A 57,671-nucleotide genomic window follows, 5' to 3' on the forward strand; every position below is an offset into this window, starting at 1 on the left:
CCGCTTTTGTCTATATTTATTACCGTTGGCCGGCAATTATTATTTATTGCTTTAATTAGGAATGACTGCGCACTCATTCTTTGTCTTCTTTTGGTAAGAAGAAAATCCACCGTATTACCCAACTTATCAACAGCTCGATATAAGTAACACCAGATACCTTTTACCTTTATATAAGTTTCATCCATTCGCCAGCTGGAGCCTACTCTGTTCTTTCTCTTTTTGATTTTTGATTCAATCAAAGGTGCAAATTTAAACACCCAACGCTGAATCGTAGCATGATCAACTGCTATTCCAAGCCTTTCATTATATCCTCAACATCCCTGTAACTCAATGTAAATCTCAATTTGAGATAAACGGCCTGAAGAATAATAGCTTTGGGATAACAATGACCTTTGGTATTCATTTAATATATTTTGAAGCTCTAAAGATAATAGTTGTTAAACAGACGCGACAGAACCACAAAATGAGCTTGTATCTATAGAAGAGTTCTGCCAATATACAAGCCTAAAAATTGAACAAGTTGAACCTTTAATTATTGGCTAGAAAAAATGTCCAATTCAATTGTTGAACTTTTCATCTTTAATAAATGATCTTAAACTAGAGACTATTTCAATTTAATAGCCATCCTTAATAATCTTAAATTATTAAAAGTTACTTTTTTTGCTAAATACCAAAATCATCTGAATTGAATCGCAATAATTAAATTAATTTATTATCAAACTCTAATTAATAAATATTAATAGTAATTTTGTTGTACAATGGTATATAAACATTTTATAACACAGCAAAATGAACTTAAAAAATTTATTAGACGTTAGTAGTGACAATAGCCTTTCTGGACAGAAATGGCATATATTAAGACAATCTATAGTTAAACACCTATTGTCAAATGGAAATGCTACAATTGCTGAATTAAGTTCAGAATTACAATCTAGTGTTCCCACAGTTACTAAAGCAGTTAATGAATTGCTTTTAGAAGCCTATGTAGTAGATATGGGGAAAATGGCCAATAGCAGTGGAAGACGCCCTTCCTTATATAGCATCAATCCAACATGCGCATACTTTTTGGGCGTGAATGTAAACCGAGCTAGTATGTCTATAGGATTACAAAATATTAAAAATGAATTTGTAAGTATAGAACTTGATTCTTCTTTTATCTTAGAAAATACCCCTGAATCTCTTCAAGAGTTATGTAATTTGATAAACTCTTTCATAGAAGATAGTTCAGTAGAAAAAAGAATGATTGTTGGAGTTTGTATTAACCTGTCCGGTCGAATAAATTCGATAGAAGGATTTAGCTATAATTACTTCTTTAGTGAAAATAGACCTTTAACTGAAATTATTTCAGATCAATTAGGTCTACCTGTTCGTTTAGAAAATGATACTAGAGCAATGACATATGGTGAATATAAGGAAGGCATAGTTGATGGTGAGCAAAATATCATATTTGTTAACTACAGCTGGGGAGTCGCAATTGGGATGATTACTGATGGAAAACTATATTATGGTAAATCAGGATATTCTGGAGAATTTGGACACAGTACGATCTTTAATAACCAAATTATGTGTCAATGCGGTAAACTAGGATGTCTAGAAACCGAAATTTCAGGATGGTCTCTCGTGGATCAGTTTAAAAATGCCATAAAAGAGGGTAAACAGTCAAAAGTTATACTAGACGATAATTCTCATGCTTTACAGCACCATGCAATTATATCAGGAGCCATAAATTTAGAAGATAGCTTATGCATAGAACTCGTTACTACTCAAAGTGAAAAGATGGGACGTTATCTATCTATTATACTCAATATTTTCAATCCTGAACTACTAGTGATTGGTGGTGATTTTTCACAGCTAGGCGATTATGCTGTTTTACCAATCCAATCTGCATTGAAAAAATATTCATTAGGATTAGTCAATCGCGATGTAAAACTTAAAAAATCGTCTTTAGGTTTACGTGCTGGAGTTATTGGCGCCTGTTGCGTCGTTAAAGAAAAAATGTTATCCCCATTAATTAGTAACTAAACTAAATTTAGTTAATAAAATATTTTAATATATATACTCACTATATTAAAAAAATTTATATATTTACATCATGATAGTAAATAAATAATACGAAACCTTGTTTTTTTGTCTTTTTTACATTCTCCTATTTATCAACGAAAGAAATAGTAAAGCAAGATGGATATGTCTCTAATTTATAAAACATTCATTTGTAATTCATAAAAAAAGCCAGCCAATGTTGCAAGCATAGCTGACTTGTTTCTCCCAAAAAGGGGGGATTGATTTAGATTTCAAATAAATACATTTAACACGCAAAATTTTTATTAACCAACCCATTACAAAGTTATGAAATTATTAACCAAAAAAAAACCACGCAACTTTTGGCTAAGCTCCCAGAGATGGAAAGCTTCAAACACGGCAGTTCTTTTACTAACAGCCTTCACAATACAAGTATCGGCAGCAGAATCTACTACGAAAAATATTATGTTCGAAAACAGCTCGGCAATAATAAAAGAGACAACTAACAAGCTAAATCTTGTTCAAAAAATTGTTACTGGAAGGGTAACAAATGAAAAAGGCGAGTCTTTGCCTGGGGTAAATATCCTAGCTAAAGGTTCAAATGTAAGTACACAAACCGATTTTGACGGTACTTTTACAATTGAAGTCCCTGATAATGTTACCACATTAATAGTTTCTTATATTGGTCTACAAGATCAAGAAGTAACTATTGGGACTACACCTCTTAAAATCGTCCTAAAAGAGATAGGAGAGCAAATGAACGAAGTAATTATTGTAGGTTACGGACAACAAAACCGTAGAACTTTAAGTACCTCTGTCTCTAAATTAGACAAAAAAGTATTAGAGAATGTACCTTATTCTAACGTAACACAAGCATTACAAGGAAATGTCACTGGTGTAGTGGTGCGTACGGCATCAGGTCAGCCCGGTAAAGCTTCTAACATTTTAGTCCGTGGAGGAACCTCCATTGATAATCCAGCAGGAGCAACACCAATGTATATTGTTGACGGTGTAATTCGTACACAAATTGATGATATCAACTCTTTTGATATTGCTTCACTACAAGTACTAAAAGATGCTGCCGCAACGTCAATCTATGGAGCACGTGCTTCTAATGGTGTTGTTATCATAACTACCACGACAGGTAAAGTAGGTAAAACTAAAATTACTTACAATGTTTCTACTCAAAGTAGCCAAATAGGTAAAAAATATGATTTTCTTGATGGCGGTAACTTCATAAGATTATCCCGTTTAGGAATTCAAAATGCAGCAGATATCTTTGGTGGTACCAGACCAAACGCAAGAGATAACATATTAACAGGAGCCACTCCAGCAGGAACGGGCAATAATTTATTAAAAAACACCCCTTTTGCTACTTTGCTAAAATCAAATCTATCAGCAAGTACTATTAGTGAATTACAAGCTAAAGGATGGCAAGAGATTGTCGACCCTCTAAATTCAGCAAATACAATTATGTACAAAAGCACAAATTGGAATGATGTATTATTTCAAACAGCTATCACTCAAAATCACACCTTAGGTATTAGCGGCGGCAGTGATAAAGGAGTTTTTGATTTAAGTTTAGGCTATTTAAAAGGAGATGGAATCACTATTTTTACAGGATACCAACGTTTTACAAGCAAACTAAATGCTTCCTTAAATGTTAGTGATAACTTCACACTTAACGGTAGAGTGTTATACTCTAAAGCAAGTAATAATCAAGTAGTCTCTAACAGCGTAGTTTTTAACAGATACTTAGGAAATGCACCGACTACAAAACTATACTTGGAAGATGGCACATTAGCTCCAGGACAAAACAATATTAACGGAAATCCATTATACCAAATGGGTAAGGTAAAAGGGATTAATGAAAACAACAAATTACAAATGGGTGTTGATGGTGATTTAAAAATTGCTGAAAATTTAATATTCACCCCTTCCCTGTCTTTATACAGCGAAACGGATGCAGGAAATACATTTCAACAAGCTTTTTTAAGCGGTTCAAATGGCAATACTGATAATACTCGTACAGCTACAAAATTCAGTAATCAATTGACACAAATACAATATGAAGGTGTATTTAGTTATGATAAATCATTGGATAAAATTGGTGATTTCGAAGCAAAATTAGGGGTTTCAAAATTTGATCGTACTATAAAAGCATTTAATGCCTCTGGAAAAGGAAGTCCATCTGATCTTGCACAAACATTAGACTCCTCTCCGATACCTGTTTCAGTATTTAGTAATAACACAAAACTAGTATTAAACAGTGTATTTGGTCGTGTAAACTACGATTATAAAAGCCGTTATTTTGCAACAGCGTCTTTCCGTTATGACGGTTCTTCAAGTTTAGGGCCTGACAATAGATATGGTTTTTTTCCTGGAGTGTCCGCAGGTTGGAATGCTCATGAAGAGAAATTTTGGTCTGTGATGCCTACAAGGGTCTCTTCATTTAAACTTCGTGGTAGTTTTGGCGTTAACGGAAACTTAGGGACTTTAGGGGATTTTCAAGCAGGTGGTCTATATTCTGGAGCGACAAACGGAATTGCAAATAGTTACAATGGACAATCAGCAATTGTAAATTCTCAGATAGCAAATTCTGGCTTAAAATGGGAACAATCGCAAACGTTCAATGCTGGTTTTGATTTAGGAATAAATCAAGATAAAATTAGATTAATCGGTGATTTTTATAACAAACTAACTTCTAATTTGTTAACAAACCTAACTCTTCCTTCAAACAGTGGGTTCTCTACAGTTTTAACTAATTTAGGTGGTTTAAGAAGCAAAGGATTTGAATTAGAACTAAATGCCAATCTTTATAATCGTAATGAATTAAAAATTAATATTGGAGCCAATATTTCACACAACACAAACACAATCGAAAAATTACCTTCTAACGGTAATCTTAACAATAGAATAGGTGGTACTGAAATTTGGGATGCTGCAAGCAGTAGCTATAAATTTGTTGGAGGTTTGCAAGAAGGTGGTAAAATTGGAGATTTTTATGCTCATAAACAATTGTATATTCTTCCAACTCAAGCAGCAGCAGATGCATACAATCTAATTGTACGTGACAATTATGTAGGGAAGACTAGTGCAACTGGTGGTAACCCAACCGGTAATAAATTTGCTGGAGATGCCGTATTTGAAGATGCTGACAACAACGGAGTTATTGACAGTAGAGACAGAAGATTTATGGGTAACATGTTCCCTAAATTTGTAGGAGGATTTAATTTTAATGCTGACTATAAAGGATTCTCATTAGCTGTAAGAACTGATTATTCTCTTGGCGCAACAATTTATAATGAATCAAGAGCACGTTTCGTAGGTCAATTTCAAGGAAATTACGGTTTAATATCTGAAAGTCTACAATCTTGGCAAAAAGAGGGTGACATCACTGATGTACCTCGTTATCGTTGGGCTGATCAAACAAATCAAAATAACTTATTTAGATCTGAAGCTAGTGGTGCTGCTTATAATACCAATCAGTTTCAAGGTAACAGTAGATATTACGAAAGCGGTGACTACTTATGTTTAAGAGAAATTACTGTAAGCTATAACATCCCAGAAGCAATAATTAATAGAGCAAAACTATCTTCTGTTCGTGTTTACGTTACAGGTAGTAATTTATACTATTTCACTAAATATAGTGGTCTAAGTCCTGAAGTACAAGGTATTGATGGTGGTTCTAGCCAAGGATTGAATTCTGCTGGCGCAACTGGAACTTATCCTGTCCCTAGAAATATTATACTTGGATTAAATATTGGTTTGTAAATTTTAATAATAAACATCATGAAAAATAAAATTCTTTTATATACGATTCTAATAACCGGACTTTCCATATTTAGTTCGTGTTCAAATGACTTAGAGCTACAATCTGACAGTGTAATTACTTCCGCCAGTTTTTGGAAAACTGAAGACGATGCAAAAGCAGCTATAAACGGAATGTACTTCAACTTTAGAACTCAAACGCAACAAAATTACTATTTATTAGGAGGAGCAAGAAGTGCAGAAATCACAAGTGGTGTACAATCACCTCTAGGTTTAGCAAATTACTACAACAATAACCTTACCGCTCAAAATATTGACGTAGATTGGGCTGGTTTGTATACTGTAGTTAATCAGGCAAATTTGGTTATAAAATATGTCCCAACCATTCAATTCAGTCCAGCGACTGTAAAAGAGCAAAAAAGATATTTAGCCCAAGCTTATTCTATGCGTGCTTTAGCCTATTTTACTATGGCTCGTTCTTGGGGAGGAGTTCCTATCGTAACTACTCCTACTGAAAACACAAACCAGGCAGAATATATTGTTCCTAGAAATACGATCGAAGAGACATTTGCTTTTATTAAATCAGATATCGATTTAGCGATTGCTAATTTCCCAGATGCAACTAACAATAAAGTACAATTATCATTAGGAGCTGCGTACGCATTAAAAGCCGATGTAAATTTATGGACTGCTAAACAGCTGGGAGGAGGAGCAACTGATTTAACCACTGCTTTAACAGCAATCAATGCTATTCCAGCTGGAGCATCATTATTACCTAATTATAAAGATATTTTTGCTTACTCAAACAAAGGAAATTCCGAAATTCTTTTTGCAGTAAGATACTCTATCGCAGATGTTCCTTCAAATTTATCAGACAACTGGAATTCATTTATGTACGTTGGCCCAAGTGACTACGCTGGAGCTACAACTGCAGCAGCAAATGCATTGTTTGGGACATTAGGAGTGGGTACAGGTAATGCTGGAATCTCTAGAGTTCAACCAGATATTACTCGCTTTAATTATACTGCTACCGATTCCAGAAAAGATGCAACTTATTTAACATTGAGAAACACTGCAAATACAGCCAATGTTGTAACAGGCTTAGTGAAATATAATGGAACAGTTGATGGCGCTACTCGACGATTTGTAAATGACATTATCATTTATCGCTGGGCTGACATCTTGTTAATGAAAGCAGAAATTAAAAATGGTTTAAATCAAGATCCAACTACTGAAATGAATCAAGTAATGCAAAGAGCCGATGCAACTGCATCCTTTACAAATGGTTCTCAAGCCGCTAACAATGCTGTTATTTTAAGAGAGCGTCTACATGAATTAGCTTTTGAAGGAAAAGCATGGTGGGATTTAGTTCGTTTTGGAAAAACAGCTAATGTGCCTTCAATGGCTGGTAAAAAAATATTATTCCCAATATCTCAAAATACCATTAACTTCAATCCTAAAATTACTCAGAATCCATAAAAATTCTGAGTTTAAATACTAAGCCGGAAAAAAAATAAAAATTTCCGGCTTATTTAATAATGTATAAAAAAGATCCCATGAAAATTCAACACTTACAAGGACTTATCTCAGCACCTTTTACCCCTTTCGATACCAATGGAAAATTAGATGTTACTCTAATCCCAGCTTACTATTCCTTTTTAAAACAAAATGGAATAACAGGCGCTTTTATTAATGGTTCGACGGGAGAAGGAGTTTCTACAACCTTAGAAGAAAAAAAAGCAGTTGCTCAAGCTTGGGCTGATTGTAGTAATCATGATACTGATTTTAAAGTAATGGCATTTTTAGCAGGTACCTGCCTTGCTGATTGTATCGAATTAGCCAAACATGCCTATGAAATAGGTTTGTATGCCGTTTCTTTGACAGCTCCTTTTTATTTCAAACCGGCTAATGTTGATGTGTTAGCACAAATTTGCATACAAGTAGGTAAAGAAGTGCCAAATATGCCTTTTTATTACTATCATATTCCAGTATTAACAGGCGTCAACTTACCCATGTTTGATTTAGTAAAAGCATTAGATGGAAAACTTAAAAATTTTGCTGGAGTGAAATATACCCATGAGGATTTCATGGATTTCCAAAGTTGTATGAGTTATGAAAATGGAAAATTTGACATGCTTTGGGGACGTGACGAAAATATGTTATCCGCATTAGTTTTAGGTGCCAAAGGTGCTGTAGGAAGTACATTTAATTATGCTGCTCCTTTGTATTATGACTTGATTGAAGCATTCAATGCCAATGATCTAGTAAAAGCACGTGTCTTACAACAAAAATCAATCAATATGATTCGTCTATTAGGCAAGTATGGCGGTATCTCTGTAGGGAAAGCCTATATGAAACTGGTGGGACACAACCTAGGAGAATTCAGATTGCCTGTCAAAAACATGACTACTGAACAGTTTGAATTATTTAAAAAAGATGTAGCAAGTCTGAATTTTGATGATTTCAAATCAAAATAATCTAATCACACGTTTTATTTTAAAACAGGATCATGAATAAATCTATTTTTTCTCTAATTTTTATATCCCTAATTATGTCAACAACTGACGCATTTTCTCAAAAAAAAGAGGTAAACCATGTTGAATGGAAGACAGCAGCCCAATTACAAAATGAAGATGGCAGCCTTTCATTAGGCTTCGCAGGAGCTATTAATGGAATAAGTAATGATGTTTTACTTGTCACTGGTGGTGCCAATTTTCCTGATAAAATGCCTTGGGAAGGAGGAAAAAAAAGTTATTCAAAAACAATTCATGTACTTCAAAAATGCAAAGATCAATTTACTTGGATTAAACAAGTAAAAAGCGAGTTGCCAGAACCTATCGCTTACTGTGGAACAACATCTACAGATTTAGGGGTGGTATATGTAGGCGGAGAAAACGAAAATCGCCTTTCTAATAAATCGTTTTTATTAAAATGGAATGCAGCCCAAAAAGAGGTGGAGACAAAATCTCTTCCGGATTTCCCTTTAGCGATAGCAAATATAACGCTTACCCACATTGCCAATACCGTTTATGCCGTTGGTGGTGATGAGGCAAAACAATCTTCTGACTACTTCGCAAGTATAGATTTAAATGAAGCGAATCCACAGTGGAAAACCTTACCAAAAATACCTTTGGCTTTAGCCAATTCAGTTGCAATTGCACAAAAGGGAGAAAATGGAACTAACATTTATGTTATAGGTGGAAGAACAAAAACAGCGTCAGGAATAAGTGATTTACACAACACCACTTTTGTTTTTGATGTAAAGAAGCAAAGTTGGAAAAGTGTCGCAACGATATCTGATGGGAAAAACAGTACAAACTTTTCGGCGGGAGCTGGAGCTGCCGTTGGCTCCCACTCTGTTATAGTTGTTGGTGGAGACGATGGTGTTATCTTTCATCAAATTGAAACCTACCTATCTCAAATTGCTCAAGCAGAATCACCTGAACAAAAAGCAGACCTCATCGCTAAGAAGAATAAACTGGTAACAAATCACCCTGGATTCTATAACGCGATTTTACTATACAATACAATAACAGACAAATGGACAAAAATAGGCGAATTGCCATTTTTACCCCAAGTTACTACTCCAGCAGTACTATGGGATACAAAAATAATTTTGTCAAATGGAGAAATAAAACCGGGGATTCGTACACCCGACATAATGTTAGGTATAATTAGGAAATAATATAAAATCCGTTTAATAACAATTGTTTCTTTTTAAAAAGAACAAATTTAAACTTGAAAATAAAACAGATCTAATATGAAACATAATAAATATTATCCTTGGGTTGTCGTTGGACTACTATGGATTGTCGCCTTATTAAACTATATGGACAGGCAAATGTTAGCAACTATGCGTCCTTCAATGGAAACCGACATTCCTGAATTAGTGTCTGGAGAGAATTTTGGACGCTTAATGGCCATATTCCTATGGATTTATGCGTTAATGAGCCCTGTTTCAGGAATCATCGCAGACAAAATGAATAGAAAATGGCTGATTGTAGGTAGTCTTTTTGTATGGTCAGCGGTCACTTATGCAATGGGAATGGCAACGAGTTATAATCAAATATATTGGTTAAGAGCTATAATGGGAGTAAGTGAAGCTTTGTACATACCAGCTGGTTTATCACTCATCGCTGATTACCATCAACAAAAAACACGATCGCTTGCCATTGGGATTCACATGACGGGATTATATATGGGTTCAGCAATAGGTGGATTCGGTGCTACAATAGCTGCTTCTTTTTCATGGCATACCACCTTTCACTATTTTGGTTTAATCGGAATCCTGTATTCCGTAGTTTTAGTCTTTTTTTTAAAAGAGTATAAAAGTCTACATTTAGAACCCAACAACACTGTTTCATCGCCAAAAAAAGAAAAAGAATCTGTGATTAAAGGTTTAAGTATTTTATTTACCAACATGTCTTTTTGGATTATCTTATTTTATTTTGCTATTCCAAGCTTACCCGGTTGGGCTACCAAAAATTGGCTACCTACCCTATTTTCTCAAAATCTAAATATCCCAATGGAACAGGCTGGCCCTTTGGCCACCATTACCATATCTTTCTCGGCATTTCTGGGAGTTATTTTTGGAGGTATTTTATCTGATAAATGGGTTCAAAAAAACATTAAAGGAAGAGTTTATACCAGTGCAATTGGTTTGAGCTTGACTATTCCTGCCCTATTACTCATAGGTTTTGGTCATTCCCTTTTTAATGTAGTTGGTGCGGCACTTTGCTTTGGTATTGGTTATGGTATGTTTGACGCAAATAACATGCCCATACTTTGTCAGTTTGTATCTTCTAAATATAGGGCCACCGCTTATGGAATCTTAAACATGACGGGAGTTGGTTGTGGCGCGCTAGTAACTTCTTTATTAGGAAAATATTCTGACAGTGGCACTTTAGGTAATGGGTTTGCTGTAATGGCAGGTATTGTTTTGATTGCTTTAATCGTTCAAATTAGTTTTTTACGTCCCAAAGTAAATGATTTTGTAGATGTATAAAATTTAGAAAGTATAAATTGACTGTGTTCTAAGAGTTGATTTAAATTAAGGTTTTGTTTAGTAGGTTTTGTTTTTTATCCGTTGAGGCGAAATTGTTTTTTTCGCCTTGGCTGATAATTTGTTGTGCCCATTAAAATGTCTAAAAAAATAACCATGAGTACTATTAAAAGGAGCTTTTTTTTACCAATTTACATAATTTTATTTTTTATGCAGTTTACCGTCTCTGCACAAAAAACAACAATTAAAGTAGCCTGTATTGGTGATTCTGTAACTGCAGGTTATCTCTTAGCTAATTCTGAAACCGAATCCTACCCATCTCAGCTTCAAGCTATAATGGGTACAAACTTCGAGGTTAAAAATTTTGGATGTAGTGGTGCTACATTGCTAAAAAAAGGTCACAAACCCTATTTCAAAACGCAACAATGTGCTGACGCCATAACTTTTAGTCCTGATGTCGCCATTATCCATTTAGGGTTAAACGACACCGACCCTAGAAACTGGCCCAATCACAAGGAGGAATTTGATGCTGATTATACTTGGTTATTGGACACTTTGAAAAAACAAAATCCGGCCGTAAAAATATACATCTGCCAAATGACACCTATATTTAGCGAACACCCTCGTTTCAAATCAGGAACTAGAGATTGGTATTGGCAAATACAATCTCATATCACAAACATTGCAAAAACAAATGAAGTTGGACTAATTGACCTACATGAAAAATTGTATCCACGTCCAGATCTTTTTCCGGATGCATTGCATCCCACAAAAGAAGGAGCGAATATATTGGCTCAAACCGTTTATTCGGCAATTACCCAAGATTTTGGCGGTTTAAAATTACCCGATTTTTTTACGTCCAATATGGTTTTACAACGCAATCAGCCTATCGTAATTTATGGCTCCGCCAATGGTGGAAACCATGTCGAAGTAACTTTTAATCAACAAAAAAAAGAGGCGATTACTGATCAATACGGGAGATGGAAAGTTCCTTTTCCTGCAATGTCTCCAGGTGGCACTTACGAAATAAAAATCCAATCCAATGAAGAAACCATCATCTTAAAAAATATTCTCATTGGTGATGTATGGTTTTGTTCGGGACAATCTAATATGGCTTTTCAACTCCAAAACTCCAAAAACGGGAATACAGAAATAAAAAAGGCTATAAAAAACACCACGATTCGCTTATTCAATTATAAAAATCTGATTGAAACAGAGGCTACGGCTTGGGATTCAATTGCATTGTTAAAAACGAATCAATTAAAATTCTTCTCTGGAAATTGGACAGTTTGTGATTCGACAAACGCAAAGGATTTTTCGGCAATTGCCTATTATTTTGGGAAAAAAATTACACATGACGAAAATGTACCTATTGGATTGATAGAAGTTGCCGTAGGAGGTTCCCCAATAGAATCCTGGATAGATCGATACACATTAGAACACGACGACAAAGTGGTTGATGCGTTGACCAACTGGCGAAAATCAGATTTCTTTATGCCTTGGGTTAAGGAACGTGCTAACACGAATTTAAAAAATGCCACAAATTTAAAACAACGCCATCCATATGAACCTTGCTATAATTATGAAGCTGGAGTTGATGCTTTTACAAAATTTCCAATCAAAGGCGTGATTTGGTATCAAGGCGAAAGCAATGCCCACAATATTGAATTATATGAACACCTTTTACCCACTTTGGTTCAAAGTTGGCGCAAAGCATGGAATGCTGATTTTCCTTTTTACTACGTACAATTATCAGGAATTGACCGTCCCACATGGCCTGCCTTTAGAGACGCACAAAACAGACTGCAAAAGATAATTCCTAACAGTGGTATGGCCGTAAGTATGGATTATGGCGATTCTACTAACGTTCATCCCATCATAAAAAAAGAAGTAGCAGATCGAATGACACTTTTGGCTTTACGCTACACTTATGGAAAACTGGTTACTGCCAATGGCCCCTCACCTTTGAAAGCAATTCAAAAAAAGGAACAAATTACAATTTCATTTGCCTTTGCAAAAAAATTACAAACAGCAGACAACAAAGAATTAGTTGGTTTTGAATTGGTTAACAACAAAGGAACGCACATTAAAACTGAGGCATTCATTATCAAAAATCAAGTAATTATTAATATTCCAAAAAATGAAATAATAAAAACGATTATGTATGCATACGAACCTTTTACTCGAGCGAATTTAGTTAATGAAGCAAATTTACCCTGCTCTACATTCAAATTAGAACTCAATTAAAAAATAACAAGCATCCAAAAAAAATGCTCACGATATAAAAAATCAAAATAAACTGACCGCACTTAAAAATTAAATTAAATGTTGGGTACATAAAAATAAAAAAAATGGGTTATTCAATAAAAGAGCTAAAAGAGCTAAAAGAATTCTATCAAAACCAGTTGTTAAACGACACTGTTCCCTTTTGGTTCCCTCGTTCTCTAGATACTGAGTTTGGAGGTTACTTATTAATGCGAGACCAAGACGGAAGCTTAATAGATGATGATAAGGCCGTTTGGATACAAGGTCGCGCCGCCTGGTTATTAGCCACACTTTACAACACAGTTGAGCTCAAAAAAGAGTGGTTAGATGGCGCAAAGTTAGGAATTGATTTTTTAAACAATCATTGCTTTGATACCGATGGACAAATGTTTTTTCACGTAACCCGCGAGGGGAAACCTATACGCAAGCGCCGTTATTACTTCTCTGAAACTTTTGCAGTCACCGCCATGTCAGCTTATGCCAAAGCTACTGGTGATGATAGTATTGCCTTCAAAGCTCGACTATTATTTGAAAAATGCATCGAATATTCTTCAACACCTGGATTATTACAAGCAAAATTCACTACTACTCGCCCATTAAAAGGGATTGGAGTACCAATGATAATGATAAACACCGCGCAACAGTTAAGAGAAAATATTGGTGACCCTCGTTGCAATGAATGGATTGATAAATGGATTAATGAAATTGAAACTGATTTTGTTAAAGATGACATTCAATGTGTTATGGAGCAAGTTGCACCAGATGGATCAATAGTAGATCACATTGATGGACGCACTTTAAATCCTGGACATGCAATTGAAGGTGCTTGGTTTATTTTGCATGAAGCAAAATACAGAAACAACGACCCTCGTTTAATTGCTTTAGGTTGTAAAATGCTTGATTATATGTGGGAACGAGGATGGGACAAAGAGTACGGTGGAATTTTATATTTCCGTGATGTATATGACAAGCCTGTTCAGGAATACTGGCAAGACATGAAGTTTTGGTGGCCACATAATGAAGCAATTATAGCTACACTTCTTGCCTACACTTTAACTGGAGATGAGAAATATGCTACATGGCATAAAATGGTTCATGATTATTCCTATGAGAAGTTTCTCGATAAAGAAAACGGAGAATGGTTTGGATATTTACATCGAGATGGTAGCAAAGCTCAAACAGCGAAAGGAAACCTATTTAAGGGCCCTTTCCATTTGCCAAGACAAGAATGGTATTGTTTACAGATTTTAAAGGAGTATTTGAAAAAGGCATAGTTCTCTAATGAGAAAATTAATTAAAACTTTATTAATAACTATAACCAATAAATTATGAAACAATTATTCCTTTTTTTTTGTACACTATTTATGTGTACCCACGGCGCAAGCCTAAAAGCACAAAGTGGTAAAGTACTAAACCTTGATGGAACGAGTACTTACATGGCAGTTGCTGATCATCCAGATTTAAATTTTGGCTCTGGACAAAATAAAACAATTAGCTGCTGGATAAAAACAATCACGACAACTGGTACACCGCGTATTTTTGCCAAAAGAAATGGTGCAGCAGGTAACGGATATGAATTTTGGACTGGCAATGGCTCAAATGCAGGTAAATTTGCCCTAAATATGCAAGGGACGGCAGGTAGCATTAGTACCGCAGGCTATTCAACCAATACTATTGCTGATGGAACTTGGCATCATATTGCAATGGTCTTAGATGCTAGCAGTAATAGAACAGTTTATGGTTATGTAGATGGGGTCTTAGTTAATACAGGAAAAACCTTTACGGGAACCACTGATTTTTCAAATACATTAAGCTTTATAGTTGGAGCCACTTCTAATACAAGTAAAAGTTTCAAATGGGCTGGTCAAATTGATGACATTCGAGTTTGGGATAAAGCATTAACCCCTGCAGAATTAGTAAGTGATATGACTAAAGTAATAACTGGTCCTACAGCTAATTTACTTGCAGCTTGGGATTTTGAAAATGTAACTGGCTCTAACGTTGCGGATGTTTCAGGCAACAACCATGCTGGAACTCTTTTTGGAAGTCCAACTTTTGCAAATGCGTTTCAAATGATTTTATCATTGGATGGTATAGATGATTACATGTCTGTTGTCAATCATTCAGATTTTAACCTGCCTGTGGGACAAAATTTAACTGTAAGTTGCCGAATTAAAACTACTGATTTCTCTAAAAGAATTATGAGTAAGCGCCCTAACGGCTCCGGTATAGGTTATGAATTTATCAATAATACGTCTCCTGGTGGGCAATTTGGTGTTAATTTAACAACAAGTGGCGGTGCTGCGGGACCTCCTTATGGTACATCAAATATAGCAGATAACGCTTGGCATCATCTTGCGATGGTTATTGACGTCGCCAGTACTAGTTGCAAAATTTATGTAGATGGGGTGCTACAACAAACCAAAACTTCCTCAAATATTGGCGGACTTAATACCGTTTCTAATTCTGGAAATTTGTTTTTTGGTACTGTCAGCAATTTAACATCTTTTATGAATGCTCAAATAGATGATATTCGATTCTGGAGCAAAGCAATGACAGACACTGAAGTTGTTGCTGATAAAACAGCTATCATAATAGGGTCAGAAGCAAATTTATTAGCTGCGTGGGACTTTGAAAATGTAAGTGGAGTTACTGTTCCAGATATTTCAGGCCGCAATCATCCAGGGACTCTTTATGGAGGAGCAAAAGTAATTGCTGAAACAAACACGATGCAAATCAATACTGTTTCCTTAATTCAAACTCAACTCCCAACGGGTATGGGAGATGCAAACCAACGAATTGTTGCTGTAAAAGTTTCTGCAAACGGAGCTCTTAATCCACTTACCGTAAGTAAATTAAATTTTACCATGAATGGTACTACTAATATTGCTGACGTAACAAATATTAAAGTCTATTCAAGCGGGGCTACTGCTGTTTTTGATGTTGCAACGGCTACCCTATTTGGAAGTATTACACCTGCTACCGGAAACTTAGTTGTTAATGGCTCTCAATCGTTAGTGTCAGGAGATAATTACTTTTGGATAACTTATGATGTTTCTTCCGGAGCAGCAGAAGGAAATTTATTAGATGCAACTTGCGAATCTATTGTTGCAAATGCTTCAACATATACAACAGCTGCTAATACCGTAGCCGGTGAACGTGTGATCTTGTTAGCCAATACCTTGTTGTTTACACCAGGTGATGCCGGTTCCAAAAATTATCGTATTCCAGCGATTATAACAGCGGCTGATGGATCATTAGTAACCGTAACAGATAAAAGATGGAATCATGCTGGAGATTTAGCTGCTAAGATTGACCCAGTGGTACGTCGTAGTACCGATAATGGTAAAACATGGTCAGACCCACTAGTTATAGCTAATTTTGGAGCGCCAACAGGAGTTGGAGACGCAGCGATAGTTATGGATAAAAGCAATGGAAATTTATTATGTCTTTTAGCTGCTAATAAAGGATTTTTTCAGTCAACTAATGCAGATCCTATTCGACTTGTAATAGTTCGTAGTACTGATAATGGTGTAACCTGGGGAACTCCAGTAGATATAACCAACCAAATATATGGTCCTAACCCACAATGGAAAGGAATTTTTGTAGCATCGGGAAGAGCACATCAATTAAGAGATGGAAAAATTGTGGCGGCATTAGCCGTGAGAGAAGATGTTGCAGGAGCAGAAAAAATTAACAACTACATGATAAGCAGCGTTGATGGCGGTTTAAATTGGACAGCTTCCGCTGGAAGAGCTGAATTAGACGGTGACGAGGCTAAAATTGTCGAGCTGAATAATGGTAATCTAATGATGAGCATACGCAACTCAGGTACACGTAGATTTAATATCTCGACTGATAAAGGTCTGACTTGGGGAACAGCTTACAATCAAGCTGCAATAACAGACCCAAATTGTGATGGCGACTTTATTCGTTACACTTCAACTTTAGACGGATATGATAAAAACCGTTTGCTACACACTATTCCTTTTGCTTCAAATCGTACTAATGTGAGTGTCTTAATGAGTACCGATGAAGGAGGAACTTGGCCCACCAGAAAAACTATTTTCGCAGGTTCTTCTGCTTATTCAAGTTTAACGGTTTTACCTGATGGAACCATGGGGATTTATTACGAGAACGGGGAAAACTCAACCTACCAAATGTATTTTGTTCGTTTCAGTTTGAACTGGTTAACTAATGGTGCTGATACGTATTTACCTAGAACTACTAGCTTAAAGAGATCAACCTTAAAAACAGAGATAAAAATTGAAGACAATACAGCTCTAAAAGTACAAGTCAACCCCAATCCTACTGATGATCTATTTACAATCAGTGTTACTAATGCGACAGACCTGGTAAACATTAAAATAGTAAGTCTATCAGGTACAGTCATTCAAAAATTGACTCTTAACAAAAATGAAAAAAGTAAAGTTTTGTCCCTAGCAAATCAATCCAATGGGATTTACATAGTACAGATAAGCGATACAAAAACAACTCTAACCCGTAAGATAATTAAAAACTAAGAAAGTTTAAATTAATAGCTCTCTAACAAAACAGAGAGCTGTTAATTTATATACTAAATAAAAACTTTAGCAATGAAACAAGCAATTGTAAACGGAACAGTCCATACCGGTGATGAAATACTGAATAATCAAATTGTCATTATCAAAAACGGCATTATCCTTTCGGTTCAAAAAGAAGTACCAAATGATATTCCAACAATTGATCTAAAAGGCAAGCATATTGCCGCCGGTTTTATTGACATTCAAATAAATGGTGGAGAGCAATTTAATTTTAGTCAATTTCCAACTCAAGAAACCATACAAGATATACATGATTCCAGCTTAAAATACGGCACTACCCATACACTTCCTTGTTTAATATCTGCATCAAACGAATCGATCCATCAAGGAATTGAAGCCATCCGTAATTATATAGAAAAATATAAAAACGGAGTATTGGGAATGCATTTAGAAGGGCCTTTTTTAAATCCTTTAAAACGCGGTGCCCATAGTATTAAACAAGTTCGAAAGCCATCGGATACTGAATTAGAAGAAATCATTCGTTATGGAAAAGACGTTATAAAAGTAATAACTATTGCCCCCGAATGTTTCACCGAGGATCAATTAGACATGCTGTTAGAAAGCGGCATTGTCATTTCGGCAGGACATTCAACCATGACTTACGATCAAGCACAATATTACTTTTCCAAAGGAATCAAACTAGTTACCCATCTATTCAACGCCATGACACAATTTAGTCACCGCGAACCCGGTTTAGTAGGTGCCTCTTTTGAAAACGAGTCCGTTTACACTCCAATTATTTTGGACGGCGCACATTGTGACTATGCCGCTGCAAGACTGGCTTACAAATTAAAGAAAGACAAATTTTTCTTAATTAGTGACGCTACATTTTTAGGACGAAAAGTCACTAATTTCAAATGGGATAGTTTCGATGCACACCTAGAAAATGGATTTTATAGAAATGACGAAGGTAATATAGCAGGCGCAAGTATTTCAATGGAAGAAGCGGTACAAAACGCTTATAAACACTTGAGGGTAACAGCTGACGAAGCAATCAAAATGGCTACTTCAAGGGTTGCTAGTGCAATCAATATGAAAAATGAAATTGGAAAAATAAAACCTGGATTTCCTGCTAGTTTTGTTCAGTTCAATGATGATTTATCAATAATTGAAACTTTGAAATTTAACCCAAATTAAAATATATTTTAGGAGTATTAATGAACGTCTAAAAGCAATATTAAAAAAAAACTATATAAATAACTAAAACAAACAACAGATGACTACCACATTAGAAATAAAAGCAGACATTAGTTACAAAAGTCCTGGCAAATTTGAAGAAACTAGATTTGAAAAAATTCACAATGAAATTTTTAAAAATTCAGCAGAAGCTTCTATAATTGTTGCCCAAGAAATAGCTCAATTAATTAAATCCAAACAAAAAGAAAACAAATCCTGTATTCTTGGTTTGGCTACAGGGTCCTCTCCTATAAAAGTATATAATGAATTAGTCCGAATGCATAAAGAGGAAGGACTTAGTTTTAAGAACGTAATAACTTTTAATTTAGATGAATACTATCCAATGCCAAAAGAAAGCAATCAAAGCTATCACTATTTTATGCATCAACATCTTTTTAATCATATAGATATTAACCCCGACAATATAAACATTCCTGATGGTACTATTTCTATCCAACAATTGAATCAATATTGTTTAGACTATGAAAAAAAAATCACAAATGCCGGAGGACTTGATTTTCAATTGCTGGGAATTGGTCGCACAGGTCATGTAGGTTTTAATGAACCTGGCTCACATATCAATTCCGGCACGCGAATTATCACCTTAGATCACATTACAAAAGTAGATGCGTCTGGTGATTTTAACGGTATAGGTAATGTCCCAAAAAGAGCGATCACAATGGGGGTCTCTACAATCTTGAGATCTAAAAGAATTGTTTTGATGGCTTGGGGCCAAAATAAAGCCGATATAATAAAAAGAACTATCCAAGGAGATGTAAGCTCGGAAATTCCTGCCACTTTTTTACAAAATCATACTAATACCACTTTCATTTTAGACCAATCTGCTTCCTCAGAATTAACAAGGTTTAAAACTCCATGGTTGGTTGGAGAATGTATTTGGACTCAAGAATTAAAAAGTAAAGCAATTGTTTGGCTTTGCCAAAATACAAATCAGTCGATCTTAAAATTAACCGATCGTGATTACAATAACAATGGAATGTCGGATCTTTTGGCTTCTGGAACTTCAGCTTATGATTTGAATATTAATATGTTTAATGTATTACAACATACCATAACAGGATGGCCTGGTGGAAAACCAAACACGGATGATTCCAATAGACCCGAAAGAGCTAATCCAGCCAAGAAAAGAGTCATTCTATTCAGTCCCCATCCTGATGATGATGTGATTTCTATGGGAGGTACATTTGCCAAATTAATTAAACAAGGCCATGAGGTTCATGTAGTATATCAAACTTCAGGAAATATAGCTGTTACAGATGATGAAGCCTTAAAATTTGCAGAAGTTTGCAATGATTTCATGGATGAATCAACTAGTGAAATCAATTTCACATCAGTTATCAGCTTTATAAATGCTAAAAACCAAGGTGAAATTGATTCTGCAGAGGTTCGTAAACTAAAGGGACTTATACGCAGACGTGAGTCTTACGCAGCTACAAGATACATTGGATTAAAAGATGAAAATACACATTTTTTAGATCTTCCTTTTTATGAAACTGGCTTGGTACAAAAGAATCCACTGGGATCGACTGATATAGCAATCGTGAAAGACATCATCGCCAAAATAAAACCACATCAGGTTTTTGCCGCCGGAGACTTAGCTGATCCACATGGTACTCATGAAGTTTGCTTGAATGCCATATTTGCCGCAATGGCCCAATTAAAATCGGAACCTTACATGAATGATTGCTGGTTATGGTTATATAGAGGCGCTTGGCATGAATGGGATATTCATGAAATTGATATGGCAGTGCCATTAAGTCCAGATGAAGTCTTATTAAAAAGACACGCCATCTTGTATCATCAGTCGCAAAAAGATAGAGTAATGTTCCAAGGAAATGACTCTAGGGAATTTTGGGTAAGAGCAGAGGATCGTAATAAGAATACTGCAAAACTATATGATGATCTAGGTCTGGCCGAATACGAAGCAATCGAAGCTTTTAAGCGTTTTGAATATTAAAGTTATATGTATATCCAAGGCTAAAAATTGAACAAGTTGAACCTTTAATTATTGGCAAGTAACTTTATTTAACCTCAGCAAATTTTGAACTTTACTAGGCTAATAACTTGTTCAATCATCGGTTCATTTACATGTTCATTTTTCAGTTTGGTTCATCCATGAAAATATTGTAATAAATCTGCAATATTTTGTATATTTAGTCAACACAAATTGATAGAATACATTACGATAAAAAAGGGGGATGATTTCGGTTAGCCAATTATAATTTATATTTTAAAATACTGCCTATAAGCGACATATGGAGATTTGTAAAACCCCTCTTACTCCGCCACTTTTAAATAAAAACCCCTTGTAAATTAAACACTTACAAGGGTTTTTTATTTATGGTGGTCGGTATAGTTGTCGTTTGAAGTTGTTTTGAGGATTTTATAGCTTTCTATAAAACTCTTCTCTCACAGGATATCTTGTGTTTTTTTCAAAAATTTTTGTGAAATTCAAAACATAATTATCAAATCCTATCATTTTCAAAATTAAAATATTCAATAGTGTATATAATCTGACACTGGCATAGTAAAGGTCATTATCTTTTAATTCAATCGAGCGATTTGCGCCTAGTTTTTTAAAATCTGGAACTCTTTCATGCAAAAAGTCGTTTCGTGCTGAAATAACCTTCAAATTTTGGTTCTGTCGCATCTGCCATATAAATCCAAGAGAAATCAGCGACCCGATAATTATGCAGCCAATTTGCAAAACGATTTGAACATACTTGTGCCTGGCTTAAGCATCTGATTCTTTCTCAACATGTGCACCACTTCAATTCCTCCTAAGGTTCTTTTGGCGGACTCAAAACTTTTAAAACCCAAACCGTTTTGTATCCGCCATTTTATAAAACGATGATCCTGCTCAACAATATTATTGAGATATTTACATTGTCCAATCTTTATATTCGAAAATGATCGTTTGTTGTAAACCCGCATTGCGCTGATGTTAGAGCCGCTTTTGTCTATATTTATTACCGTTGGCCGGCAATTATTATTTATTGCTTTAATTAGGAATGACTGTGCACTCATTCTTTGTCTTCTTTTGGTCAGAAGAAAATCCACCGTATTACCCAACTTATCAACAGCCCGATATAAGTAACACCAGATACCTTTTACCTTTATATAAGTTTCATCCATTCGCCAGCTGGCGCCTACTCTGTTCTTTCTCTTTTTGATTTGTGATTCAATCAAAGGTGCAAATTTAAACACCCAACGCTGAATCGTAGCATGATCAACTGCTATATCACGCATTTTCATTATTTCCTCAACATCACTGTAACTCAATGCAAATCTCAATTTGAAATAAACGGCCTGAAGAATAATAGCTTTGGGATAACAATGTCCTTTGGTATTCATTTAATATATTTTGAAGCTCTAAAGATAATAGTTATTAAAAAGACACGACAGAACCTGAATTAGTATCAATAGAAGAGTTCTGCCAGTACACAAGCCTAAAAATTGAACAGGTTACACCTTTGATTATTGGATAGAAATTGTTTTAAACCTTTTAAAATAATTAACCTGAATAGCTATTCCAATTTATAAGCAAAAACGAGAAGCTGGACTTTCAACTCGGCTTCTCGTTTTATGGGGTAAAGGATATTAAGCGAAAAAAAATCACTGATACCTAATTTATTAATCAATTGTATTACTCTGTTTTTGAAATCCACTGATCCTCAATTCCCCACTTTTTATTAGGCAAAGCAGCAGTTTCGATTATTAAGGTCCCACCATTACTAATCTCTTCCTGCGTCAACCAATTCCTAAACAAAGGCTGCCCATTTAAATTAGCCGATTGAATGTAAAAGTAATCTTTATTATAATTGCGAACTTCAATGTGAAATGACTTTCCGTTTTCCCAATTTAAATCTACTTTCTTAAAGATAGGAGCGGTCAAATAATAAATGGGACTACCAATATTTGCTGGTGACAGCCCTAAACTTCGCATCACAAACCAGGAGGACATTGTACCTGCATCATCATCCATAGTACGTACATAAGCTTGGGGTTCATTCTTATAAATCCTTCCAATATAGGAACCTACTCCTTTACTATTGTCATTAAAATAAGCCTGTACTACGGTATCTAACATAATATTCCGAAACAGTTTTTGAGATTTCCAAGGTTGTGAACTCGAGTTATACAAACCAGGAACTTGTAGGTCTGGTTGATTCGCATGATTGTAATTATCCTCTGCAAAAAATTGATCTAATTGCTTTAAAAATAAATCTTCACCTCCTATTAAGTTTTTTAGACCCAACACATCAAAAGGAACAAACCAGCGATATTGCCAAACGGTGCCTTGATACATTCCACGAGCGGGCATTTTATCTAGATCTCCTTTAGATAAATCGGCAAAATCTTTTTTCCAATAATTTTTATATTTTAAAGCCTTATTCAAATATTGGGCACTTAACATAGAATCTTTGGTGATTTTCAGGACTTCAGAAAGTGCCCAACAGTCATAAGAAGATTCCAAAGCTTTGTCAGGCGAATTGTATTCCAATCGGTCTACTTCTGCGATAAGGGAATCTTTGATGGAATTAAAATCTACAGGAAACCCTTTTTTATAACCGTCCAATAAAACAACAATCGCATGCTCCGTGCGGACTGTAGGCGAGGACTCATGTTTGGTAGCCCAATTATTCTTGCCATACGGATACAAGTTTGCAATAGACTTCACTATGGGACCAAAACGTTCCGGATAAGCCAATGATAGCATGGGTAATTGTTCTCGATAATTATCCCAAATAGCCCAACCGTTGTATATTGGGCTATTTGATTTTTGAATAGAACCGTCGATGGCTTTGTAGCTTCCATCCGATTCTGAAACTAAAAATGGCGCCTGCAATCCCCGGTATAAAAGAGAATAGAATAAATCTTCTCTATCTTTTTCGCCAGTCACTTCTATTCTGGTTAAAAAATGATTCCAGTCAATTGCTGTTTGTGCAGCCAACTTTTCCAAGGGAATCGCTTCTCTTTTAGCTTTGGCGTAAGCTGTACTAACGGAGGAGAAACCAACACGAACTTCCATTTCGGTAGTGTCAGCAAGGCCAGAAATAAGATACTTATGTTCCGAAATTGGAGTTATTGTTGCCAAATTAGAGATCTCTAAAACATAATAAATACGATAAATCCCCTTATCGCAAGTGGTTTGGGTGTCAATCCAGCCGCTTATAGTATTTCTATCAACTTCATGCTCTTCGGCAACAAATCGATTAACAAAAGCATGGGACAAATCAATAAAAAGCCCTGCTCCTTTTTTCGGAAATTCATAATGATGAATTCCAAAATTATGTTTTACACTCATTTGGGCTATAATCCCATTCTTAAATGCTACTCCATAAAAACCTGGGGAAGCTGATTCTTGTTTTTTGATTAATGGTGCACTCACATCACCATCAAAAATAGGTTTAATAAGCAAATTTCCTCCAGTTCCCATACAGCCTACTCCTTCGATACGGCTGTGGGTAAATCCCAAAAATTCCTTGGCCAAATGTTCGTAACCGGCATGAATATGAGGATAGGTTTGGGGGCCAATACTCATCATATTAAAAGGAGAAGATGCCGAAGGCGACATTTGTCCATGATCTCCAGAAGTACCTAAAAATACATTTACCTTTTCAACTGGTGATTGCTCTTTTGTAGCATTTTTTTTCAAAGACTGGCATGCAACTGTAATAAAAACAAGTAATATAACTAATATTCTTTTCATGATATCAATTTATGGATCTAAAGGGTCGATTGGGTTTTGATGCAAAGATTCGATTTTTGGTAAAAACTCTATTGTAGTAGAATTAAGTCTCTTTAGAATAATGGCAGGTAAATAACCTAATTCTTCAATACAACGCGCATTAAAATTGGGGCTTCCTACATAATCACTATGACTAACATTCGTAATTACAATACTTTTTTTGTTAGTTGGCATTTGATAAGCAAACATCATTCTACTGACATTACGTAAATTTGTTGTGGTATGTCTGGCAAAAGGATCAATAAGGATGTTTTCTTCGGGAATATGATACACAGTCATCAATTCTTTTTTCATTTCAATAGCCTCACAATAGGGAGCTCTAAAAGGATGAGCATGACCTCCAGAAACAATAATCAAAGGGGCTTTCTTAGCTTCATATTCTAATACTCCTAATTGTATGTTTAGTTTTCCTATGGCGGACAATCGGTCTTGATAATTCTCCGGTCCGTTTCCCAAAATTAAAATAGAAGCATAATCTAAAGCATTGAAATTTATTTGCTTTATATGATCAATTGCTTTTTTGTTCTCTTTTTCCTCTAACGGTTCGTAACGCGCCACCTCATCACGATGGTTCATGTACAAAAGTGACAAACTAAAATCCAGACTTTCTTGAAAAAATAAAGTATTCAATTTAGGTTTTCTATTGTGAAGCATATCAGACCACATAAAAACAGATCCTTTATAAAATTTAGACTTTACATCATAAGAAACAGAATCTATTGTAGCATACTGAGGGGCTTCTCCAATTCCATAAACATTCATAATCCGATTCATTCCTCGAGAACAAATTTGCCACGCTTTTAGCAGTAATTCGGTATCGGTATCGTTTTTAAAATTTTCATATTTACCAGAAGAACGCAAATTATTTTTCACAAAATCTTGTAGTTCCATTTTACTTTTCATCAAAATTTGAAGTTCATTTTCAATACTTTTGAGTTCTTTTTCTTTAATTTGATAGGCACTAATCAAGCAGGAAAGGCTGTCTTTGCAAGAGCTCAGCTTGGAACTTATCTCTTGTTGCTGTTTATTAAAAATGCTTTTTAAAACACTATTGTTTTCTAGAAGTTGTCTAACTGCTTTATCGTTTTGAATGGCTGTCAGCAAATAAAAATTCTTATCCTGTACCAAGGAAGAAGTTATGGATGCTTTATAATTCAGATCAAATCCTTTGACTTCTTGGCTATAGCCTGAAATACATGCAAGTGTAATTAATATGTAAATTAGTTTTTTCATCTTTTTTATATAAAAATTAGGCAATCGATAAGATTACCTAACTTTATTTTGTTTTTAATAACCATTATTCTGAGTAACCATTCCTATAGGTAATCCATCTATATATCTTTGTGGTATTGGAAAATATTCGTTTTTCCCTTTGATAAACACCGCATTAGTTAGATGTGTTCTTTTGGTTTTTTCAATCAAAAGATACGCATTTAAAACAGTATCTGCCTCTCCCCATCGAACTAGGTTAAAGAATCGATGCCCTTCCATTGCTGTTTCCAAACGAGTTTCTAAATGTACTGCAGTTTTAGCCATAACTTTACTTGTCCATACTGTGCTATACGGCGCTATAGTATAGTTAGCAGCATTGGCACTTCCGTCTAAAGTTTTTACAAAGGCAGTATTAGCTGCACGATTTCGAATTTGATTTACTAACGTTCTCGCTTCTTCTAATTTCCCTATTTCAACGGCTGCCTCCGCTCTCCATAAAACGACCTCCGCATAACGGATAATGTAATAATTTAATGCATTTACGTATGGCCAAACCGTAACATAATAAGGTGACTTTGCTGAAACTATGCGCTTCTTTGGGGAAAATGAACCATAAGTAGCCAAATCTCTAGCCCAAGTATCCTGATATAAAATACCCAAATCTTTGTATGGTATTCCTGGACGACCAACGGTAATGTCCAAACGAGGATCTACATTATCACTAGCAACAACGTTTACATTATTTTCTAAGGGTAAACCTGAAGCATCTGTTTTAAAAGCGTTCACTAGATTCTGTGAAGGACGGTGAAAACCATATTGAGAATAAAATGGGCCTCCTGGAGCAGTCAATCTATCGCCGATACTCCCATTATAATTACTAGGCTGTCCATCATTTACCGAATGTTGAACTGCAAAAATAATTTCCTTATTATTATCATTCTCTGGTAAAAACACTTGTTGAAAATCCGTCAATAAACCATAATTACTACTCATTATTTCAGTAGTAGCGTCATAAGCCAGTTGCCATTTACTTTCAAATAAATAACATTTTGCCAAATAAGCTTTAGCAGCTATTTTAGTTGGTCGTCCCAGTTCACTTTGCGTCTCTGGAAGATTGGCATAAGCTTCCTGAAAATCTGTTTCAATTTTAGTCCAAATCTCATCTGAAGAAAAGGTGGTATTTGATTTTGCATAATCAGCAACGGTTGTAGCCGTTTCATCGATATAAGGAATGTGATTGTATATCTTTTTTAATTCAAAATAAAAGTGGCCTCTCAAAAAACGTAATTCAGCCATTCTCTTCACTTTTAAAGAAGCTTCAAAATCAGTCGAAGCGTTTAACAATCGCATGGCTTCATTAGAACGCTTTACACCTTCATAAAGTGCCTTCCATTTACGTTCAATATCTACAGTAGTTGCATTTTCATTGTAAATCTCCATTTGGTGAATGTTATTCTGATCACCTGTTCCGCCACCACCTTTATAACTATCATCAGACGTTATGTCTCCAAAACTAAAATTAGAGTCGGGAGAATTATAAGCATTACTAGCCCCATCTATTTGACCGTTCAGAACACTATAGGCCGATATTATAGCACGTTCTACATTTGCAGGCTTTGTCATTTCAGAAGGATCAACTTCACCGTATGTAACCTCCTCTAAAAAATCATTAGAACATGAACTCATCTGTAGGCATAAAGCCAATAGGAAAACTGTTTTTATTGTGTTTTTTATTCGCATCATTTTTAAATTTAAAAGTTTAAATTACAACCAAAAGTAAATGTTCTTGAAGGTGGATAAATCCCTCTATCAATACCTATATCAAGATTTCTATTACTTGAAGAATAACTTTGTAGACCTATTTGAGGGGTCATTCCACTATATTTTGTTATAGTAAAAACATTACTAGCCTGCCCATATAAACGCAATTTCATTCCAGCTAAAGCTTGCGAAGGAAAAGTATAGCCTAATTGTAAATTGTTTAATTTGAAATAAGAACCGTCTTCAACATAATAGGAAGAAGCACGAATGTTGTTGTTTCTATCGTCCAGTGACAATCTTGGAATAGTAGAATTTGGATTATCAACCGTCCAAGCATCTAATAAAGCAACATCTTTATTATAGGCTGCTTGATTGAAAAAATGGGTTTTGTACTTGGTTAGATTATAGATATCATTTCCAAAACTTCCGTTAAAAAACATTCCTAAATCAAACTGTTTGTATTTAAGGTTGATATTGAAACCAAGCATCAAATCAGGATGTGGAGAACCAATAAAAGTCCTGTCTTTACTATCAATTACTCCATCACCGTTGACATCTTTAAACTTAAGGTCTCCAGCTTGTGCATTAGGTTGCAAACCATAATCTGAAACTTCTTGTTGACTTTGAAATAAACCTTCAGAAACATAGCCATAAAAAGATCCAATAGGTTCTCCAACTGCACTTCTAGATATTTCCTGATCAAAATTAACTGTATGCAAAGAAGAACTAGGAATCCCTAAATAAGCTACGCTATTTAAAGCCGTCAATTCATTTTTATAGCCCGTCAAATTCAAAGCAAGGTCATAGGAGAAATTACTTATTTTATCAGCAAAATTTAAATCTAGTTCATAACCATGATTTTTCATTTGCCCGTCATTAATCCATTGTCCATCATTAGTGCCTCCATAGGTTAGTGGAACCACATTATAAACAAGAATATCATTTGTTTCTTTATTGTAATATTCTGCGGTAATATTTAATTTATCATTAAAAAAACCTAGATCAACTCCAATTGTTCTCTGAGTAGTTGTTTCCCAGGATAAATCAGCATTAGAAACGCGTGTTTGTGTTAATCCTGTGGCTGTCACATTTTGACCGCCACCAATAGCATAATCAGAATAATTATTGTTATTAAAATAGCTATCTACAGTAGAATAAGAAGGTAGCTGTTGATTTCCTGTTTGTCCCCAACTTGCACGCAGTAAAAACGAACTGAATTTATCTCCAAAATCAAAGAAATCTTCCTTGTCAATTCTCCAGCCTCCAGAAACTGCTGGAAAAGTACCCCAATTGTTATTGGCTAATCTCGAAGTCCCATCCCTTCGAACAGTAGCACTTAATAGATATTTTTGATTAAAATTATAATTTACTCTACCAAAATAGGAGTTCAAAGCCCATTCGTTTGCAGTCCCAGTGTTTAATTGGTTTTCAGTACCATAACTTAAATATCTGAAATTTGGATCTTCATAAAGGAAGTTTTGACGAGAAGCTCCAAATCCTTCGTAATAATATTTAATAGCTTCATGTCCCAAAAGAAAGTCTAGATTATGACTACCAATCTGTTTCTTATAATTTAAGGTATTTGAAATTGTTAATTGATAATTAAAACTATTGTTAGTGGTTAATGAGTTTTTCACATTTTGCGAAAGAATTTCATTGTAAACAGGTGAAAAACCTCTGTAATTATAATTCTCAAAATCCAATCCTAAAGAGGTTTTAACAGTGATATCACTGATCTTAGCACTAATAAATACATTCCCTAAGGCTTGAATTCGTTTTTGCTTATTGTCTTTGGCACGAGTTAAATTCCCAAGAGGATTTGCAATATCATTGATTGGATTTCCAGCAAAATCTCCATTATTATCATAAACGGGAATAATAGAAGGGAATTGCAATGCATCATAAACGATACTTCCCAAAGCACTATTCGTTCCTGTTGCTACTTGCTCAGTATACGAAGACGTAAAGTTTTCACCAATAGTCAAAAAGTCTTTAATGGTATAACTGGAATTAAATCGAGCAGAAAAACGTTCAAATCCGGTATGCTTTATAGTTCCTTCCTGATTAAAATAACCAAGAGAGAAAGCGTGTTGGCCTTTTTCATCCCCTTTTGACAGCGATAAATTATATGAATGAACAGCGGCAGGCTGCATAATTTCATTAATCCATTTTACATCATCACTGGGAATGGTTTTACTAGAATTAAGATACTCAGGAATTGTAGGTGAATTAAGATTGCTTCCGTAGATCCCACTTGCTGGTACTTTTCCATCATTCTTTGTGGCTTGCCAAAGTAGATCACCATATTGTTGTGCATTCAGCAGATTAGGCAAATTAAAGGCCGATTGAACACCAGAATACCCATCAAATTGTATTTCGGTTTTACCATTTTTTCCCCCTTTTTTTATTGTTATAACGACAACTCCGTTAGCAGCACGAGAACCATAAATAGAAGAAGATGCAGCATCCTTTAATACTTGAAGAGTTTCAATGTCTGCTGAATTAATACCATTTAATCCATTTGAAGCTGGAACCCCATCTATAATTACTAATGGATCATTATTGTTAATGGTACTAAAGCCTCGTACACGAATAGAAGAACCTCCTCCTGGGCTGTTATCACTCATGATTTGAACACCAGGTAAGCGACCTTCAAGCATTTCAACTACATTAGCCTTTGGTTGAGATTTAATATCTTTCATTTTTACAGTAGAAATAGAAGCAGTAACATTTCTTCTTTGTTCTGTACCATATCCCACAACTACAACCTCGTCTAACTGAGAAGTTGATTCAGAAAGAATTACTTTAATTTCTGTCTTATTCTCAATATTGATTATTTTAGTTTCAAATCCCATATAACTAATGGATAAACTGCTCGTGCTTTCAGGGACATTAATCGTAAATTTCCCGTCAAAATCAGTAGTGGTTGCTATTGCAGTTCCTACTGCAAAAACAGATGCTCCAGGAATAGGCAAATTAGAACTATCTAAAACTACTCCAATAATTTTTCTGTTTTCTTGAGTCTTATTTTGATTTGAATTACCAAGTTCTTTTACTAAAATCCCGTTTTTAGTTATCTTAAAATCAAGACTCACCTTCGTTTTTAAAACATCTAATACTTGATTTAAATCCTGATTACTCGTCGTAATAGAAATTTTTTCTTGAAGAAATTTCTGGTCTGACATATAAATGAACTTTTTGTCAATTTGCTGCTCTATTAGAGAAAAGATTTGTTTTATGGAAACATCTTTTAGATTCAAATTAATTTTCTCGTTTGCAGCTATATTTTCTACGGCTTCATTCATTATTGGAGTATTAGAATAAATAGTCCCAATACCCAACTGAAGACATAATGATAAGGTTAGAATAATTTTTTGTTTCATTTTATCTGTGATTACTTAATGTTGTTTTTAACAAACTAGAACTGATTTTAAAAAAGTTAGTTTTTCTACTAATTATTAAATAGAGTTAAATAACTCTATCTTTTTTATGAGATTCCAAAGCCTTACTAATATATTTGAGTGCAATAGCTATATGATTTTCAACCGTTTTAGGGGTGACGTTTAGAATCACGGAAATTTCTTTATATTTTAATCCGTCTATTCTACTGAGTTCAAAAGCTTGCCGTGACTTTTTAGGAATAACATCTAATATTTCACGTATCAAATTGGTATTAATTTCCTTCTCTTCATTTTCAATAATCTCCTGCTCTCTACTGGGAGAAAACATTGTATTATTAGTTTTACTTTCATCGATTTGTTGATGAAACTGCTCTGATTTCCGTACTGTTTTTAAACTGTTTTTTACTACTACATAGATATAGGATTTAGGATTTTTAATTTTATCAAGAATATTTCTACTGTTCCACAACTGAATAAAAATATCAGCTACTTTTTCTTCTACAAGACAAGAATTCGATTCATAACTCAATCCAAAACGACACAAAGGAGTGTAATACCTATTAAAGAAAAGTTCCATTGCCTCGTATTGACCATTTCGAATTTGCTGAAATAAATAATCGTCTGAAAAGCAATCACTATTGCCCATTTTTATTTGGTTAATGTTCATGATATTTTGCTATTTCGAAATTGTTTTGAATAGTTTTGGTTATACTCACATCTAAAATAAATTCTAGAGAAGTTATAAAGTCATCAATAGACTGATTCTTGAAAGCACCTTTAATATGCATATTTGCAATTACATCATCCTTAATTACAAAATTCACCCCATAGAATTGATTAATTTTAGGAAGAGCATCTTCAATTTTCACATCGTCGAGTAGAAGGATATTATCTTTCCAAGCTAAAATTTTATTCACATTAAAATTTCTTTTAATGACACACTTTGTCTTAGCATTCCATACCAATTCTTCATTTGGCAGTAGGTTAATTTCATCCTTACTTTCTTTCAATAGTACATTGACCTTTCCCTTTGATAATGAAATTGTTTGGTTAATTGCACTGCCATTAACATTAAATTCTGTACCTAAAACTTTCACATCAAAATCATTAGTATGGACGGTAAAAGGGGAATTAATATTCTTTGTAACTTTGAAGAAAGCTTCTCCTTTTAACCATATATCCCTCTGCTTTCCAAAATCGCTAGAGTATTTAACTTCACTTCCCGAGTTTAAGATAACGGTACTGCTATCTGGTAGCGTAAAAGTGAGTCGCTCCCCTTTAGAAGCAGTTTTATGATTGTAATAATGTGAATTTGGTATTGTAACAAAATAAAAAAATGTGCAAAAGACAAAAAGTAAAGCAGTAGAAAGAAGTACCTTATAATTTAATGACCCCTTTACCGATTTTTCCTTTACTGGTTTGTTATGTTTTTTAATAATTTGTCCAAAAGAAGTAGTTGTTTTGGTTAATTTACTATTGGGATAATTAATCCAGACTGTTTTAAAATTTTCAAAAACAGCAAATAGATCATCATCCAAAGACAATTCGATTTCAAATACAGATCGCTCTGCTTTTGACATTTCATTGGCAAGATACCTCACACATTTTTTTTCCTTCTGATTAACATTCAACATAAATATTTTCCTTTACTTATAGGAGTCCAAATAAAAGAAATACCCCTAGTTTTCAATACCATCAAATCGACACCATATTGTTAATGAATCGTTAATAGCCTATTTATAGTGGAAGTAAGTCCTTGCTTAGAAAATTATATTTTGATAAAACTATTAAATCTAAAAAGTGACTAAGAGCTTAAACCGTGATCCGTTAGAAATACAAACGGCTATCGACAAAGAATCGATTGTTGTAAACCATCAGGCGGGAACGGAACAAGCTCGAGAATGGGTTTGCAAGCATAGAGGAGCTTTGCCGGTACACAAGTCTAAAAATTGAACAGGTTACACCTTTGATTATTGGCTAATAACTTTATTTAACCTCATCAAATTTTGAACTTTATCAGTTCACAACTCATTCAACAACCAGTTCAAATTTTGACATTAAAGCTTTAATTATCATATAATTATTCGTATATTTAAGAGCTTTGAATTTATGATTTTTTGTATCAAATAAAGAGGTTTCGGTTGAGGTGTCACTTAAAGATTTTGGCTTCGCGAAGCCTTACTTTGCGGCACTTCACGAAGAAAAAAACAAGTCCCTCTTTCTCCGCTAAAGACGAAACCCTCAGTATTCACTGGGGGTTTCTGCATTTTATATCGGATTCACTTTTTCCGCAACATAGAGTTTCAAAAGAAAGTATAACATAAAAAAAGCCTTTAAATACTGGTATTTAAAGGCTTTTTTTATGTTATATAAATTTTCAAGATACAAATATACTATCAAAGCAAAGTGACCATATTAGTGACCATATTATATCTTTGTTTTTTAGAAAAATAGCACTTCTAAATTAGAAAAAATCCTCGTGGATATTCTATACTCACAAAACAATTAAATCAATTTGATTATTAATTTAAAACTCAAATTATGTAAAATTTCTTTTTCATCTCACATCAGAAAAAGAGAACAAATTTCAGCATACCGCCTATCGAATGATTCTCATCAACTTCATCACTGATCATTACTATTATTAATCTTTAATTATAGAAATCATGGAAAATCATGCTAAAAATCCAAATTGGGGTACTGTTTCAGAAATCCAACTGCATTACAAATCAAAAGTAAAAGCAGCAGAACGTCCTCTAATCACATCCTCTAAATCTGCCTACCAAATTGCTTTACAGATTTCGAATCCCAATACAATTGAATTCTTTGAGGAATTTAAAATCTTACTATTAAACAACAGTAACAAAGTACTAGGCCCCTATGAAATATCATCTGGAGGTATCACGGGAACCGTAGTAGATATAAGATTGATATTTGCTGCAGTTCTAAAAGCAAATGCTACTGAGATCATTATGATTCACAACCATCTCTCAGGTAAACTAATCGCCTCTGAAGCGGACAAACAAATTACTGCTAAGGTTAAAGCAGCCAGTAAAATTCTTAATATTCAATTATTAAATCATTTAATTATTACTCCAGAGAACTATTATTCATTTACTGATGAAGGGGCTTTATAGCCCCTTCAATTATAACATACGTATCAGATTGTGGTAAGCGTTCCTATTTTAAAGATCTATAATTTCTACAAATAATCCCATTTATATGTGGACTAGACACCTTAACGGTTCTATAATCTATCTAAAGTAATAGTAAAAAGAAACCTCGAAAGTGCACACTTCCGAGGTTTCAACCAAATAAAAAACCAAATTATTCTTTCTACTTCTTTTTTAAACACAAGAACAAATTAATTTTAATAACCCTAAATATTGTCTTAAATTAGATATTAAAAGTCCCATCTAACAAAAGCTTCCATAGCCGCATATTTAGAAAGTCCTAATTTATCATATAAGGCGGCCGTTTCTTTATTACGATCCTCTGCTCTTTGCCAAAATTCTCTGGCATCACTACCTTGAAAAACAACACCATCTTTTTGAGATTGATGTTTAAATATACCATGCCTTTTAGTTAAAACTTGGTCAGGACTCATTGGTACAGCCATTTCAATCTCATCAATTCCCCATTCTTGCCAAGCTCCTCTGTATAGCCATAACCAACAGTCTTTCATGTATTCTTTCGACTTAAGATTTTTCACTGCTTCAAAAACCGCGTCCAAACATACCTTATGCGTTCCGTGTGGATCTGCTAAGTCTCCCGCAGCATAAATCTGATGTGGTTTAATTTTATCGATTAGATCCATCGTTAATTGAATATCTTCCTGACCAATAGGATTCTTTTCGATCGTTCCTGTTTCATAAAAAGGTAATTCCATAAAATGAATTTGGCTATCCGCTAAACCTACATAGTGACTCGTTGATCGCGCCTCCCCTTTTCGAATTAAACCTTTTATGTAGCGAACCTCGGCAATATCTATTTCACTACTTTTTTTATTTTTAAGAAAATCAATTGATTTTTTAAAAATAACGTCAGCTTCAGGACTTTTAATTCCAAATTTTTCATTGTAATCACAAACAAAACTGGCAAATCGAAGCGCTTCATCGTCAGCAACAGCAATATTTCCAGACGTTTGATAGGCCACATGTACTTCATGCCCTTGGTTTTGAAGTCTCATAAATGTTCCTCCCATACTAATAATATCATCGTCAGGATGCGGGCTAAAAATAAGCACTCTTTTTCTAGCTGGTTCAGCACGTTCTGGTCTATCGCTATCATCAGCATTCGGCTTTCCTCCTGGCCAACCAGTGATGGTATGTTGTAATTTATTAAAAATATCGATATTTATATCATATGCAGGACCCGAGTCGGCTAATAAATCACTCATTCCATTCTCAATGTAATCTGCATCTGTCAACATCAAAATAGGTTTTTCTAAACTTAATGCCAACCCAAGAACAGCTTTTCTGATTAATTTGTCGGTCCAAACAATTTTTTCAACTAGCCACGGCGTATTAATTCTTGACAATTTTGAAGAAGCTTCTTTGTCTAAAATAAAAACAGCATTATTGTGTTCCTGTAAAAACGAAGCTGGAATTTGATTCGTAACAGTTCCTTCAACAGATTCTTTAATAATTTTTGCTTTGCCCTCACCCCAAGCCATTAAAATGACTTGTTTTGCCTCCATTATTTTTTTTACACCCAGCGTGATTGCTGTTCGTGGAGTATTACTCAATCCTGAAAAATCCTTACTTGCTGCGACTCTTGTAATGTGATCTAAAGCCACTAATCTAGTTTTAGAGTTTTGAAGTGAACCTGACTCATTAAAACCAATATGCCCATTTCCACCAATTCCTAATATTTGCAAATCTATTCCACCTAAGGCCTCAATTTTTTCTTCATAGTTTGCACAATAACCTGCTATTTCTTCTTTAGAAAGTGTTCCATCTGGTATATTATAGTTTTCTGGCAAAATATCAACCTTGTCTAATAATAATTCTTTCATAAATCTCACATAGCTATTTACAGAATTTGGTTCCATTGGATAATATTCATCTAAATTAAATGTGATTACGTTTTTAAAACTCAATCCTTCTTCTTTGTGCAAACGAACCAATTCAGCATACAAACCCTTTGGAGAAGAACCTGTTGCTAAACCCAAGATACAAGATTCGTTATTTTCTTGCTTACGCTTAATTAGAGAAGCAACTTGATTTGCAACGGCCTTAGAAGCTTCATTTGAATTTTCGAAAACGACCGTATTAATACTTTCAAATCTTTTTTCAAAATCTGTTGCTTTGTCTATAGTACTCTTTAGCATGATAGTTTATTTTAATTTATGGTAATTCGTTTATTTTCTTGACCAGCTAGTGTATTTATGTCCTTTGTGTGCATAAAAGAAAATCATTAGGTAAGCGGGTAAAAGTATTAAGTAAGCAATTTGATTTCCACTTTTGGCTGTTTCTAAAGCTTGATTAGCTTCATTGCTAACATTAATGTTTTCAGCTAAAAGTCCGTATAATAATGGAAAGATAGCTCCTCCTATTATTGCCATGATTAGTAAAGCTCCTCCAATTTTTGTATAACCTCCTAAGTTTTGGAGAGCCAATGGCCAAATGGCAGGCCAGCAAAGTGCATTAACCAATCCAAATAGAGCGACTAAAATAATTACCAAAGGCACTACAGGAATGAAAGGCAATTGAATTAAAATACTAGGAGATACTAAAACCACCAGAAAAACAAGAATTACTCCCAAAACACCGGAAATTTTAAGTGCATTTACCTGGGACAAATATTTGGGTATTAGTGTAATTCCAGCAATATATCCAATAAGCATTGCTGTCATCGTAAATGAGGTCAGCTTAAGATAAAAATTGCCGTTTTCGCCATATACACCAAGCTGTTTTCCAAAAGTTCCAATGGTATCGCCAGCTATAACTTCGGCGGCCATATACAACATTAAAGTAATTACGCCCAACACAAGTTGTGGATACTTTGACGCATTCTTAATTTGTGTATAAACACTCAAATTCGCTACATGACCATCCTCATCTAAATCTATTTCAGGAAGGGGGGATAGCTTGGCCAAAATTGCTAAAATAAGAATTACAATCCCCATATAGATATAAGGCGTTTGCAATTGAAGAGCCAAAGAATCTAAGGTTTGGGATTTAGCAACCTCGTCTAGCAAAGCTATTTTTTCTTTCGTGTAATCTCCCATGTTTGACAATACCAAAGCAGTCAATACTATAGGCGCTACAAAACCCGCTAACTTATTAGCAATTCCTAACACACTTATTCTTGCAGCAGCGCTTTCACGAGGACCAATTACTACAACATAAGGATTTGCAGCTGTTTGCAAAATAGCCAATCCTGTTCCCATGATAAACAAAGCAACTAAAAACAGAAGAAAAGTTCGCATCTCTGCCGCTGGATAAAACATAAATGCTCCAATAGCAATAACAATTAAACCAAGCGATATACCATTTTTATACCCTACTTTTTCTATGATCCAAGAAGATGGAATAGCCATTACAAAATAAGCAATATAGAAAGCAAAAGTAACAAAATAGGCTTGTGAACCACTTAAGTCACAAGCTATTTCAAAGAACGGAATTAAAGGCCCGTTTAACCAAGTAACAAATCCTAAAATAAAAAATAGTAGGGTTAAAATAGCCATCGGAATCAAAACATTACTTTGACCTTTCTCTAGTATACTTTTAGTTTGTATCATTTTGTTGAGATTTATTTAATTATTTATTTTAGTGAATGTGTTATTTGAGTAATGATCAAGTCTTCTTAAATTATTATTTATCTGTTTCAATAAACATTATAAAATTTCAATACATTTTATTTTAATAATTCTTGATGATAAAACTTTATCGTTTCCTCTAAAGCACTTTCTATAGAGTGACTAGGTTTAAATCCCAAATCATTGAATTTTGATGGATCAGCAATCGAATGTTTAATATCGCCTGAACGTTCCTCTAAAAATTGTATTTGAGATTTAGAATTAGTTATTTGAATTATTTTTTCTGCTAATTCTAAAATAGAAGTGCTATATCCTAACGCAACATTATAAGTTTCATTTCCAGTCGTAGATGCCAAGATATTTGCTTTAACTACATCTTTTACATAAATAAAATCTCTAGTTTGTAAACCATCACCATAAATTGTTATGGGTTGATTTTGAAGTGCTTTATTAATAAAAATAGGTACTGCTGCCGCATAAGCGGATTGCGGATTTTGTCTCGGTCCAAAAACATTAAAATAACGAAGTGAAGCCGTAGGAACATTCCATTGATCCTGATACATTTTTAAATAAAATTCTCCATCTAATTTTGTAATTGCGTAAGGTGTCATGGGCTCTGGAATCATAGTTTCTACCTTAGGTAAAGTAGGGTTATTTCCATAGTTTGCAGAAGAAGAAGAAAGTACAACCTTACATCCATTATTTTTTCTTGCAGCTTCTAAAATATTGATTGTACCAATGGTATTAATCTCAATACATTCATCTAAACGCAATAAAGATTCGGGAACACTAACTAGCGCTGCTAAGTGAAATATAGCAGAGGCACCTTTTACTAATTCCTCTACAAGCTCTTTGTCTCTAATGTCTCCTTTAACAAATTCAACATTTAGGCCACTTAAATTTTTCTCAAAACCAGTTCTTAAACTATCTAATACAACTACTTGATTTCCTTCTCCAGATAAATGTTCTGCAATATGACCCCCTATAAATCCTGCCCCGCCTGTGATTACATACTTTTTCATTTTATTTTCCTTTTTTCGATTGATCTGTTTAACCTATTAATTGTTCCAGTCCAATACCGGAAAATATTCTAGCAAATAAGCTTTTACTTCGACAATATCTTCTTTTGCCGTTAAATCAGGAACATGTTCCGAAAAAGGAATTCCTAATGCCATACCAGGAAGATCTTGCACTAAATTTAAAAGTACAGTCGGTAATTCCTTCTCATCTCTTTCAGGATGAACAGGACAATGTTTAAGATAAGGATACAAAGTTTCTCCTTTAAACTTAAACGCGTTCATACTCACTCGAATCTTACCAGAAGCGTCTTTAAACGAATCTAACACAGTAGGTTCTGGTTTTTCAATAATATCAAGAAGCTGATTTTTTTCGTCTAATCTCGCAACAGCAAAACGAGAAATACGTTCTGAAGGAAACAGCATAGCATCCCGATCATAGCTAATAAAAGCGTGAGGACTTTTGGTCATACGGAGCGCAAATAATGCTTCTGACGAATATAAATTATCACTATTACATACAGAATAATATTGCGTATTTAATTCCGGATACTGTTCTACAGCTTGAAATAATGCATCTGCAGTGCCAAATGGCTTCACTCTTTCTTTAGGGATATACTGAACCGCAAAGGAAATATTCAAACCATTAAAATCATTATCTCTGTCTTTACTTCCATAAAAGTCCTTAAATAAATCACCTTGCTCCCCTATGATAATGTATATATTTTTATATCCAGCTCTTTTAGCATTCAATAAAAGGTAATCTAGTAGTGGTCTACCATTAGGACCAACACCGATTAAACCTTTACTTCTTTCATTTGCCTCAGTTATTTCTTTTTCACTCAAATTTTCCACTACAGTCTGCTTTTTCATTCTTGAAGAAGCACCTCCTGCTAAAACTATTAAATTGTCATGCATGATACCTATTTTTAAAAATTAAATATTTATAACATTCTCGCTCCAGCGTCTACAGAAACAGCGTAAGCCTCTACTGCTCCAGCAGCAATCATAGCCTGCGCGACCTGAGGCTCCTTTCCTGGCTCAACCATCACTACAATACTACCTCCTCCACCTGAACCCACTATTTTAGCTCCGTAAGCACCCGCTTTTAATGCAGCATCGATCATAGCATCAATTCTGGGAACAGTAATTTTCAACAAATCTCTCAACACTGCATGATGCTGATTCATTAAACCTCCAATTTTCTTTAAATCAAGAACTGGTTTTTGAAATTCAATTAATGCCATTTTAGTATAATGATGATTTTTAACTGCCGCTTCAAAATAAGGCACTAAATGATCCGGTAAGTAATTTTTTAAATATTTTAGATCATCAATTTCTGCTTTCATTAAATCGAAATTTTTAAAATTTTCTTTGATAATCTCTATTGACCATAACGCATTTCCTTTAACTTCACCAAGCAAACCAATAGTCTCTTTTGGAACTCCTGATACCCCAGTAACAAGACCTTCCAATTTGGTTCCAATAACTGTGAAAGAAAATGGATTCCTTGTGTCGATATGTACAATATTGCCAACTCCAATACTATAATGATCCATCATCCCCCCAGGTTCACCATGCTCAACCACCTCTGATAGATAACCGATATTAGAAATAAATTCAGGTGTTACCTCATCATCAACGTGGAACGCTGTCACCAAAAAATTTATCCATGCCAATAATAAAGCAGACGAACTAGATGTACCGGAATTGATTGGAATATCCCCAGTTATCGTAATATCAAATCCTACATTAGGAATACAACCATGTCTTCTAAGAACCCTCAAGGCTGATGCAAAATAATCACGCGGTTCTAATTCCGAAAAAATCTCATCAATATCTATGATTCTAGTCTGGTCAATATCTATCATATTTAACTGAAATACTCTAGTGTTGTTCTGTACAGCGGTCAGTTTTATACTTCTACTGATCGCACAGGCAATAACAGGCAGTCCAAGATAATCTTGATGATCCCCAAAAAGGCATGTTCTTCCAGGTGCTAATGATATAATTTCTTTCATCTTTCATTTTTTTTAAAACACTGTTATACTAGTGTTTAACAACACAAATAAGAACTAAATATCCATTACATTTCTATTGTACAATGCGAAACTATATATTTAATTTTATTAAAACAAGAAAAAACGAACAAAATGTGCTCGAACACATAATTAAATGTTCTCGAACACAAAAAGATTAAAAACAAAAAAAAGACATATTATTGAAAAATAATTTAACTTTCCGTTTTAATAATAAAAAACTTCTCTTAGGATTCGTTAATTTCTAAAAAATAAATTAACCTAACTTTTATATAACTGTTTAATATGAATAAAAAATACACAATAAAAGATATCGCTCAATTAGCTGGAGTTTCTAAAGGAACAGTAGATCGGGTTTTACATAAAAGAGGTAAAGTCTCTCAAAAAGCACTTGACAGTATAAATGCTGTGTTAAGCGAAATAGATTACGAGCCTAACCTAATTGCAAGAAATCTCAAAAACAATAAAATCTACACTATTTGTGTCGTATTACCAGACCCAGCTTACGATTCATATTGGCTACCCTGCATCAAAGGGATAGAAGAAGCAATAAAAGAATTTAAGGCATTCAATTTAACCATTGAAACACACTATTTTGATCCAGAAAGCAGTAAAACTTTTTTAGACGTAAATGAAATTGTTGTGGATAGGGCTCCTGACGCTGTATTATTAGCTCCTTTATTTTACAAGGAAGCATTAGGTATTGTAGAAAAATATATCAAAAAAGAAATTTTAGTTAATACCTTTAATAATCAAGTTGAATCTAACGAAATTAGAAATTTCGTAGGTCAGGACTTACATAGAAGTGGCAGAGTTGCCGCCAAATTAATGGCATCTATTTCTCAAAAAGGTCAAATTGCCATTATCCATATTGCCGAAAAATTCAAGAATGCAATACACATGCAGGAAAAGGAAAAAGGATTTAGATCTTATTTTGTTGAAAAAGAGGATTCAATTTACGAGATAATTAGTTTAAAATTAAAAAGAACAAATTACGAGGCAAAACTCACTGATTTCCTTACGGAAAATCCAAAGCTTAGCGGTGTTTTTATCACCACATCCAAAGCTTATCAAATTGTAGAAATTATCAATGAAGCAGTAAATGATAAAATTTCAATTATTGGATATGATTTATTAGAAAAAAATATAACCCTTTTAAATAATGGTAAAATTGACTTCTTGATTAATCAAAATCCAAAACAACAAATATATTTAGGAATAAGTTTTCTAGTCGACCATTTTATTTTTGGAAAAGAACTAAGAAATACAACGTTCTTACCTATAGATATTGTTAACTCAGAAAATGCCAGTTATTATATGGAGTAAAAATTCAAGAAACCAAATACAATACTCCAAAAGAGGATGCGATATGAAAATTAGGCTCCTCAGTATTTGGGTGTACCCAAGAAATCCAAGTTGGTTCAAAATGAATGTTCTGTTTAGAATTGTATTTTGCTCTAAAAATACCAGTTTCTATTTTATTTTCTTTAATCAAAGTAAATTTGTTAAGTGAGTCCAGGCTTATAGCTCCTTCTACAGTAAAGCTCAACTCATCTTTTGATGATTTAACACTAATTTCATCTTTTGGCCAATTCCAGTTAAAATCAAAATTTTTATCTGGATAGGCTTTAAAATCCATTACCCTTGCTGCGGTATCAATTTCTAAACAATAATAAGGGTTTAATGAAGCATCTGGTCTAAAAAAAAGTTCAACTCTATCAGAATTTCCAATACTATCTATACTATCATCTTTTGTGTCAATATGAATTTTTGAATCGTAAACAGTAAAACAAAAGAACAAATATTTTCCGTCCCATAATGCTCTAAATTCGATTTCAGAGCGCTGAGTCGCATCCCATGGCGAAATAAAATCATTTAAAACCTCCGATTGTTCCCAAAGACTACTCTCCCCTTTTCCTGTAATTGTTAATTCATCGCTCTTTATCAAATTAACTTTGTAAATTTTATTTCGTTTTGCCATACTATATTATGTTAGTGTTTTTTAAAAAATCTAATAAGTCCCATTAGATCGGCCTTCTATTTTTACATTTTTTAATTACAATGCAAATATAGTGTGCTCGAGAACATTTTAAATATGAATACTTGTAATATTAAATAACTACTTTTTTTATATCAAATACGTATTCTGAAAAAATAAAAACCCACAAATTGATTAAAAGCGTTTAAACTATATTCAACAATAAAAATATTTATAGTTTCATCTACCATTTTTTAAATTATTTTCATACTTCTCTAAAACCAGAAAAAAATAACGATTTTGTAATAAATGTAATCTCGGTTAAACAAAGGTTCTTTTATAATCGTCTATTTATCAAAAGTACAATAAAAAATATCTGTAAATTAGAAGTACTTAATATTAGATAAAACTCTAAACAAAAATACATCGCTTTATCAGATACTAAACAACATAAATTTCTAATAAAAACAAGTAATTATAATTTTAATAAAGTAATATCTGGAAAAAGAGGAGACGTTGGCGAAACAGTAGGAAATACTTTTACACCCGATGACATCGTAACTTTTACAACAGCTTTTGGTTATTAGCTAAATGGATAAAATACAACCAGTAAAAAAAATGTAATTGGTCGTTACGCTCGACTTTATGGAGAAATAATCTCTAAATTGTTAGTAGTACGTTGCAGTCGATGGGGTTAGATGTTGTTGATTTAGGATTGTCAACTACACCAACTGTAGAAATGGCGGTAGTTGCTGAAAAAGCTTTAGGAGGTATTATTCTCACAGCCAGTCACAATCCCAAACAATGCAACGCCTTAAAACTATTAAATGCGGCAGGAGAATTTATATCAGCCCAAGACATAACTGTAGTTTTAAGCAGCAATGAAATTAAAGATCATCAATATGCTGATGTAAATAACTTAGGTAGCGACGCTGTAAATTCAGATTATTTCTCCTATCATATTGATGCAATCAACGCTTTACCTTTAATCAGCAGTCTAGCTATTAAAAAGCGAAAGTTCAAGGTTCTTGTCGATGCTGTAAACTCTACTGGAGGAATTGCTGTTCCATTATTCTTAAATAGCTTAGGAGTAGCGGAAATTGAATTATTAAATTGCGAACCTACCAGCGAATTTGTAAATAATCCCGAACCACTAACTGAAAACTTAACCGAATAACTAAAATGAAGCTGGGCAGTTATGATATTGGTATTGCCGTAGATCCAGATGTTGATAGATTGGTTGTAATTTGTTAAACCTGATAGCCTTTCAATGAGGAGTATACACGGGTAGCCGTTTCAGATTATTTATTATCATATCAAAAAGGAAATACAGTTTCTAACTTATCTTCAACAAGAGCATTAAAAGACATTACCCAATCAAGAGGGCACAACTATTACACAGCCGCTATAGCTGAAGTAAACGTTGTAGAAAAAATGAAGAAAGTTAATGCTATAATTGGTGGAGGAGGAAACGGTGGCATCATTTATCCTGAACTGCATTATGGAAGAGATGCCTTAGTTGGAATTGGCTTCTTATTAAGTTCTTTGGCAGAATCTAATCTTTCACTATCTAACCTAACTAAAACAAAAATTTCCATAATATTATATGTACAAACACAAAATAGACCTTCCTCCTCATTTTTAAATGGACATTATTTTTTGGAAAAAACAAGAAAAATACCCAAACTATCCACTGATAACTATCAATGATATTAAGATTGAAATGGATAACAACTTGGTAAATCTTAGGAAGTAAAATACAGAAGCCGTGTTACGTTTTTTTACAGAAGCCAACACTTATGAAAAACACAAGTCTATTTAATTGTAAATTAGTACTTTATAATTTTAATTCTAGTGATTAGAGATATCTTACCAGTAGAAAATCCGTTGGTTATATAATTGTTTTAATTACGTCCAACGGATTAATATATAAGTCGGAAGTATTAAGGTTAGTTTCAGAATTAATAACACGGGATTACTATCTAAAGGCGGAAGACATCATAAAAATAAACGATTTTAATTATTTCTTTCTATTGCCATTTGGGTCTTTGCTTTTCTCAAATAACTTCGTAGTTGTATCCCAAATTTATTAATAACATCAAGTTAAACTTGAAATAGATTTTTTTTCTCCAATGTCTTCTTTGGTGTTATATAATTCAAATCGCTGAAACACTGATTTTCGTGAAAACAAATTGGTTTCCAGTTTATTTGTCTCACTGCGCTGTATAACATAGTATAAAAATTATACTTTTTTAGTTTTGTGTCCGTTGAATCCAAATAATAACACTACCAAGCCAAAACAGGTAAATGGAATCATATAACTCATTATAATACTCCAGATAGAACCCTAATATTGAAGGCAGTAAAACCCCTCCTATAATGGTCGTCACAATCAAAGAGGACCCATATAGTGCTGTAGCCAAGTCCATCAATTCTAATGGAAAAAATAGTAGGAAACATTATACTCATAAAGGAAGTAATCCCCCATCAATGTATAGACTACTATCATTCCTGTTCCTGTTATTGCGATAATTGTCAGCAAAATATTGATTGTCACGTATAGAATCAATCATATTCGAGCGTGGATATAATCCATCAAAAAAGTCCCCTGAAATCGGCCGAATATAAATACCAGTGCCTTCCAGTTTTTTGCTGTCTATTAAAATTAATGCAAATTATAATGCATATAGATAAAAGAGCTCGACTGCAATTCTAGTTTTATTATGATATATAGGTTGCAAAATCTAGTTTTATTAGTACAAACGAGCTAAAGAAACAAAATCCAGTGCAGCTAATTAAATGAAATGTACTCTTATAGAAAAAATGGCAAAAGACCTAATGAGTTTCCTTACATTATAAAATTTCAGAATATGTCATAAATATAATTGATATTAAACCCCAAATCTCTAGTAAAAACATGTCACCATTTTTTCTTTTCTAAAAAGAAAAAAGAGCGATAAGGCTTCGCGTCCTCATTACTCTTTTTTAATTCTGAAATTTACAAACCGTATATAAAATAACTCTATTGTGAATTTTATTTATAAAATCCCACTCTTATTTAGCAGCTGTTTTTACATTTGAGTTAGCATACTCTTTTGATAATCTCAGCATCGATTCTTTAGTCCCTTTTTCGAAAGGAATCAAGTAGAAAGAATAACCTTGAGCAACATCTCCCTTAATCCTGTATTTATCTTGTGGCATAGATCCCCAACTGTCATCTCCAGCAACACCTCTTTGTCCAAGATCAATGTTTAGCTCAACTAAATCGCGTTCTTTGATATCGTTCGTGTGCTTGCTCGCGTTAATTACAGGAACTCCGTCAATTCTATATTTAGTTTCAATTTTAGCTTGATTTCCATAATCTAATCCATCAGCCGTATCAAAGTCTTCCATAGTCATATGCAAGGCACTAATTCCTAAACCTTTTCGAACATTATCAGCAACAACTAACAAACCGTTGTTATTTTCATCAGCTAAAGCGACCCATCTCACATTTGTTTTATAACCGTTTTCTTGCGGACGGATATAAGGAACATATTGATCACTTACACTAGACTCATATAAATCTAAGAAAGCAGAATGGTATCTATCAGAATAATTTTCCCATGGCCCACGACCAAAATAAGTCATCTTATTGTATTGCTGTGGTAATTGCATACGCATTCCTAGTCTTGGCAAATCAGCTCTATAAGCAGTTTTATCAAGTAGATTCTCCCCTTTTACAATTCCGTTTCCATCAATTTGATAGGTACTGTGGAACTTAGTGTTTACACCTGGCAATTCATAAGTTACATTCAATTCGATCACGTTGTCTGCCACTTTTTTAGTTGACATAGTTAGGACTTCAGAAAATAATGAAGCTTTTTTCCATTCAATATTGTTTGCATACATTCTACTTCCAGAATCATTATCAGTCACCGCTCTCCAGAAATTAGGTTTAGGCCCTTTTCCGTCTTTTAGCAATTCGTTTCCTTTGTATATATAAGAAGTAATACGACCTTCTTTTTTATTAAATTCTACGCTAACAACATCGTTGTAAACAACAACTCCTTTATCAGTATTTTTTACTTTTAATGAAGCCCCTTGCGCTACAGCTGCTTGTTCTTCAACATGCAATCTGTCAATTTTTATTTGTTCATGAGCTACTTCAAATCCTTTTGGTAAAATTCCCCAGTCTTTCTTAGTAACTGCCGAAACCTCAACAAAATACTCAGTATTCTTTTTATAGTCAATTCCTTTTAAATCAACACGGATTAGTTTTCCTGTGTGAACTTCTACATCTAAAGTTTCGGCTGGAACAGTTTTTAATACTTTACCGTCTGCTTTTATTGTCGCTATTAAATCAAATTGATTCAGATTTGTAAAGTCATATAAATTTTCTACTAAAATTCTTAATTCATTATGACCGTTGATTCCTTTTTGTTTGAAGTTGATAAACTCATGCGCTTTCTTTACTTCAAATAGTGCTGGTTGTGGCGATCTGTCTGGAAAAACAATTCCGTTGTTCAAGAACGAATTATCCGAAGGCATGTTTTTACCATAATCTCCTCCATAAGCATAGTAACGCTCTCCTTTTTCATTTGTTTTCCAAATAGATTGATCTACCCAGTCCCAAATAAATCCACCTTGTAAGTTGTCATACTGCTCAATAATATCCCAGTAATCTTGGAAATTTCCTGTACTATTCCCCATTGCATGCGCATATTCACTTGGAATAAATGGTCTGTCTGTTTTAGATTTTCCTATTTCTTCAAATGCAGCTGGTGATGGATATTGAGGAACAATAATATCTGTATTCCAATCCATATCATAGTTACTTCCGTCACGATCTTTATAAGGACGCTCATATTGAACAGGTCTCTTAGACTTATCCATTGCTTTGATTGCGTTGTAACCTGCATAAAAATTCACACCGTTTCCAGCTTCGTTCCCCATAGACCAAATAATTACCGAAGGATGGTTTTTATCACGGGCAACCATACGTGTCATTCTATCCACGTGTGCATTTTCCCAACTTGGCTTTTTAGCCAATGAATGGTCTCCGTAATACATACCATGAGATTCGATATTAGCTTCATCCACTACATAAATACCATGCTCATCGCACAATTCATAAAATCTACTTCCACGTGGGTAGTGACTCAAACGAACTGCATTGATATTATTTTCTTTCCATAAAAGAATGTCTTTCATGATCATCTCTTCTGACATAACGTGACCCGTTTCTGGGTCTGTTTCTTGCGCATTTACTCCTTTTAAAGTAATGCGTTGTCCGTTTACCAATAACAAACCATTTTTAATTTCGACACTTCTAAAACCAATTTGGCGGGTAGTCGATTCAATCGCTTTTCCTCTAGAATCTAAAACATCGATATTTAATGTATATAAATTTGGATGCTCAGCACTCCACGCTTTTACATTTTTTATTTCAGTAGAAAAAGACAATTTATCAGCGGCGTCTTTCTCAATAGAAATTGCCTCAACTCCTTTTTGCAATACTGTATTTCCATCAAGGATACTGTAAGCAACTTTTAATTTTTGCTTTTTTGATAAATGGTTTTTAAGCTCGACATCTAAACTAAAAATACCAGTTTCATAGGCTTTATCTAAAGTAGAAACTACTTCAAAATCTTTAATTCTTACTTTTGGCTGGGCGTATACATAAACGCTACGCTCAATTCCGCTAATTCTCCAAAAATCTTGACACTCTAAATAACTACCGTCTGTCCATCTAAAGATTTGGATGGCAATAGTATTTTTTCCAGCCTTAGCGTGTTTTGTAATATCAAATTCAGTAGGCAATTTACTTCCTTGAGAATATCCTACATACTCTCCATTTAACCATACAAAACCTCCTGATTTCATTGCGCCGATATGTAGAAAGATTTCTTTTCCACTCCAATGGTTTGCCAAATCAAAATCTCTACGGTACGATCCTACTGGATTGTTTTCGTGAGGAACTTTTCCTGGGTATTTTGGGTAAACTCCGTCTAGCTCCATATCTTTTGCGATAGGCGCTTTATAATCGGCAAATTCATATTGATGATTTACATATATAGGAATACCATATCCTTCTACTTCCCAGTTTGAAGGTACTTTTATATTATCCCAACCGCTTAGATTCTCTGAAGGATTCATAAAAGTGGTAGGACGATCTTTTGGCGAATCAACATATTTAAATTTCCACAATCCGTCAAGAACTTGCTTGTACTTTGCATTTCCTTTTGCGGCATCGGCTGCAGATGTAAAGGATGTAAATGTGGCACGACCAGATTCTTTGTTCTCGCTGATCACATTTTCGTTTTCAATATAATGCCATATATCAGCTTTCTGACCGTAGGAATTAACACCGAAAAAAAATAAAGAGCTAACAACTAAAAGGCTATTAATTTTCATATTAAAAAGGTTAAATATTAAGTATTCGTTTTTGTTTGTTATGCCAATCTAAAGGTGCTAAAGTATTTTTACTTACGCAGCCTGTTTTAATTGATTCCTTTTATTTACTTTTACAAAGCTCTTAGTTGTACCACTAGCTTTCTTATTACTTTTCTAAATAATTAATTGGAACTTTAAAATTATCCCATTTTAAAGTTCAATTTCAAAAACAAAATAGTTCTCACTTTCTTGAAATCTACTACATCTTTGTTTCATAAAACCCTTTTAATAAAAGTCTACCCCCGTTAAAATAATACTCTAGCCTTTCTCCAGTTATTTCTTCGAAAAATAAAGAAATCCAAATGTATTCTGAATTTCAATTAAACGCACTAGTACCTATCAGTATGTTTGTGCTATGCACAAAATATAGTGTTTTAATTATAAAATCGATCTTACTCTCTATTAGTTCTCTTTGCGCTAAAAAATTAGTCAATCTTTTTATTTTTCATCACTGTTTTTTTGGTATCCTAATCTTCGTATTGATCAAGCAACTTATTCAGTTTTACTTTCATCTATGCAGTATCTCTTTTGTAATTCATTTGTCTATACAAATTATGTATTTCGTTAGTGTCTTTTTTCAATTCCTACTATTTCGAAGAGGTCATGCGCTTATAAAAATGCACCAGCTTGCATTTATCTGTTCTTATTCCAAAATGAGGTTACACAAAATATTGTCTCTTTTCTTAGAATTTACAATTAATCATTAACCTAAACCTCAAAATTTTCATTATCTATTAGACATCTCGGTCACGAAGTGTAAATCTAAACTTGACATAAACCTCCTGAAGTATTGTAGATTTTGCACAATAACGACCATTAGTTTTTGTGTTTTAGGGAACTTATATTTTCTATAGATAATGTTAATTATAGATAAAATAGTACCCAACTTTAAATAAAGTTATTTTGTTAAATAACACCTAATTTCTTCCCCACTTCAACAAAAGCTTTGACAGCTTTTTTCACATGTTCCAAATCATGTGCAGCCGAAAGTTGGACTCTAATTCTTGCCTCATCCTTTGGCACAACAGGAAAGAAAAACCCAGTTACATAAATACCTTTTTCAAGTAACATTTCAGCAAAATTTTGTGCTAAAATAGCATCATACAACATAATGGGAACAATAGGGTGTATCCCTGGCGCAATATCAAATCCTGCCACTGTCATTTCAGAACGAAAATACTTTGTATTCACTTCTAATTTATCTCGTAAATGCGTTGAATCCGTAAGCATTCCTATCACTTTTAGGGACGCCCCTACAATTGCGGGTGCTAATGTATTTGAAAACAAATATGGTCGTGAATGCTGTCTTAGAATATCAATTATTTCTTTTCTGGCAGCTGTAAAGCCTCCGGAAGCTCCTCCTAATGCTTTTCCAAAAGTTCCTGTAATAATATCTACCCGATCCACCACATTGTGAAATTCATGTACTCCTCTCCCCGTTTTACCTATAAATCCAGTGGAATGACACTCGTCAATCATCACAAGTGCATTGTATTTATCGGCCAAATTACATATTTTATCCAATTGAGCAATAGTACCATCCATAGAAAAAGAACCATCTGTAACAATTAACTTTCTTCTAGACGAACCTGATTGTTTTAATTGAGTTTCCAAATCGTTCATATCGTTATGAGCATATCTGAAACGCTTTGCTTTACAAAGACGTATGCCGTCAATTATTGATGCGTGATTTAATGCATCTGAGATAACTGCATCTTCAGCTGAAAGCAAAGGTTCAAAAAGTCCTCCATTTGCATCAAAAGCCGCAGCATATAAAATAGCATCTTCCATTCCTAAAAAACTAGCTGTTTTCTGTTCCAATTCTTTATGAATATCTTGAGTTCCACAAATAAACCGAACAGAAGACAGCCCAAACCCATGACTATGTAAAGCCGCTATAGCTGCTTCAATAACGGCTTTATTTGCAGATAATCCTAAGTAATTATTTGCACAAAAATTTAAAACTTCTTTTCCTGTAGCCATCATAATAGACGCGCCTTGCTTAGAAGTTATTACTCTTTCTTTTTTGAATAGACCATTAGTTTTAATAGCCTCTATCTCATTAAGCAAATCGTTTTTGATTGATCCGTACATATCCTAGGTATTTTGAATTTTACAATATTTCTCTTCTAAATTTTTAATCATGTCCAAGGTCATAGAACTAAGATCATATTTAGGCTTCCAGTTCCAATCATTTCTCGCATGGGAGTCATCAATACTATTAGGCCATGAATCAGCAATGTTTTGTCTAAAATCTGGCTTATATATAATTTCAAATTCGGGGTGTATTTTTTGAATAGACTTATGCAGCTCTTCTGGTGTAAAGCTCATTCCTGAAATATTATAAGAAGTTTTGACTGATATTTTTTCTAATGGAGCTTCCATCAACTCAATAGTTGCCCTAATAGCATCATCCATGTAAATCATAGGCAAAGTCGTTGAAGCGCTTAAAAAACATTCGTATTTTTCATTGTTAACGGCCTTGTGAAAAATATCAACAGCATAATCTGTAGTTCCTCCACCTGGCAATGATTGATGTCCAATAATTCCTGGATACCTTAGTGATCGAATATCCAATCCATATTTTTCAAAATAATAATTTGCCCAGTTTTCACCTGCGACTTTGCTAATACCATATACTGTGGAAGGCGACAAAACAAAATCTTGTGACGTATTATCTTCTGGAGCATTATCCCCATAAACAGCTATAGAACTAGGAAAAAATATCTTTTTAACTTTATTTATTCTTGATGCTTCTAAAACATTAAAAAAGGTTTTCATATTTAACTCCCAAGCATCCAAAGGATGTTTTTCACCATTGGCTGACAATATAGCTACAAGATGGTAAATTTGTATGATGTTATATTTTGATACTATTGTGTTTACTGCTTCAAAGTTCGTTACATCTAATACTTCAAAACAACCTATAAATGTTTCATTTTGTTTTAAATCTGAAGCAATAATGTTTGCTACTCCAAATCTCCTTTGAAGTTCCATTGTTAAAACCGACCCAAGTTGACCACTGGCCCCTGTTATTAATATTTTTCCTTGCATAAAAACTAATTTAGAATAAGAACAAATTTATCTATATTGATAATTAAACAATCATATAAACTGTACAATTTAAATAAATAAGTATTTTATCCTTTATTACTAGTTAATTTTAACTATTTTTACTTTTAAACTAAGGTTTAAACATAGTATAAAGTAATTTTAACTGCAGATGGAAAAAATAGATGAAATTGATTTAAAAATAATGAGAATTTTACAAAAAGACTCAAAGAAAACAACCAAAGATATAGCCGAATTACTTAATCTAACCACTTCGCCCGTATACGAACGTATTAAACAATTGGAAAGAAAAGGATACATTAAAAAATATGTTGCTTTAATAGATAAAAACCTAATTAACAAACCTATTACAGCAATTTGTATGGTGTCATTGAGATATCATAACGAAGGATTTATTGATAAATTTGATCAACAAATTAAAGCATTAAAGGAAGTTCAACAATGCTACCATATGGCAGGAAAAGTTGATTTCTTTTTAAAGATAAATTTAGAAAGCCTTGATGCTTATCACGAATTCATAAGACTAAAGCTTTCAAAAATTGAAAATATTGGAGTATTGGAAAGTTACTTTGTGCTAAAAGAGATAGTGCAAACTACAGAATATGACATCTAATGTTATTTTAGCTAATTATTTTAGAATAATGTAAAAAAACCTTCATCATTATAATCGAGTTTTGTTTATTCTTATTTTACTACTTCAAAAAGTATTTTTATTTCAAAAAAAGGCGTTGCATTCATACTAGATCAATTAGTTTGAATTTTTGGTTTTGTCGCATTTAATTTAAAAATAAAATGATTTATATTTCTCTAAATTTATGCAACTAGCTTAAAGAGTATTTTAAAAATAGTTATCCCAGAACTAGTCATAAGTTTCTTTCTTAACAGATCTCAACTTCAATTCTATTGAAGGCATCTTGGCTGATTCAAAATTTTAAAATCCTAATCGATTTAGTACTCTCCTCTTTTAGAATCGATGGCTCGACTCACTGATATTATTAAAACATGTACATTTTAAAATACGTGTTTAGTTAACGAAAGGTTATTATGAACATTTATACATAAAATATTAGAGTCGATTTATCAACATTTAATAGTCACGCCTTTCAATTATCAGTAACAAACTAAAATATACTATATTGCACACTAATTTTCTATATTTTCTGATTAATAAAAAACCAATAATATTACTAAATTATTCACTGGCTAAGTTCCAATAATATTAGATACTTTTAACTTTTATGTAAATCATATCCATTCTTTACCCCGTATCTATATTTGTTTCTTCATTTGAGCTTTAATAAAGACTTTAAAAACCTTCTTTAATTACAATTTTCATATTGTATTTCTTAACTTGTGATAATGCCCGTCGAAGTTTCATATTAAACTGGAAACAAGACGGGCAAAAATTAATACTATATCTACTTAGAAAATTCCAAACCCTTTAACTTGTTCCATCCTCCACGAGTAAAGTCAGGTATTTCTACTGGTGCAGAATTATTGTCAAGAGAAACTTCAGTCAGTGATGCTAGACAAGACCATTCTGCCAAATCATAAACATCCATATCTAATGGAAGTCCGTTTTGAAGGCAATGAATCAAACGAGAATCCATAATAAAGTCCATACCACCGTGACCACCTACCTTTTTAGCTCGTTCCTCTAAGCCTATTGTTATTGGGTGCTTGTATTTTTCAATCAAAGCTTTTTTTACCTCTTCTGGTACAAAACTATGAGCTGTTAAATTTTCATGATTTAGAGCTACATCAGCGCCTATTGCTTTTGAATCTAATGCGTAACCTTCGACCGGATATTTATTAGCAAATCCTTTAGTACCGCTTACTTGATACATGCGGCTATAAGGACGAGGAGAAGTCACATCGTGTTGAATTTGGATTGTTTTTCCGTTTTCAGTACGAATCATTGTCATCGTATGATCGCCATTTCTAAAATCTTTTATATCTTCTCCGGTTTTTTCTTTAATAAAAGCTGGATTACCAACCGCTTTCGTGTCCATTGAAACTAAATAATTCATTTTATCTCCGCGGTGAATGTTTAAAACTTGACAAGCTGGTCCCATCCCATGTGTTGGGTAGATGTCACCACGGTGTTTCTTGTTATAATCCATTCTCCAGTTATCCCAATATTCTCCCCAGAAAGGTTGAAGACCATGAATATAAGAACCTTCAGCGTGTAGAATTTCTCCAAACAAACCTTGTTGCGCCATGTTTAAAGTAGTCAACTCAAAGAAATCATACACACAGTTTTCTAACATCATACAGTGTTTACGTGTTTTTTCGGAAGTGTTTATAAGATTCCAAATTTCCTTCATCGTCATTGCACCAGGAACTTCAATCGCTACGTTTTTCCCATCTTTCATTGCTTGTACTCCAATTTCTGCATGGTGCTTCCAGTCAGTGGCAATATAAATAAGATCCACATTGGGAAGGGCGGTTACTTTGCGCCATTCATTCTCGCCAAAAAATTCCTTTGCTTTAGGAAGTCCCGCTTTTACCAATATTTCATTCGATTTTTGGGTTCTGTCTTCTAACATATCACAAAGAGCTACAATTTCAACGCCAGGAATATGAGTCATTCGTTCTACGGCACCTGGTCCACGCATTCCTAAACCTATAAATGCTACCCTCACTGTAGGAATAGGAGCAATTGCTAAACGCAACACATCTGTTTGTCCTTTTGCCCTTTTAGGTGTTGGGGTTTTAATCATCTGGGCAGGCGCACTGGCACATCCTAAGAATAGACAAGCCATTAGAGAAAATTTTAAAATACTACTTTTCATATCAAATTTATTTAGTTAGTTTTCAATTAGGTTGGATGCTCTGCATCTTTAGTTAGATTCTATTATTATTAAACTCTTTTCTACGGTAATTTATTAGTATCAAAATTAGGCTTATCGTTCGTTTGGCGTCTAGTAAAGACACTATCTGGAACCGTATAACCGTTAAAAAAAACTCCATTTTTAAGATAAAAAGCATTTTGATTTAAACCTCCTGAATAATCCATTCTATACCCTTGGGCGGCTGTATTATCTACAGAAAATTTAGCCGTATTCAATTCATGTCAAATACCTTTATCATCACAATACCATTGGTTGCTAAACAAAACTAGTCTAGAAAAATCTCCTTGTGCTGGAATAAAATTTTCTAAAAACGAATGAAATCGTTTTAAATAAGTATTGGTTTGTGAACGATTAAAACTTGCTATTAATTTCCATTGCCCTAGCTCTGGAGCAAAAAAATAGGCAGTATAGTTTGTAGAGTTATTACCCTGAGGAATACCTCTAAGCAAAAACTTATAGGTATTACCCGCTATCCAATTGTACTTCAGGTAACTTTGTCCTCCTGAACCTTCGTTGCCAAATTCTCCCGTTGTTACATTTATCCCTTTTCGGAGTAATTTTATTTTATGCGATTCAGGAATACTGGCAGGATCATCTTTACTAAATGGACTCCACACTGAAAACAAAACTCTTCTTTCTTTGTCTGAATTAACTTGAATACCAAAGTAACCTTCTCCAAAACCATTTGCCATAAAATAGGATCCTATTTTATCTTCCCCAACAGGAACGGTCACTTCATTGTAGTACCACTCTGCATTTATATTCTCAGGGACTTGGAAATTTAAATGTACCGATGGCCCACGTCTTCCCCAATGATAAAAATCACCTTCGTTATTAGGGACATAGGCAAATTTTCCATCAAAACTGTCACTGCTAACATTCAAACTACTAATAGCAGAAAAACTAGTACCTGTTTTTTTTATACCTTTAATTACAATTGCAACATACCCTTCTTTGTCAATCTTCCAACTACCAACCGTAATCATTTTATCATTAGTTAAAACATCAATATTGACTTTTTTAGCAACATTATTAATTAAAAATTCCAGTTCGGATTCTCCAGAAATCACTGCAAACTCTCGAGTGAAATTTTGAAAATTCCAGGTTTAGAAATTCTAAAATACGCAGTAAAGTACTCTTCAGGATTCGTCCAGTTCTCAATTCCATTATTAGTGATAGTCTTACCCTCAAGATGTTTATAGCTATAAGCGTTTCCGCCTAGTAGCAAATGAAATTCTTTCTTTGAATTTTGACCATTTGTCATAATGCAGCAAAGTATTGCAGCAAAACAAAGGAGACCTTGTTTTAAATATTTCATTGTAAATTAGTTTTGTGTTATTGAAATAATTATTTTAAACTATCTAAAATATATTCTTCGCTACAAATGTGATTACGGTAGCCATAACAAATGCTTGCAGATAGTATTTGGCAACAAAACAATGAGAGTCGTCAATCATCTTATTACTGCGTCCTTTGTTTTCAACCAAAACTGCAATAAGAAATTACTAATTCAAATCAGTCATCTCAACACATAATTCAGTATTTTTCAGATTTAACTCTTCACGTTTCATTCCCTTTAGAAGAATATTCTTTCCTAATACTCCATTGCCTATTTTGTTTCCAATGATTTCTACTTTCTTGCAAGCAACGAATCTAAAATTGTATTTTTCTGGATACCATGGCGTAAAAGCAAAACTACGTTTGATTGTGTTGTTGCTAAAACTTAATCCATCTACAGATGCGGCATACAGAATGGGATAATCTGAAGGATTAAAAATGTTATTTTCAATTTTTATATTTTTATGAAAAGGTTTCAATGGATTTGGTATTGGAATTTCTGGATAGATACTGATAATCGCTTCACAAAATTGGTAGTAAGATAATTACAAGGAAATCTAAATTCGTTATTCTTGATGGTAATATCATTAACAGCACCAAAATTAATTACCTGTAAACACATCCCCTTATTATTCGTTAATTCACAAGAACCAACTTCATCTCCGTTAGGCAACAAACCAAACAATTTCGTTTTATAATTAGATATTACATTTGACATCTGTGTTTTTTTCATTCTTTTTTTATTAAATATTGAAAATAAAAAGTAAAACAAACCTTCATTTATATATAGTAGCAAACTTTTGTTATGTCGCTTGAATACATGTTCGCTCATTTAACAAAATTAGTAATCTTATACTTTTGACACGGAGACAGAACTCTAGAAATCGGTTAATTAAAAAATAAATAATTCTAGTTTTTGAGTGTTTTCTACATTCTAAACAAGAGCTATTCTACTACATAAACCGTCGTACTTCTGGCACCATGTACCCCAAAAAACAACGACTGTTCTATATCGGCCGTCTTTGAAGATCCTCCATAAAAACGCCGTAAATAAGACTACGAAATTATTTTTTCACCGTGCTTATATTTATTACTCCGTTTTTATCCAATAGCTGTAACTATAGTTTTCATAAGGAATTCTGTATTTTTCCATAGGCAATGATCCCCAGCTATCCGTTCCCTGTAGGCCGGTTTGCTGTAAATCCATGTGCA

General features: G+C 33.8%; 38 protein-coding genes and 2 pseudogenes (1 of these 40 running past the window's edge). 17 read left to right on the plus strand and 23 right to left on the minus strand.

Annotated elements, in window-relative coordinates; all coding sequences use genetic code 11:
* Positions 1–239 (minus strand): DDE-type integrase/transposase/recombinase (locus BLV35_RS15140; RefSeq protein WP_245712076.1); only part of this gene is annotated, 239 nt, incomplete at its 3' end.
* A gap of 550 nt (positions 240–789) precedes the next feature.
* Here BLV35_RS15140 and BLV35_RS15150 point away from each other — a divergent pair.
* The 11 genes from BLV35_RS15150 (at position 790) to nagB (BLV35_RS15200) (ending at position 20,794) form a co-directional block, all read left to right on the plus strand.
* Positions 790–2,022, plus strand: a complete 1,233-nt coding sequence (locus tag BLV35_RS15150) for an ROK family protein (protein WP_091092163.1) — start codon at positions 790–792, stop codon at positions 2,020–2,022.
* A 324-nt stretch (positions 2,023–2,346) separates the two neighbouring features.
* Positions 2,347–5,793 (plus strand): SusC/RagA family TonB-linked outer membrane protein, encoded by a 3,447-nt coding sequence (locus BLV35_RS15155; RefSeq protein ID WP_091092166.1) that lies wholly within the window; start codon positions 2,347–2,349, stop codon positions 5,791–5,793.
* Positions 5,794–5,811: 18 nt separating this feature from the next.
* Positions 5,812–7,269, plus strand: a complete 1,458-nt coding sequence (locus tag BLV35_RS15160) for a RagB/SusD family nutrient uptake outer membrane protein (protein ID WP_091092169.1) — start codon at positions 5,812–5,814, stop codon at positions 7,267–7,269.
* 77 nt (positions 7,270–7,346) lie between these two features.
* Complete coding sequence (locus tag BLV35_RS15165; protein ID WP_091092367.1) at positions 7,347–8,267, plus strand: dihydrodipicolinate synthase family protein; 921 nt, start codon at positions 7,347–7,349, stop codon at positions 8,265–8,267.
* A gap of 74 nt (positions 8,268–8,341) precedes the next feature.
* The gene (locus tag BLV35_RS15170; RefSeq protein ID WP_245712077.1) at positions 8,342–9,475 is read left to right on the plus strand and encodes a galactose oxidase; all 1,134 of its coding nucleotides are present in this window, start codon (positions 8,342–8,344) and stop codon (positions 9,473–9,475) included.
* A 75-nt stretch (positions 9,476–9,550) separates the two neighbouring features.
* Entirely contained in the window at positions 9,551–10,795 is a 1,245-nt protein-coding gene (locus BLV35_RS15175; protein WP_091092174.1) for an MFS transporter, read from the plus strand.
* 207 nt (positions 10,796–11,002) lie between these two features.
* Entirely contained in the window at positions 11,003–13,039 is a 2,037-nt protein-coding gene (locus BLV35_RS15180) for a GDSL-type esterase/lipase family protein (RefSeq protein WP_245712078.1), read from the plus strand.
* Positions 13,040–13,143: 104 nt separating this feature from the next.
* Positions 13,144–14,331, plus strand: coding sequence for an AGE family epimerase/isomerase (locus BLV35_RS15185; protein ID WP_091092176.1), 1,188 nt, complete (start codon positions 13,144–13,146; stop codon positions 14,329–14,331).
* A gap of 54 nt (positions 14,332–14,385) precedes the next feature.
* Positions 14,386–17,580: a LamG-like jellyroll fold domain-containing protein gene (locus BLV35_RS15190; protein ID WP_091092178.1), complete on the plus strand. Its 3,195-nt coding sequence runs from the start codon at positions 14,386–14,388 to the stop codon at positions 17,578–17,580.
* A 72-nt stretch (positions 17,581–17,652) separates the two neighbouring features.
* Positions 17,653–18,777, plus strand: a complete 1,125-nt coding sequence (nagA, locus tag BLV35_RS15195; RefSeq protein ID WP_091092181.1) for an N-acetylglucosamine-6-phosphate deacetylase — start codon at positions 17,653–17,655, stop codon at positions 18,775–18,777.
* Between the two features lie 79 nt (positions 18,778–18,856).
* Positions 18,857–20,794, plus strand: a complete 1,938-nt coding sequence (gene nagB, locus BLV35_RS15200; protein WP_091092183.1) for a glucosamine-6-phosphate deaminase — start codon at positions 18,857–18,859, stop codon at positions 20,792–20,794.
* 731 nt (positions 20,795–21,525) lie between these two features.
* Here nagB (BLV35_RS15200) and BLV35_RS15210 read toward each other — a convergent pair.
* The 7 genes from BLV35_RS15210 to BLV35_RS15240 all read right to left on the minus strand — a co-directional run bounded on the left by BLV35_RS15210 (position 21,526) and on the right by BLV35_RS15240 (position 32,564).
* Complete coding sequence (locus tag BLV35_RS15210; protein ID WP_091092188.1) at positions 21,526–22,191, minus strand: IS6 family transposase; 666 nt, start codon at positions 22,189–22,191, stop codon at positions 21,526–21,528.
* 292 nt (positions 22,192–22,483) lie between these two features.
* A complete protein-coding gene (locus tag BLV35_RS15215; RefSeq protein WP_091092191.1) occupies positions 22,484–24,550 on the minus strand; it encodes a glycoside hydrolase domain-containing protein in 2,067 nt (688 codons plus the stop codon).
* Between the two features lie 9 nt (positions 24,551–24,559).
* Positions 24,560–25,822 (minus strand): YdcF family protein, encoded by a 1,263-nt coding sequence (locus BLV35_RS15220; RefSeq protein WP_091092193.1) that lies wholly within the window; start codon positions 25,820–25,822, stop codon positions 24,560–24,562.
* Between the two features lie 54 nt (positions 25,823–25,876).
* Positions 25,877–27,541 carry a RagB/SusD family nutrient uptake outer membrane protein gene (locus BLV35_RS15225; RefSeq protein WP_091092372.1) on the minus strand — a complete coding sequence of 555 codons (1,665 nt, stop codon included), beginning with the start codon at positions 27,539–27,541 and terminating at the stop codon, positions 25,877–25,879.
* 11 nt (positions 27,542–27,552) lie between these two features.
* Positions 27,553–30,945 (minus strand): SusC/RagA family TonB-linked outer membrane protein, encoded by a 3,393-nt coding sequence (locus BLV35_RS15230; RefSeq protein WP_245712079.1) that lies wholly within the window; start codon positions 30,943–30,945, stop codon positions 27,553–27,555.
* An 85-nt stretch (positions 30,946–31,030) separates the two neighbouring features.
* On the minus strand, positions 31,031–31,630 hold the full coding sequence (locus tag BLV35_RS15235) for a sigma-70 family RNA polymerase sigma factor (RefSeq protein ID WP_091092196.1): 600 nt from the start codon (positions 31,628–31,630) through the stop codon (positions 31,031–31,033).
* Positions 31,620–32,564, minus strand: coding sequence for a FecR family protein (locus tag BLV35_RS15240; protein ID WP_245712080.1), 945 nt, complete (start codon positions 32,562–32,564; stop codon positions 31,620–31,622). The genes BLV35_RS15235 and BLV35_RS15240 overlap by 11 nt, the downstream gene beginning before the upstream one ends.
* 199 nt (positions 32,565–32,763) lie before the next feature.
* On the opposite strand from BLV35_RS15240, the gene BLV35_RS19310 reads away from it, so the two are divergent.
* Complete coding sequence (locus BLV35_RS19310) at positions 32,764–32,916, plus strand: hypothetical protein (RefSeq protein WP_176980632.1); 153 nt, start codon at positions 32,764–32,766, stop codon at positions 32,914–32,916.
* 713 nt (positions 32,917–33,629) lie between these two features.
* Positions 33,630–34,100: a JAB domain-containing protein gene (locus BLV35_RS15245; protein ID WP_091092199.1), complete on the plus strand. Its 471-nt coding sequence runs from the start codon at positions 33,630–33,632 to the stop codon at positions 34,098–34,100.
* Positions 34,101–34,366: 266 nt separating this feature from the next.
* Here BLV35_RS15245 and nagB (BLV35_RS15250) read toward each other — a convergent pair whose 3' ends face one another.
* The 5 genes from nagB (BLV35_RS15250) to BLV35_RS15270 form a co-directional block, all read right to left on the minus strand.
* Positions 34,367–36,295: a glucosamine-6-phosphate deaminase gene (gene nagB / locus BLV35_RS15250; RefSeq protein WP_091092201.1), complete on the minus strand. Its 1,929-nt coding sequence runs from the start codon at positions 36,293–36,295 to the stop codon at positions 34,367–34,369.
* A gap of 30 nt (positions 36,296–36,325) precedes the next feature.
* Complete coding sequence (locus BLV35_RS15255; protein WP_245712081.1) at positions 36,326–37,708, minus strand: sugar MFS transporter; 1,383 nt, start codon at positions 37,706–37,708, stop codon at positions 36,326–36,328.
* Positions 37,709–37,824: 116 nt separating this feature from the next.
* Positions 37,825–38,748 carry an NAD-dependent epimerase/dehydratase family protein gene (locus tag BLV35_RS15260; RefSeq protein WP_091092203.1) on the minus strand — a complete coding sequence of 308 codons (924 nt, stop codon included), beginning with the start codon at positions 38,746–38,748 and terminating at the stop codon, positions 37,825–37,827.
* A gap of 36 nt (positions 38,749–38,784) precedes the next feature.
* A complete protein-coding gene (locus BLV35_RS15265; RefSeq protein WP_091092206.1) occupies positions 38,785–39,660 on the minus strand; it encodes a sugar phosphate nucleotidyltransferase in 876 nt (291 codons plus the stop codon).
* Positions 39,661–39,686: 26 nt separating this feature from the next.
* Positions 39,687–40,763: a mevalonate kinase family protein gene (locus BLV35_RS15270; RefSeq protein WP_091092208.1), complete on the minus strand. Its 1,077-nt coding sequence runs from the start codon at positions 40,761–40,763 to the stop codon at positions 39,687–39,689.
* 303 nt (positions 40,764–41,066) lie between these two features.
* Between BLV35_RS15270 and BLV35_RS15275 the strand changes: the two genes are divergently transcribed.
* Entirely contained in the window at positions 41,067–42,107 is a 1,041-nt protein-coding gene (locus BLV35_RS15275; protein ID WP_091092210.1) for a LacI family DNA-binding transcriptional regulator, read from the plus strand.
* A gap of 4 nt (positions 42,108–42,111) precedes the next feature.
* On the opposite strand, the gene BLV35_RS15280 is transcribed toward BLV35_RS15275, so the two are convergent.
* A complete protein-coding gene (locus BLV35_RS15280; RefSeq protein ID WP_091092212.1) occupies positions 42,112–42,762 on the minus strand; it encodes a sugar-binding protein in 651 nt (216 codons plus the stop codon).
* 685 nt (positions 42,763–43,447) lie between these two features.
* On the opposite strand from BLV35_RS15280, the gene BLV35_RS19535 reads away from it, so the two are divergent.
* Both BLV35_RS19535 and BLV35_RS19540 read left to right on the plus strand, forming a co-directional pair.
* The gene (locus BLV35_RS19535; protein ID WP_245712082.1) at positions 43,448–43,936 is read left to right on the plus strand and encodes a phosphohexomutase domain-containing protein; all 489 of its coding nucleotides are present in this window, start codon (positions 43,448–43,450) and stop codon (positions 43,934–43,936) included.
* Between the two features lie 170 nt (positions 43,937–44,106).
* Positions 44,107–44,469: pseudogene (locus BLV35_RS19540) on the plus strand (hypothetical protein); the annotation flags it as partial.
* A gap of 1,344 nt (positions 44,470–45,813) precedes the next feature.
* Here BLV35_RS19540 and BLV35_RS15290 read toward each other — a convergent pair.
* The 3 genes from BLV35_RS15290 to BLV35_RS15300 all read right to left on the minus strand — a co-directional run bounded on the left by BLV35_RS15290 (position 45,814) and on the right by BLV35_RS15300 (position 52,248).
* Positions 45,814–49,155 carry a glycoside hydrolase family 2 TIM barrel-domain containing protein gene (locus BLV35_RS15290; RefSeq protein WP_091092215.1) on the minus strand — a complete coding sequence of 1,114 codons (3,342 nt, stop codon included), beginning with the start codon at positions 49,153–49,155 and terminating at the stop codon, positions 45,814–45,816.
* 945 nt (positions 49,156–50,100) lie between these two features.
* The gene (gene kbl, locus BLV35_RS15295) at positions 50,101–51,288 is read right to left on the minus strand and encodes a glycine C-acetyltransferase (RefSeq protein ID WP_091092217.1); all 1,188 of its coding nucleotides are present in this window, start codon (positions 51,286–51,288) and stop codon (positions 50,101–50,103) included.
* Positions 51,289–51,291: 3 nt separating this feature from the next.
* Complete coding sequence (locus BLV35_RS15300) at positions 51,292–52,248, minus strand: NAD-dependent epimerase/dehydratase family protein (RefSeq protein ID WP_091092219.1); 957 nt, start codon at positions 52,246–52,248, stop codon at positions 51,292–51,294.
* Between the two features lie 169 nt (positions 52,249–52,417).
* Here BLV35_RS15300 and BLV35_RS15305 point away from each other — a divergent pair, with 169 nt between their 5' ends.
* Positions 52,418–52,879: an Lrp/AsnC family transcriptional regulator gene (locus tag BLV35_RS15305; RefSeq protein WP_091092221.1), complete on the plus strand. Its 462-nt coding sequence runs from the start codon at positions 52,418–52,420 to the stop codon at positions 52,877–52,879.
* Between the two features lie 805 nt (positions 52,880–53,684).
* Here BLV35_RS15305 and BLV35_RS15310 read toward each other — a convergent pair.
* From BLV35_RS15310 to BLV35_RS15335, 6 genes and pseudogenes are all read right to left on the minus strand, one after another.
* Positions 53,685–55,061 carry a Gfo/Idh/MocA family protein gene (locus BLV35_RS15310; RefSeq protein WP_091092223.1) on the minus strand — a complete coding sequence of 459 codons (1,377 nt, stop codon included), beginning with the start codon at positions 55,059–55,061 and terminating at the stop codon, positions 53,685–53,687.
* An 80-nt stretch (positions 55,062–55,141) separates the two neighbouring features.
* Positions 55,142–56,191 (minus strand): annotated as a pseudogene (locus tag BLV35_RS19660) (DUF3472 domain-containing protein).
* Entirely contained in the window at positions 56,188–56,439 is a 252-nt protein-coding gene (locus tag BLV35_RS19665) for a DUF5077 domain-containing protein (protein WP_091092226.1), read from the minus strand. The pseudogene BLV35_RS19660 and the gene BLV35_RS19665 overlap by 4 nt, the downstream one beginning before the upstream one ends.
* A gap of 187 nt (positions 56,440–56,626) precedes the next feature.
* The gene (locus BLV35_RS15325) at positions 56,627–56,938 is read right to left on the minus strand and encodes a hypothetical protein (protein ID WP_091092229.1); all 312 of its coding nucleotides are present in this window, start codon (positions 56,936–56,938) and stop codon (positions 56,627–56,629) included.
* Complete coding sequence (locus BLV35_RS15330; RefSeq protein WP_143031867.1) at positions 56,935–57,192, minus strand: hypothetical protein; 258 nt, start codon at positions 57,190–57,192, stop codon at positions 56,935–56,937. Before BLV35_RS15330 ends, BLV35_RS15325 begins: the two co-directional genes overlap by 4 nt.
* Positions 57,193–57,549: 357 nt before the next feature.
* A protein-coding gene (locus BLV35_RS15335; RefSeq protein WP_091092233.1) for a glycoside hydrolase family 2 TIM barrel-domain containing protein crosses the window boundary here: on the minus strand, positions 57,550–57,671 show its end. 3,118 nt of this gene lie beyond the right edge of the window; only the last 122 of its 3,240 coding nucleotides appear in the window; the start codon falls outside the window, past its right edge; its stop codon occupies positions 57,550–57,552.

The sequence above is a fragment of the Flavobacterium gillisiae genome, assembly GCF_900107635.1.
GTDB lineage: Bacteria > Bacteroidota > Bacteroidia > Flavobacteriales > Flavobacteriaceae > Flavobacterium > Flavobacterium gillisiae.

Coding starts and splice junctions, on each gene's coding strand:
- BLV35_RS15150 (WP_091092163.1), top strand. CDS start 790: ATGAACTTAAAAAATTTATTAGACGTTAGTAGTGACAATAGCCTTTCT.
- BLV35_RS15155 (WP_091092166.1), top strand. CDS start 2,347: ATGAAATTATTAACCAAAAAAAAACCACGCAACTTTTGGCTAAGCTCC.
- BLV35_RS15160 (WP_091092169.1), top strand. CDS start 5,812: ATGAAAAATAAAATTCTTTTATATACGATTCTAATAACCGGACTTTCC.
- BLV35_RS15165 (WP_091092367.1), top strand. CDS start 7,347: ATGAAAATTCAACACTTACAAGGACTTATCTCAGCACCTTTTACCCCT.
- BLV35_RS15170 (WP_245712077.1), top strand. CDS start 8,342: ATGTCAACAACTGACGCATTTTCTCAAAAAAAAGAGGTAAACCATGTT.
- BLV35_RS15175 (WP_091092174.1), top strand. CDS start 9,551: ATGAAACATAATAAATATTATCCTTGGGTTGTCGTTGGACTACTATGG.
- BLV35_RS15180 (WP_245712078.1), top strand. CDS start 11,003: ATGCAGTTTACCGTCTCTGCACAAAAAACAACAATTAAAGTAGCCTGT.
- BLV35_RS15185 (WP_091092176.1), top strand. CDS start 13,144: ATGGGTTATTCAATAAAAGAGCTAAAAGAGCTAAAAGAATTCTATCAA.
- BLV35_RS15190 (WP_091092178.1), top strand. CDS start 14,386: ATGAAACAATTATTCCTTTTTTTTTGTACACTATTTATGTGTACCCAC.
- nagA (WP_091092181.1), top strand. CDS start 17,653: ATGAAACAAGCAATTGTAAACGGAACAGTCCATACCGGTGATGAAATA.
- nagB (WP_091092183.1), top strand. CDS start 18,857: ATGACTACCACATTAGAAATAAAAGCAGACATTAGTTACAAAAGTCCT.
- BLV35_RS15210 (WP_091092188.1), bottom strand. CDS start 22,191: ATGAATACCAAAGGACATTGTTATCCCAAAGCTATTATTCTTCAGGCC.
- BLV35_RS15215 (WP_091092191.1), bottom strand. CDS start 24,550: ATGAAAAGAATATTAGTTATATTACTTGTTTTTATTACAGTTGCATGC.
- BLV35_RS15220 (WP_091092193.1), bottom strand. CDS start 25,822: ATGAAAAAACTAATTTACATATTAATTACACTTGCATGTATTTCAGGC.
- BLV35_RS15225 (WP_091092372.1), bottom strand. CDS start 27,541: ATGCGAATAAAAAACACAATAAAAACAGTTTTCCTATTGGCTTTATGC.
- BLV35_RS15230 (WP_245712079.1), bottom strand. CDS start 30,945: ATGAAACAAAAAATTATTCTAACCTTATCATTATGTCTTCAGTTGGGT.
- BLV35_RS15235 (WP_091092196.1), bottom strand. CDS start 31,630: ATGAACATTAACCAAATAAAAATGGGCAATAGTGATTGCTTTTCAGAC.
- BLV35_RS15245 (WP_091092199.1), top strand. CDS start 33,630: ATGGAAAATCATGCTAAAAATCCAAATTGGGGTACTGTTTCAGAAATC.
- nagB (WP_091092201.1), bottom strand. CDS start 36,295: ATGCTAAAGAGTACTATAGACAAAGCAACAGATTTTGAAAAAAGATTT.
- BLV35_RS15255 (WP_245712081.1), bottom strand. CDS start 37,708: ATGATACAAACTAAAAGTATACTAGAGAAAGGTCAAAGTAATGTTTTG.
- BLV35_RS15260 (WP_091092203.1), bottom strand. CDS start 38,748: ATGAAAAAGTATGTAATCACAGGCGGGGCAGGATTTATAGGGGGTCAT.
- BLV35_RS15265 (WP_091092206.1), bottom strand. CDS start 39,660: ATGCATGACAATTTAATAGTTTTAGCAGGAGGTGCTTCTTCAAGAATG.
- BLV35_RS15270 (WP_091092208.1), bottom strand. CDS start 40,763: ATGAAAGAAATTATATCATTAGCACCTGGAAGAACATGCCTTTTTGGG.
- BLV35_RS15275 (WP_091092210.1), top strand. CDS start 41,067: ATGAATAAAAAATACACAATAAAAGATATCGCTCAATTAGCTGGAGTT.
- BLV35_RS15280 (WP_091092212.1), bottom strand. CDS start 42,762: ATGGCAAAACGAAATAAAATTTACAAAGTTAATTTGATAAAGAGCGAT.
- BLV35_RS19535 (WP_245712082.1), top strand. CDS start 43,448: ATGGGGTTAGATGTTGTTGATTTAGGATTGTCAACTACACCAACTGTA.
- BLV35_RS15290 (WP_091092215.1), bottom strand. CDS start 49,155: ATGAAAATTAATAGCCTTTTAGTTGTTAGCTCTTTATTTTTTTTCGGT.
- kbl (WP_091092217.1), bottom strand. CDS start 51,288: ATGTACGGATCAATCAAAAACGATTTGCTTAATGAGATAGAGGCTATT.
- BLV35_RS15300 (WP_091092219.1), bottom strand. CDS start 52,248: ATGCAAGGAAAAATATTAATAACAGGGGCCAGTGGTCAACTTGGGTCG.
- BLV35_RS15305 (WP_091092221.1), top strand. CDS start 52,418: ATGGAAAAAATAGATGAAATTGATTTAAAAATAATGAGAATTTTACAA.
- BLV35_RS15310 (WP_091092223.1), bottom strand. CDS start 55,061: ATGAAAAGTAGTATTTTAAAATTTTCTCTAATGGCTTGTCTATTCTTA.
- BLV35_RS19665 (WP_091092226.1), bottom strand. CDS start 56,439: ATGAAATATTTAAAACAAGGTCTCCTTTGTTTTGCTGCAATACTTTGC.
- BLV35_RS15330 (WP_143031867.1), bottom strand. CDS start 57,192: ATGAAAAAAACACAGATGTCAAATGTAATATCTAATTATAAAACGAAA.